The following is a 54385-nucleotide window of genomic DNA, read 5'->3' as shown; positions in this document are numbered from 1 at the left end:
GGCGAACCACCCCGGCGCGAAATCGCCCGCCAGGGCCACGGCGAGGCGGCCAGGCTCCGGCGCCGCCAGCACCGTGCCGGTGGTGGCGAAGCGGGCATCGGTCAGATCCACGCGGCAGCGGGCATCGCCGAGATCGGCCCCGCAGGTGGCGCGGTAGGTCCGGCCGCGCTCGGCGTCGAGCTGGTCCATCAGCCCGCGCAGCTCGGCCACGAAGGCGGTGCCGGCGCGGCGCACCTCGCCCACCGTGCCGATCGCCAGGAGCAGGCGCGTCTCGGGGCGGCTCCAGTCGACCAGCCAGGTCTCCACCGAGGCGGCGTCGTAGAGGCCGCCGGCGATGTCGGCATCGGTGAGCCCGACCGCCGAGAGCGCGCCGGCGACCTCGCCGCCGCCGATGGCGAAGCCGAGCTCGGTGCTCGCCTCGGCCGCCTCCAGCCCGGAGCGGGCGGCGTAGGTCAGGCCGCCGAAGCTGAGGTCGCGGTCGTGGTCGGTGAAGCCGAGCCGGGCGCCGTCGCGCCGGGTCAGGGCCCAGCAATGGCACAGCGTGGTCGCCCCGCCGGCGAGATGCGCGGCGAGATCGGGGGGCAGGTCGCGCATGGTCTGGAAGCCCCGAAAAATCTCAGGAACGGGTCGGGTTGACCCGCGGGTCGGCCCGGAGCCGCGCCACCGCGAGATCGATGAAGGCCCGCACCTTGGCGGGCGCGCGCCGCCCCTCGGGGCTCACCACGTGGACCGGCATCACCGCCGCCTCCGGATCGTCGAGGACGAGGCGCAGGCGGCCTTCCGCCAGGGCCGGGGCGACCTGATAGGACAGGAGGTGCGCGAGGCCCTGGCCGGCCAGGGCCGCCGCCAGGACGGAATCGATGGTGTTGCAGGTCAGCCGGGGCCGCGGGGCGGCGGTCCCGAAACCGAGGCTCGCCGAGCCGATCACGGCGTGGGCGCGCAGGTCCCGCACCGTCCCGGGCGTGCCGTGCCGGTCGAGGTAGTCGGGTGCCGCGCACAGCACCCGGCGGACGGTGCCGACCCGGATCGCCGCGAGGCCGGAATCCGCGAGGGGGCCGATCCGGACGCCCACATCGGCACCCTCCTCGATCATGTTGACGATCCGGTCGAGGAACAGGGCCTGCGCCGCGACGGCGGCGTGATGGTCCAGGTATTCGGTGATCACCGGCAGCACGTAGAGGCGGCCGAACTGCACCGGCGCCGTCACCGTCAGCGTACCGGAGGGCGTGGCGTAGGAGCCCGCGGCGGCGGCCTCCGCCTCCGCGATCTCCGCCAGGATGCGCCGGCAATCCTCCAGGTAGCGCCCGCCCGCCTCGGTGAGCTTCACCGAGCGGGTGGTCCGGGTCAGGAGCCGCGCCCCGATCCCCGCCTCGAGGGCGGCCACCGCCCGGGTCACGGCGGGCGGGCTCATGTGAAGCTGGCGCGCCGCCGCGGCGAAGCCCCCGCCCTCCGCGACGCGCACGAAGACCCGCATCGCCTGCCACCGATCCATGCCGTCCCCCGCCGCCGCCGATTATTCCATTCTGCGGAACGGTGGCTTGCGGGGAAAGCGCATTCTCCCCGGGTGGGTGATGGTCTTGAATGCGGATGACGCCGGTGCCCGGCTCGGGTGCCGCCCCTGTCCCCGAGGAGACCTTCCATGAAGCTGTTCCACGTCGCCCTGTCCGGCCACGCCCACCGGGCCCGGCTGTTCCTGTCCCTGGTCGGCCAGCCCTGCGAGATCGTCGAGGTCGACCTCGCCCGGGGCGCGCACAAGGCGCCGGACTTCCTGAAACTGAATCCCTTCGGCCAGGTGCCGGTGCTCGTCGACGGCGAGACGGTCGTCCCCGATTCCAACGCCATCCTGGTCTACCTGGCCAAAAGCCTCGGCCGCACCGACTGGCTGCCGGAGGACGCGGCCGGCGCGGCGCGGGTCCAGCGCTGGCTCTCGGTCGCGGCCGGCCCCATCGCCTTCGGTCCGGCGGCCGCCCGCCTGATCACGGTGTTCGGCGCCGCCTTCGACGCGGACGAGGTCATCGCCCGGGCCCACGCCATCCTCGGCCGCATCGAGGCCGAACTCGCCGGCCGGTCCTGGCTCGCCGCCGACCACCCCACCATCGCGGACGTGGCGCTCTACAGCTACGTCGCCGCCGCGCCGGAGGGGAACGTCGACCTCGCCCCCTACGGCGCCGTCCGCGCCTGGCTCGCCCGCATCGAGGCCCTGCCGGGCTTCGTGCCCTTCCCGCAGACGCCGGCCGGCCTGCGCGCCGCCTGAGCGAGACCCTTTCCGCAGGAGAACGAACATGTCTCCCACCGACTCCCCCTCCCGCGCTCTCCCGGACATCCACCCCACCCCGCCGTGGCACGCGGGCGAAACCGCCATCCAGGCCCATCTCGGCGTTGCCGAGCGGATGGCCGAGCTCGGCCCGCGGGTGATCCGCGACCACCTGATCGAGCAGCACCGCACCTTCTACCGCCAACTCCCCTACGTGGTGCTGGGGACGGTCGACCCGGACGGCGAGGCCTGGGCGACGTTGCGGACCGGGGCGCCGGGCTTCCTCGACGCGCCCGACCCCGGGCACCTGCGGGTGCGGGCGGCGCCCCAGCCCGACGATCCCGCCGAGGCGGGGCTCGCGGACGGCGCCGCCCTCGGCCTGCTCGGGATCGACCTCGGCACGCGGCGGCGCAACCGCCTGAACGGCACGGTGATGCGCGACCGCCCGGACGGCTTCGCGATCCGTGTGGCGCAGAGCTTCGGCAACTGCCCGCAATACATCCGGGTCCGCACCGATCCGGAGCCGGTCCCGGCGGCGCCGGCCGCGCCCCAGGTCTCGCATCATCTCGATGCGGAGACCCGCGCCCTGGTGGCGGATGCGGAAACGGTCTTCGTGGCGAGCTACGCGATCGGCGCCGACGGTACCCGGCAGGTCGACGTCTCGCATCGGGGCGGCCCCGCCGGCTTCGTCCGGGTCGGCGCGGACGGGGTCCTGACGGTGCCGGATTATTCCGGCAACCGGTTCTTCAACACTTTAGGCAACATGCTCGCCAACCCGCGCGCCGGGCTCCTGTTCATCGACTTCGCCACCGGCGACCTCGTGCAGATGACCGGCCGCCCCGAGGTCGTCCTCGACGCCCCCGACCCCGCGGACCTCCCCGGCGCCGAGCGTCTCTGGCGCTTCACGCCCCGCACCCTGGTCCGGCGCCCGGGCGCCTGGCCGCTGCGGTTCGGTGCGCCTACGGCACGATCTCGATGAGCGGCACCCGCGGGATCTCCCCGGCGGCGAAGGCCGACAGGTCGACGGTGAGGTCGTCGGTGTCGAAGCGGACCGGTACGTCGAAGGCGAAGCCCGCCGTCACCCGGGCGCCCCTGGCCGGCACGGCGTCGACCGTGAAGGTGAGGCGGCCGGTGGCGGCCTCGCAGGCGACCTGGGCGGCCGGCACCGCGACGCCGTTCACCGCCACCCGCACGCTCTCGGCCACCGGCTTGGCGATGGTCCGGCGATAGGGCGCGGGCCCGGTGCCGTAGATCTTGGCGAGCTGGAACACGCGGGTCGCCCCGTCCCCGAGGCCGAGGAGCTGGTCGGTGGCCGCGATCGGGCGCGAGGGCGGCCCGGACGTCGCATCGACCCGGTCGCGGTAGCGGAAGCCGTAGAGCCGGCCCCGCCGCTCCTCGAAGAAGCTCAGCACCGCGTGCAGCGCGTCGAGGGTGCGGATGCCGAAGCCGGCATCGTAGCGCCGGCGGGAATCGGCCCAGCGGCTGTTCCGGTGCTCGCGGCCCGAGGCCAGGGTCACGATCTCGGTGAGGCGGCTCGGGCCGCCGCTGCCGCGCAGGGCGACGTCGAGGGGGAAGCGGACCTCGTGGAAGTCGCTCGGCGGGTCGTCGGCCATGGTGGGGTCCTCCTTTTGCCTCACAGGCCGCGTCGGCCCCGGGCCACCGCCCGGGCGAGGCCGGCCGCCACCTGCGCCTCCGAGCGGCGGAAGCTCTCGAGGTCCGGTGTGGAGATGTGGATGGTCACGGGGGCGGCCCCCTGCCCGCCCGTCGCGACGCCGAGCCGCCCGTCGCTGCCGCGCTTCAGGGGCAGGATCGCCTCCGGCCCGGCCTCGCCCATCAGGCCGAGGCCGTCGCGCATGGGAAAGTAGGTGGGCGCGGCCACCACGCCGCCGGCCGCGAAGGGACGCACGCGGCCCTGCTGCAGCACGCCGCCGCCGGCAAAGGCCGTGTCGGCACCGCCTGCGCCCGACCCGATCAGGCCGTTCACCAGCCGGGCGATCCCGGACTTCACCGGATTCAGCGCCGCCGTGAGCGCCATGCCGGAGAGCTTGGTCGCCAGGGTGCCGAGCACGCCGTCGAGCTGCCGACCGGCCCCGACATTGAGGCTCAGGGCCTTCGACAGGCTCTGGCCGAAGCGCTGGGCGAGGCGGTCGAGGGTCTCCAGCTGCCGGGCGCGGGCCGCGGCGCTGCGGTCGGGGTCGGTCTCGGCCATGGCGGGGTGCCTCGCATCAGGTCGGGTCGGGGAAGCGGGCGATCAGGTCCCGCAGGTCCGCCCCGTCGAGGGCGGTGCGGGACCCGGTCAGGCCGGCGGCGGCCATCAGTTCGCGCGGCGTGGCGCGCCAGAAATCGCGCGGGCGCCAGCGCAGCCGGGCGAGGCCCAGCGCCAGCACCGCGTCCCACGGGAAGGCGGAGGGCGGCTCCGGCGCGGTCCCGCCCGTGGGGCTCAAGGGTCTTCGGGGGCCTCCCCGAAGGCGGCGGCGAGCACGGCGCCGAGGGCCGTCCCGATGGCGTCGAGGTCGCCGGCCAGCGGCAGGGCCGCGACGGCGTCCGCGTCGAGGTCGTGGCCGCCGCCCCGGAGCGCCGCGCCGAGGAGGGCGATCAGGTCGCGGCTCTTCAGCCGCCCGTCGCCGAAGCGGGCGGCGAGGGCGGTCAGGTCGGCGGCCCCGAGGGCGTCCTCGAGGTCGGCCAGGGCCCCGAGGGTGAGGCAGAGGGTGTAGCGCTCGGAGCCCAGGACCAGGGCCACCTCGCCGCGCCGGCGGTTGGCCATCAGGCGGCCGTGAAGGCGAGGGCGCCGGCCGAATCGAGGGCCATGTCGAAGGTTACCTCGCCGGCATGGTCCCCCCGGTATTCCAGGCTGGTGATCTGGAAGGCGCCCTCGAGGGTGCCGAAGCCCGGCACCACGATCTGGTAGGTCTCCAGGGTACCGTCGAAGAAGACCTGCCGCAGGCGGGCATCGGAGGCCTCGTCGCGGAACACCCCGGAGCCCGAGAGGGCGGCCCGGCGTATTCCGGCCCCGGCCAGGAGCTCGCGCCAGCGCCCAACGGAATCGGCGTTGGTCACGTCCACCGTCTCGGCGTTGAAGGCGATCTGGCGGGCGCGCAGGCCCGCCACCGCGAGGAAGCCGCCGCCGTTGGCGATGCGGATGAGCAGGTCCTTGCCGCGTTGGGCTGCCATGGGAGGGCTCCGGGGCTCAAGGGGTCAGGCGGAGAGGCGCTCGGTGATCGCCCGCAGGGTCAGGGTGGCGCGGGCCTCGCCGCTGGCGGGGTCGCGCCGCACCGCGATGGCCTCCAGGTCGAGGCGCACCAGGGCGTGGCCCGAGAGGACGAGGGGCGCGTCGTGCAGCAGGTCGGCCATGCGCTCGGCGGCATCGACCGCGCTGCGGAGCGCGCCCGGCCGGGCGAAGACCGTCAGGCCGAGGGCGTGGCGGTGGCGCCGGGCGCCGTCCACGGAATCGTCGCGGATCTCGGCGTCCCCGAACAGGGCGTAGACCGGCCCGACGCCCCGGGGCGGCTCGTCGGCGAGGCGCAGGGACCCGCCCATCAGCCGCGCCAGGGGCGCGTCGGTGGCGAGGTAGGCGAGGATGGCCGCGCGCAGGGCCAGGAGCGGACTGGTGGGCGACGGGGCGAGGCTCATGCGGCGGCCCCGGGGCCGCGGTCTTCGGCGCCGAGTTCCTCGACCTGGCAGACGAGGTCGCGCCGGCGCCCGTCCGGATCGCCCGCGCTGCGCACGGCGAAGCGGCGCGGGCCGCTGGCGAGCCGCATCGCCGGCGTGATCGTGGGGCCGAAGCGGAACCGGACCCGGTGGGTGGCGACCGCCTCGGCGCGGCCGAAGCGGAGCCGCTCGACCGGGCGCAGGGGCTCGATCGCGCCCCAGAGCAGCGGGCCGGCCTCGAACCGGCGCACCACGCCGCCGAAGCCGTCGGACGTCTCCACGGGACGTTCGAGCACGAAGCGGCGGCGCCGCGCGCCGATGGGCACGCGGGGGAGGGGCTGGCGCATGGCGGTGATCTCCGGAGAGGGGCGCTACAGCCGCAGCCGCCGCAGGGGCGCGACCAGGGCGGCGAGGGCGGGCGGCGGGACGTCGTCGCCCGGTCCGTCGCCGCGATGCTCGAAGGCGTGGGCGACGAGGAGCCGGATCGCCTGGGCCAGGGCCGGCGGGATCGGCGGGCCGGCGCCGCCGTAGCCGGCATCGACCTCGATCAGGGCGGCGCGCCGGTCGAGGGCCGGCACGGCCGGGTCGACGACGAGGCCGGGCGCCTCGCTCCCGTCCGGGCCGAGCCGGACGAGGCCGGCGGCGAGGTCGGTGACGGTGCCGCCGGGATCGACCAGGCCCGCCCGGGCCACGGCCACGAGGGGGCTGAGCGGCAGGGGCAGCCAGCCGCCGGCGGGCCAAGCCGTGAGCATCAGGCGATAGCGCCCCGGCGCCAGGATGCGCCGGCTGGCCGCCTCCACCTGCGCCCGGGCCGCCGCGATCAGGCGCTCCACCAGGGGGTCCTCGGCGCCGCCGTCGTCCGGGTCGAGGCGCAGGACGCCGCGCATCTCCGCCAGCGTCACCGGCTCGACGAAGGCGCTGTCGACGCGTATCGGGGTCATCGTCGTCTCCGTGTGGGTGGCGTCCAAGAAAGAGATCGCGATGGCGCGCAACGCTGGCCGGACCCGCCGCGCGGCCCGCCCCGGGGGCCTGATTTTGCCCGGAACCTTGCCCGGAGCCTTGCCCGGAGCCCTGGCTGGAGCCCTGCCGGGAGCTTTGCTGGGCGCCCTCCTGGGCCTGGGACCGCAGGCCTCCGGGCCGGCCGGCGCCGTGGTGGGCGGCCGCCCCGCCCCAGAGGCGGCGGGCTCGGCCGTGATGGTGCTGTCCTCGAACGGCGGCGTCTGCACCGGCATCGTCGTGGCCCCGGACGCGGTGCTCACCGCCGGCCATTGCGTGGCCGCCCGCGCGGAGCACCGGGTGCACTACAAGGACGCGGCCGGCGCACCGGTGCTGGCCGAGATCGCGGCCCGCGCCCTCCACCCCGGCTACGATTCGGGCGCGGTGGCGGGCCGCCGCCGCTCCATCGACCTCGCCCTGGTGCGCCTGGCCGCGCCCCTGCCGGGCCGCTTCGTGCCGGCCCCCCTCAGCGCCGCGCTGCCGCGGGCGGGCGAGCGCCTGACTCTGTCGGGCTACGGCGTCGCCGCCGCCGGGGACGCCCGCAGCACGGGCACCTATCGCAGCGTCGATCTCGGCGTGATCGAGCCCTACGGACCGAGCCGCATCCTGGTCTGGCTCGGGGCCGGTCCCGGCGGCGCCAGCGCCTGCCAGGGCGATTCCGGCGGGCCGATCGGCGCGGGGCCCGCCGTCCTCGCCGTCTCCGCCTGGGCCGCTGGCAAGGCCTGCGGCGGCGTCTCCCAGGGTGTCCTTCTCGGGCCGCAGCGCGACTGGATCGACCGGACCCTGTCGGGCTGGGGCAGCGCCGCGCGCTGGTCCGGGGCCTGAACGGGTCTCCGGATGACGAAAGGTCCGCGGAACCAGAGCTTGGCCGAGCCATTGCCTTCCGATAGGCTCCACGCCGTTCTCGTCCAGAACATCGCCGGACGCGGGAGAGACACGATGTTGCCGACCGCGTTGCGCAAGGCCGCCCCCAGCAAGAAGGCCGCCCCCGGCAAGGCTGTGCGCCCCAAGACTCGTCCCACCCGCCGCCTCCGGATGGGAGCGGCGGTGCTGGCCGCGGCCCTCGGCGCGCTGGCGCCCCTGCCGGCCCTGGCGGTGATCAACGGCGAGGTCTCGCGCGATCCCAACGGCCTGCGCGCCTCGGTGGTGCGGATCGAGAGCACCCAGGGCGAGATCTGCTCGGGCACGCTCATCGCCCGCGACCTCGTGCTCACCGCCGCCCACTGCGTCATGCATCAGGCCGGCTACAGCGTGGTGGCGGTCGACCGGGCCTTCCGCCAGCGCCGCATCAACGCCATCGCCTTCGCGATGCACCCCGATTTCGTGCCCGGCACCACGCCGGAGGACCAGCCGGGCATCGACCTCGCGCTGATCAAGCTCGCCGAGCCCCTGAGCGGCGATTTCCAGCCCCTCGATCCCCGCGGCGGCGCCATCAACACCGGCGACCCCGTGGACATCGCGGGCTTCGGCGTGGTCGCGGAGAACCGGCGCAACACCGCCCGGACCCTGCGCCAGGCCCATCTCGTCTCCATCGGCTCGCTCCAGGTCGCCAACCGGGTCACGGTGGTCACCGACCGCCGCCGCATGGCCGAGACGGCGGGCGCCGGCGCCTGCCTCGGCGATTCCGGCGGCCCGATCCTGCGCGGCGGCCCCGGCGCCTACCAGATCGTCGGCGTGGTGAGCTGGTCCAGCGGCGCCATGCGCCAGGACCGGAAGGCCCGCACCGCCTGTGGCGGCTTCACCGCCGTGACGCCCACCGGCGAGCATGCCGGCTGGATCAACGCCCGCGCGGCCGAGTTCGCCCGCATGCCTTCCGGCGCCGCCATCGGCGCGACCCGGTCGGACTGGATGGCCAAGCCGGGCCGGCGCTAGGCCGGCGCCCGGCGGCTTCGCCGACGTCCTACGGGGTCGGACCGGGCTCGGCCGGAACCATGCCCGTGCTGCGGATCGCCGCTGTGGTCCGATCCGAGGCGAGGAACGCCGTCAGTTGCCGGGCGGCCGCGACGTGGCGCGCGCGGCGCAGAAGGGCGGCGCTGAAGGTCTGGACGAGCTGCACCGCGTCGGGGAGCGGCCCCACCACGGTGATGCCCGGGATGGCGACGAGTTCGCTGACCGGCCCCAGGGCGATGTCGGCCTCGCCGGCGGCCAGGGCCGCCGCGGATTCCGTGCCGCGCGCCACGACCAGCGCCCGGACCGTGTCGGCGATCCCGAGCCGCGGGAACACCACGTCGCGCAGGAAGAGGCCGCTGGTGCTGCCCGGCATGACGACCCGGCGTGCCGCCGAGAGGCTGCGGGCCAGGGCCGCGGCGCTGCCGATCTCCGGCGCCGGCGTGCCCGTGCGCACCGCCGCGGCGAGCGGCGCGCGCGCCAGCGCCACCGACGAGCCCGCGGCGATCCAGCCCGCCTCCGACAGGTCGTGCAGTCCCTCGTCGGAGAGGATCACCACGTCGACCGCGGCGCCGTGCTCGAGCTGATGGCGCATCGTCTTCGGACCCTGGCCCTGCGAGGCGCCCGACAGGGTCCGCACGCGCAGGCCGGTCATCGCCGCGAAGGCCGGCAGCACCGCCTGATAGGCCAGGGCGAAGCCGCCCGAGATCATGACGGTCAGGTCATCGGCGCCGTCCGATACGTCTGCCATGGGATCACTGCCGGATATCAGAACCTGTCGGGTTCCGTTCCCTAACGCCTGCCGGGCCTGTCGTCATGCAAAGGCTCGGGCCTGATCCTGGCAACGGTCTTCGCTCGTCCAAGCAGGCGCCCCCGGGCCCGGAGACCCGGGGGGCTGCGCTCACTGCGCGAAGGACAGGAGCTTGATGGCGTCGAAGTCCTGGACGCCGCCGCCGACGCGCTTGGTGGTGTAGAACAGCACGTAGGGCTTGGCCGAATAGGGGTCGCGCAGCACCCGCAGGCCGGCGCGGTCCACCACGAGGTAGCCGCGGCGGAAATCGCCGAAGGCGAGGGAGAGGCTGTTGGCGCCCATGTTCGGCATCGCCTCGGCCTCGGCCACGGGGAAGCCCATGAGGGTGGCCGCGCGGTCGGCGGCCAGGGGCGGCTGCCACAGGTAGTTGCCCTCCGCGTCCTTGAACTTGCGGATCGTGCTCTGCAGGCGCCGGTTCATCACGAAGGTGGCGTTCTGGCGGTAGCCCGCCCGGAGGCCGTAGACGAGATCGAACAGCACGTCGGACGGGTTCGAGGCCGCGAAGCCGCCGGACACGCCCGTCGCGACGGTGCCGATCTTGCCCGGCACCCAGGCGGTGTTCGCGACGGTGTCGTAGGTGAGGAAGCCGCGCGGGCGGCTGACCCCGTTGCCGGTGACGAAGGCGATGCCCTCCTGCTCGGCGAAGGTCGTCTCGACCTCGTCGGCGAGCCAGGAATCGATGTCGACGACGGCGTCGTCGAGGAGCGTCTGCGTCGCCGCCGGCATGGCGTAGAGCTCCATCGCCGGGAAGGTCAGCTCGGACAGGAGCGGCGTGTCGGTCTGCGGCCGCGGCGCCGTCTCGGCGACCCAGCCCGAGACCGCGTCGCGCACCGAGACCGCGCGCTTGTACTGCCCGCCGGAGATGACCCGGACCGTGGCCAGCGCCCGGATCGGCGACAGGTTGGTGAGGCGCGACAGCACCATGCGCTCGACCTCGGCCGGCACGAGGTAGCCGCCGTCCGGGCCGGAGCCGGCCGAGAGGGCCTTTTCCTCGAGCCGCTTGAGGCCGCCGCTCTCGCCGGCCCGGACATAGAGGTCGAAGGCCGCCTTGTGCTCGACGCTGGCCCCGTCGCGGGGCGCCGGGCCGCCCTGTCCTGTGCCTTGTCCCAGGGGCGGGCGGCGGCCGTCGAGGCTGAGGCGGTCGAGGCGGCTGCGCGCCGTATCGAGGGCGGCGTCGATGCGGGCGAGCTTCTCCTCCGTGAGCACGTCGCCGGGGGCGCGGCCCTCGATCGCGGCCAGCCGCGCGTCGTTGGTCTCCTTGAAGGCCTCGAAGGCACGGGCGAGCTCGGCCATGGCGGTGCTCACCGCCGGATCGTTCGGGGCCGGATCGTTCGCGACACGGCTTGCGGCCTTGTCCTCCAGGGGCGGCAGGGCGCCCTTCACCTCCGGGGCGTGCGGCGTGGCGGCGTGGGTCTCGAACGGAACGGGGACGGTCATGCGAACCTCGCGGGGCGGGCGGGCAGGATGGCGGCGGGCCGGGGCCCGGGCCGGGTGAAGGGGGAGGCCGCGCGCCGGGGCGGCGCCATGCGGTGGGCGAGGGCCCGGATGTCCTTTGCCAGGGCGGCTTCCCGCGCCAGGGAGGCTCCCTGCGCCAGATCGCTGCCGGCCTGGACCGGGGCGGCGATCCGCGCGCCTGCCTGGAGCGGAAAGGTGACCAGGGAGATCTCCCAGAGGTCGATCGCCTCGAGCCGGCGCAGGCCGCTGCGCTGGGGCTGCGCCCGGACCGTGCGGAATCCGATGGAGAGCCCGTCGAGGCCGCCCGCGCCGAGCAGCGCGTCGAGCTCGCGGGCGCGCTGGACCGCGAGGTTGAGCTGCCCCGCCACCCGCAGGCCGCGGCCGTCCTCGCGCAGGGCGAGCCAGCGCCCCACCGGCTCGGCCGGATCGTGCTGCCAGAGCATCCGCACCCCCGCGACGCCCCGCGCCGCCAGGCTCGCCGCGAAGGCGCCCGGCGCCACCACGTCGCGCCCGAGATCGGGCACGCCGAACAGGCTGGCATAGCCGGTGAAATGGCCGTCCATGGGAGACTCCGCTGACAAGGTCCGGTGACAGGCGGCCAGGCGCGGGATATTCTCCGGCGCGTTCGAGGATATCCGGAGGGCGCCGATGCCGCTCTACATCAAGGACGACCGGACGGCGGCGCTGGTCGCGCGCCTCGCCGAGGCCGCCGGCGTGACGAAGTCGGAGGCGGTCCACAGGGCCGTCTCGGCGGAGCTCGCCCGGATCGACCCCGGCGTGCCCCTTCGCGAGCGCTTCGCCGCCCTGCGCGCCCGCCATCCGTTGCCGGCCCCCACCGGCGCGGCGGCCGACAAGGCCTTCTTCGACGACCTGAGCGGCACATGACGATCTTCGTCGACGCCTCGGCCCTGATCGCCATCATCACCGGCGAACCGGAGGCCGATGCCTTGAGCGACCGGCTGGAGGCCGACCCGGATCGCCTGTGCTCCGCCCTCTCCGTCTGGGAGACGGTGGCCGGCCTCGTGCGCAGCTACGCCTTCACGGTGGCGGCGGCGCGGGCGCAGGTGCGGCTCTACCTTGAGGCCGGCGCGATCCGCTTCGTGCCTCTCGGAGAGGCCGAGTCCGATCTCGCCATCGCGGCCTATGACCGCTTCGGCAAAGGGCGGCATCCGGCCGCCCTGAACATGGGCGATTGTCACGCCTATGCCTGTGCGCAGGCCCATGGCGCGACCCTCCTCTACAAGGGTGAGGATTTCGCGCGGACCGACCTCGCTCACCCCTCGGGTACCGGCCCGTAGCCCACCGCCTCGCGCTTCTCCGCCTCGGTGAGGAAGTCCGCCGCCTGGACCCGGCGCCACAGGCTCTCGCGCTCGGGGGCCAGGGCCTCGATGGCGTCGAGGTCGGGCTCCAGGCGGGCGGGGCCGAAGGCCGGCTCCAGCCAGTGGGCCAGGGCCTCGGCGGTGCGGCGCACCAGGGGGATCACGGTCTGGCGGTAGAAGGCGCGGTTGGCCTCGGCGTAGTTGGCGTGGGTGTTGTCGCCGGGCAGTCCGAGCAGCAGGGGCGGCACCCCGAAGGCGAGGGCGATCTCGCGGGCGGCCCCGCTCTTGGCCTCGACGAAATCCATGTCCTTCGGCGAGAGCGCCAGGGGCTTCCAGTCGAGCCCGCCCTCCAGCAGCAGGGGCCGCCCGGCATTCCCGGCGCCCTGGTAGTTCGCCTCGAGCTCGCCCTTGAGCCGGGTGAACTGCGCGTCGCTCAGGGTCGAGCCGGCGGCCGTGGCGAAGACCAGGGCGCCCGAGGGCCGGGCGGCGTTGTCGAGGAGCGCCTTGTTCCAGGCCCCCGCCGCGTTGTGGATGTCCAGGGCGACGGCCGCCGCCTCCATCGGCGAGAGGCCGTAATGGTCGTCGGTGGGGTGGAACAGGGTGAGGTGCAGGATCGGCGGCACGCCGTCCCCGCCCTGGTCGAAGCGCAGGGTGCGGCCGCCCACCGCGTAGTCGTAGGCCACCGGCCAGCCGTCGGGGCCGGGCACCAGCCGCATCCGGTCGGGACGCAGGGCGTGGAGCTCGCGGGGCACGCCGTCGAGGCCCGTGGCCTGGAGGTAGGCGTTGCCCGAGACCATCAGGTGCCCGTAGAGCGATTCGAGCAGGGCCGCCCCGCCCTGGCGCGGGTTCGGCCGGGCCAGCAGCGCCGCCAGCGGGTGCGGCCCGGCGCTGCCCGCCCCCGTCAGCCCGAGGGGCAGGGCGGCGGCGGCCTCGGCCACCAGGCGCACGGACCGGTGGACGATGGCGTTGCGCTGGAAACCCGCCCGGGCCAGCGCCCCAATGTCCCGCGGCGTCCAGGAGGCCCGGCCCTCGCCGTAGAAGGCGACGCCGAGACCCGGCACGGGGGCCGCCTTGGTGTCGGGCGCGGCCCGGCGCACGAGCCGGGAGAGGAGGTTCGCCATCGGGGCCTCGCGGAAGCGTCGGTGCGGAAGGAGCGTCAGAGGCGCCGGATGCGCGGCTCGGGGCCGCTGCGCAGGAGGAGGTGCGTCAGGGCCCAGACCAGGGCGTCGAGGCGGTCCGGCGAGGCGCCGGAGGAGAGGCCCTCCGGCCCGAAATCGCAGAGCTCGTCCTCCAGAGCCGGCAGGGCGCCGACATGGTGGACGCGGCCTTGCGCGTAGAGCATCGAGACCGGCTCGGCCCGGAGATACTTGCCGCGGGTCGCCCGCACGGGGATCACCGGCACGGCGGCATCGACCTGGTGCAGCACGGCGGTGGCCATCTCGCCGCCCTGGTTGATCTCGACCACGAGGCTGTCGGCCGCGAGGCGGTGGTAGAGCGCCAGCGCCGTCGAGGCCCAGGCCTCGGGGGCGGCCTGGGCCAGGGTGGCGTCGGCCAGCACGTAGGCGTGGCCGGTGGCGTCGAGGCCGGCGGCGACGATCCCGCAGGCATCCGCCCCGGCCTTCGAGGAGGCCGGCGGGTCCACCGCCACGACGATGCGGCGCAGGGCCTCCGGCGCCGCCGGGACGCGGGCCGCCTCCAGGCGGTCGCGGCTCCAGAGGGCGTCGGCCCGGTCCGCGATCAGCTCGCCGTCGAGCTCCTGGCGCCCCAGGCGGGTGCCGGCGTAGCGCGCCACCACCGCCTCGAGGAAGGCCGGGGCGAGGTTCGCGGCGTTGTCGGCGGTGCGCGCCCGGCTGACCACGGTGCGGGGGTCGGCGAGAATCCGCCGCAGCAGCGGGATCGGCCGCGGCGTGGTGGTGACGAGGCCGCGCGGGCGGTGCCCCAGGCGCAGGCCGAACTGGATCATGTCCCAGGCGGCCTCGGCGTAGCGCCACTTGGCGATCTCGTCCGACCAGGCGGCGCCGAACTGGGGCCCGCGCAGGGAATCCGGCACCTCGGCCGAGAAGGCGAGGCCGACCGCGCCGTTGTCCCAGTCGAGGCGCCGGCGCGAGGGCGACCAGCGCGGCCGCTGCCCGGACAGGCCGAGGAGGCCGGAGGGCCCCTCCACCATCACGTCGCGGACATCCGCGAAGGTCTCGCCGACGAGGGCGATGCGCCCCACCGGCCGGGCGGTGAAGGCCGGGTCGCCGAGCGCCAGGGCGCGGACCCACTCCGCCCCCGTGCGGGTCTTGCCGGCGCCGCGCCCGCCGATCACCGCCCAGGTGGTCCAGTCCGGCAGGGCCGGGCAGGGCGGAAGCTGGTCGTCGCGGGCCGCCAGGAGCCAGTCAGTCGCCAGGGCCCGGATCTGGGCGGGGGGCAGGCCCGCCAGCAGGGCCCGCATCCGCCCGCTCGCCGCCGAGCGCCTCAGCGCGGCGCGCGATCTCCGCGCGCAAGGTGGGCAGATCGTCGGCGGCCCGCTCGTCGGTCGCCCGATCGCAGGCCGGGCCGTCGTTGTCGCCGGGCTCCGAGCCATCGCGTCCTCCCCGCCCGTCATCCGTGGTCTCGTCGAGGAGGCGCTTCAATCCGCCGAGGTCGCGCAGGACGCGGGCGCTGTCGAAGCCCGGAACGCCCGCCGCCCCGTTCAGGGCCGCGCCGAAGTGCAGGATCTGCCGGGCGATCTGCGCCCGGAGCGCCGCCCGTATCCGGCGGGGATCGGTGTCCAGGCCCAGGGCGCGCCCGACCTCGCCGGGCCGGCGCCCCTCCAGGCCGCACTGGGCGAACAGGGCCTCGGCGCGGTGCCGGGCCACGCCCAGGGCCTGGGCGAGGTCGCCGATGTCGATCCAGTCCTCCCGGTAGAGCCGGGCCACCGCCGCCCGCCGTGCCGGCTTCCAGCGCGCCGGGGTGAAGGCCGTGGAGGCCGTCGCCACCGTGGGGCGCCAGCCGTAGCGCTTGTTCCAGGTTCGGATGGTGGTGACCCGCACCCCGGTCTCGGCCGCGATGGCGGTGACGGGGCGCGCGGTGTTCCGCATGGCTGCCTCGACGGCCCCGCGGATCGATGCGACGATCGGCACGAGCTTCGCCATCGCCGCCTCCCTCGCCACTCACACTTCCTGAGCGTGCCCTGGTGATACCCCAGGAGCGTCGCGGTGTCAAACATAAAATCCTATTATCTGATTTTATTCGTAAAGGCGGGATCGCGAAGGTGCGTCTGTCGGAACGGGGCGGACGCCCATGTTCCGGACGATCCGGGGTCGACCGAGCCACTCGGTGCCCCCCGGTCCCACGCGCGATCCCGGCCCTGATCGGGACCGGCCGGACGGTCCGCCGGGATCAGGCGTTGAAGAGGCGGGCTCGGTTCGATCCTGGCGTTCATCGCCGCCTCGGCATCCAGAGGCGCACACGTTGATGCGGCGTCCGACGCGCGATTCGGGGCGGGAACCGAGCATGATCGAAAGCCACGCAATCGGTCCGACGCCGACGTTTCGAGAGCCCGCGAAAAGCACTGAATGGCATCATCCGGAACGAAATCACAATTTCGTCAACAGGGTTTTGTTAAGATGAATCATCCTGCCCGCCCAACAAGATGGTCCGAAGTCATCACCGTCGGAAGTCATCACCGTCCGAAGTCTTCCGATCGGACACCGGTGCGCAACGACGCATCAGAGGGAACAGGACATCATGCTCGCCCGCCTGCGTCGCGCCCGGATCAGCCCACCCCCCGCAGAGGAGGTCGTGCAGGAACCGTCGGCGCAGGCCGAGTGCGGACCGACCCTGCACGAGCAGGCCGAGCCGATCATCGGGCAGGTGGAGCAGGACCTCCACACCCTGGTCGGCGCCGTGCAGCAGGCCTCCGCCGAGGTCGGCCGCTCGATCCTGCAGGCCGGCACCTCCCTCACCGATATCGGCGCGCGCACCGCCGCCCTCGTCACCGAGACGCAGACCGTCGACGGCACGGCCGCGCTCCTGGCCCAGGCCGCCAAGGAACTGACGCAGGCCTCCGCCAACATCAGCGTCCAGATCCATCACGCCGCCGGCCTCCTGGATCGGGTGACCGGCGTGGTGGCCGCCGCCCAGGCCCAGATCGAGCACCTGCACACCGCCTCCGGTGAGATCGATGCTGTGGTCGACGTGGTCGCGGGCATCGCCAAGCAGACGAACCTCCTGGCGCTGAACGCGATGATCGAGGCCAGCCGCTCCGGCGAGCACGGCCGCGGCTTCGCGGTGGTGGCGCAGGAGGTGAAGGACCTCGCCGGGCAGACCGCCCGGGCCACCGGCCAGATCCGGGCCAGCATCACGCGCCTGCAGCAGGGGGCGGCCGACTCCGCCCGCACGGTGGGGGAGGCGGCCGGCCTCGTGGCGCAGGTCGGGCCGAAGTTCGTCGAGGTGGTGGCCGCCGTCGAGGAGCAGAACGCCTCCACCGCCGAACTCACCCGCTCGGCCGAGGCGGTGGCCGGTTTCGTCGGCCAAGTCGTCGCCAGCGCCGGGGCGATCCGCGCGCAGGCCCAGGCCGCCTCCGCCGTCAGCCTGGCGACGGCGGCCTCGTCCAGCACCGTGGACCGCCTGCATGGGCGCACCCTGGTGGTGCTGCGCACCAATCCCCTCGGCAACCGCCGCCGGCAGCCGCGCCTGCCCGTGGCCCTGGACGCCACCCTGCGGCAGGCCGGGGAGCGGCACCCGACCCGCACCGTCGATGTCAGCGAGGGCGGGTTCCTGGTCTCGCGCCCCGCCGCGATGCAGGCCTCGGTCGGATCGGAGTGGGAGGTCGAGACGGCGGAGCTGGGCCGTGCCGCGGCGCGCGTCGTCGGGGTGAGTCCCCTTGGCCTGCACCTGCGCATCCTCCGGGCGCCGGAGGGCTACAGCGCCGCCGTCGATCGGCTCACCGGGTCGGTCAACGCCCAGAATGCCGGCCGGATCGCACGGGTCCAGGCCGCCGCGCAGGAGATCGGCGCGGCCCTGGAGGCGGCGATCGGGCGGGGGAGCCTGAGCGAGGCGGCCCTGTTCGAGCCCGCCTACGAACCGGTCCTCGGCACCGCCCCGCAGCAATACCTCACGCCCGCCGTGCCGGTCCTCGAAGACCTGCTGACGCCGATCCAGGAACGGCTCCTGCAGGCCGATCCGCAGCTGAGCTTCTGCGTCGCCATGGACCGGAACGCCTATCTCCCCGTCCACAACCGCCTCTATGCGCAGCCGCAGCGGCCGGGGGACCTGGCCTGGAACACGGCCAACAGCCGCCACCGCCGGATCTTCGACGACCGCGCCGGCCTGATGGCGGCGCGGAGCACCGATCCGTTCCTGGTGCAGTCCTATGCGCGGGACATGGGCGGCCACCGCATGGTGCTGATGCAGGAGGTGGATGCGCCCATCCGGATCCGCGGACGCCACTGGGGCGGCTTCCGCATGGCCTACAACGCCGGATGATCGGCCGCGGCGGCCCGTGGAGCCGCGACCGCCGGCCGCGCGGAGAAACCGCGACGCTTCGGGATGATGCGGGTTGATCCGCCAATCTCAAATACAACTACAGTCATTGCCCAGTCTTTATTCGAGTATTATCTGGTTTAACCGAAATTTAAGCCGATATGTCTTAGATTTAGGCATGATCATCAAAGACGTAGTCCGACTGATTGCGCATCCGATCGTGTGGATCTGGTTCCTTGCTGCGATCTCGTACTTCGCAGCCGCCGCCTTGACGATCCATCTCACGAGCAACGGACGCGACATCGCCGCCATCTGGCCGGCCAACGCGATCCTCTTGGCTCTCCTGCTCGCACAGGCCCGGCCGCGCTGGGGCGCGGTGCTGAGCGCGGGCTTCGTGGCCGGCGTGGCGGCGAACCTGATCACCCGGGGGGCCCTGGCCGGGACGGTCCTCTACGGCCTCGCCAATCTGATCGAGGTCGGCCTGGCCGTCTCCCTCCTGCGGCGATCCGGCGGGGGCGAGGGCAAGGGCAAGGGCGAGGGCAGAGGCGAGGGCATCCTGCACACGACGGGCGCGGTGCTGCGCTTCATCCTGGTGGCGGGCCTGGTGGCGCCCGCGGTCAGCGGCATCCCCGGCAGCCTGACGGCCTTCGCCCTCTACGGCGAGCCCCTGCCCAAGGCCTTCGCCACCTGGGTCGCCAGCGACGGCCTCGGCCTCCTGGTCTTCACGCCCTTCCTCTCCACGGTCGTGCGGGGAGACTTCGTGGTCTGCTTCGCCCGGAAGAGCTGGCGCGAACGGGGTCTCTCGGCCGCGCTGCTGCTGCTGGTGGGCCTCGTCGCCTACGGCGTCTTCTTCCTCGCGACGCGGCCCCTGCTCTTCGCGATCTTCCCGCCGCTGATGCTCGTCACCTTCCGGGTCGGACGCCTCGGCGTGGAGGCCGCCGTGATGCTGGTCGCGGTGATCGGGGGCATCGCCACGATGCAGGGGCGCGGGCCGATGATCCTGATCGCCGCGGACGCGGCGACGCAGGCCCAGGCCTTCCAGGCCTTCCTGGCCGTGACGCTCCTGACTTGCCTGCCGGTCGCCGCCGAGGTGACGGCCCGGGCCCGCCTCACCGCGGCCCTGGCCGTGCACGGCCAGGAGATGACGGCCTCGGCGATCACCGACCCCCTGACCGGGACCCTCAATCGCCGGGGCTTCGAGGCCGAGGCGCGGCGCTGGCTGCGCGCGGAGGCGCCGGGGTCCCTCAGCCTGATCGCCGTGGATTTCGATCATTTCAAGCAGATCAACGACCGCTGGGGCCACCAGGCCGGCGACCAGGCGCTCCGGCACTTCGCCGCCCTGGTTTCGTCGCATGTCCGCGCCCGGGACCTGGTCGGCCGGCTCGGCGGCGACGAGTTCATGATCCTCCTGCCCCACAGCGATCTCGACCTTGCCCAGGGCGTCGGCGAGCGCGTCCGGACGGCCGTCGAGAACGCGCCGCTGGCCCTGGGCGGCCAGGCGGTGGCGTCCCTCAGCCTCAGCATGGGAATCGCCTCCGCCCGGTCGGGCGAGAGCTACGAGGACCTGGCGCGGCGCGCCGATCGCGCGCTGTACGAGGCCAAGGAGGCCGGCCGCAACACGATCCGGTGGGCGAGCTGAGCCGCGCCGCGCGCGGTCTCCGGGCCCGCGGGGGCGGATTCGGGCCCGCTCCCCGGCGGCGGCGTTTCCCGCTATCCTGCCGGGGCTTCGAGACGAACGGCCACTGCAAGGACACGCACGCGATGAGTACGGACAGCCTGACGGCGCACGGCGTCTTCGACGTGGCGGAGCAGGCCGCGCGCCTGCCCGAGACCTCCGACACCATGGTGGCGGATCACCGCTTCACCGACGATCCGGCGGCGAGCGCCCGGGTGTTCCGGGTCTATCACCCGACCCCGCCGCACAGCCACGCCTCCTGCGACGAGTACCTCTACGTCCTGTCCGGGCGCTGCCTGATGAAGTTCGGCGACGAGACCCCCGTCGAGGTCGGCCCCGGCAAGCTGGTGTTCTTCAAGCGCGGGGTGGTGCACTCGGTCCCCGAGATCCTCGAGCAGCCGATGGTGTTCCTCTCCGTCGACACGCCCCGGCGCGAGCCCCGCGACATCCGCTTCGTCACCGAGGGCACGGGCACGCCCGACACCTTCATGCGGCAGTCGGGCATATCGCAATCGGGCATGTCGCAATCGGGCATGCCGCAATCGTGAAGGACGCCCGTCGCTGACGGGCCGGCCTAGTCGACCTTCTCGTTCGGGTAGACGCCCCAGAGCCGGTCCTGGCGGACGTAGCCGTCCACGTCGCCGCGGCGCTGGGGCAGCGCCACGATGATCCGGCACCAGGTGCCGGTGCAGGTCTTGACGCTGCCGATGACGCCGGCCTGGAGGCGGGCCTCCTCGCCGGAGGCCTCGTCGGCCTTGGCGTAGAGCGGCACCGGGGCCTTGTCGCCTCCCTTGGCGCCCCCCTGGTCGCTCCCCTTGCCGGCGGTGACGATGGAGGTGCGCCGGCCCGAGAGCAGCGAGTGCAGCACCCAGCCCTCGGTGCCCTCCGAATCGCGGATGCGGCGCCAGGTCTCGAACTCGGCCACGATCTCGACGGGCAGGCCGGCGCGCTGGAACACCCAAAGGGTGCGGTGGTCCTTCGAGGGGCCTTCGCGCAGGTTGACCCGGTCGGTCTTCAGGCTGGCGTAGCGCGGCAGCGGCAGCTTCGTCACCGGCCCCAGGGCGACGTCGGGGCCGGCCCCCGATGCCGGGGCGGCCGCGGCGGCGCCGGCCCACAGGAGACTCGCGAGGGTGAGGAGCAGGGCAGGCGCGCGCATCGTCCGGTGATCCTTCACGCTGTCCGGTGCGGGCCGCAGGGTGGCGGCCGGCCCCGGCGTGCATTGTGTTCCGCGGCCTCTCTGGTAGAGAGGCCTTGAGGGTCGAGGGGACCCTGGGGTCGTGGCCTTGCGGCTGCCGGCCCGGTCGTCTCGAATGTCTTGACCGGTGCGTGGTTAACGCGCGGTAAGCCGGCGGTGTCGCCCCCGGATCGGAGATCGCGCCGGAGACCGGCCGGGTCGGATCGGGGCTGACCGACACCGTTCGCGGGGAGGGTGCATGTCGTCGTTGAAGCGCAAGCCGCTCGTGGTCGTCACGCGGCGTCTGCCCGAGGTCGTGGAGGCGCGCATGCGCGAGCTCTTCGAGATCCGGCTCAACACCGACGATGCCCCGATGGCGCCCGACGCCCTGATGGCGGCCCTGCGGGAGGCCGACGTCCTGGTCCCGACCGTGACCGACGAGATCGATTCGGGCCTCCTCGCCCAGGCCGGCCCGAACCTGCGGCTGATCGCCAACTTCGGCAACGGCGTCGACCACATCGACGTCGCCGCGGCATTGGAGCGCGGCATCACCGTCACCAACACCCCCGGCGTCCTGACCGAGGACACCGCCGACATGACCATGGCGCTGATTCTCGCCGTGGCCCGCCGCGTCACCGAGGGCGCCCGGATCATCCCGGACGACGCCTGGACAACCGGCTGGTCGCCGACCTGGATGCTCGGCCGCCGGATCACCGGCAAGCGCCTCGGCATCGTCGGGATGGGCCGGATCGGCCAGGCCCTGGCCCGCCGGGCCAAGGCCTTCGGCCTGCAGATCCACTATCACAACCGCCGGCGCGTTCCGGCGCAGATCGAGCGCGACCTCGACGCGACCTACTGGGAATCCCTCGACCAGATGCTGGCCCGCGTCGACATCGTCTCGGTGAACTGCCCGCACACGCCGGCCACCTACCACCTGCTCTCGGCCCGCCGCCTCAAGCTGCTCAAGCCCGAGGCCGTCGTGGTGAACACCGCCCGCGGCGAGGTCATCGACGAGACCGCCCTCGCCCGCCTCCTCGAGGCCGGCGACATCTCCGGGGCCGGCCTCGACGTGTTCGAGCAGGAGCCGGCGGTGAGTCCCCGCCTCGTCAAGCTCGCCCGCGCCGGCAAGGTCGTGCTCCTGCCCCACATGGGCTCGGCCACCCACGAGAGCCGCGTCGACATGGGCGAGAAGGTCATCATCAACATCAAGACCTTCATGGACGGGCACCGGCCGCCCGACCGGATCCTGCCCAGCATGCTCTGACGGCGCCGCCGTCCCGCGGCATTCACGCCGGCTGGGGATGGCGGCCCCCCATCACAACGTAGGATCGGAACGGGCCCATGCCCGGCACGTTGACCGGCGCTGGCTCGGGCGGGGCCGGTGTTTGGAACGGGTGGATCGAGACATCATGGCCGCGGACACACCGTCGACCGAGGCGGCATCGGTGAGTGTTATGGGGTGCGGCGAGTTCCGGCGTTTCGCCGATTTCGTGCCCCTGATGATGTGGCGTGCCGATCCCCAGGGGGCCGCCGTCCATCACAACGAATCCTGGCTCGCCTTCACGGGCCGCTCGGTCGAGGAGGAACTCGGTCACGGCTGGCGCCGCGGTCTGCATCCCGACGACCTCGAGCGCCACGCCGCCATCGTGGCCAAGGCCTTCGCCGCGCAGGAACCCTTCACGTCCGAGTTCCGCCTGCGCCGGCACGACGGCGCCTACCGGTGGCTGCTCGATACCGCCAAGCCCTTGCGCGAGAACGGCGATTTCGTCGGCTTCCTCGGCACCTGCTTCGACATCACCGACCGCAAGCATGCCGAGGAGCATTCCGAGCGGGCCCTGGTGGAGAAGGAGGCGCTCCTCGCCGAGGTCTATCATCGGGTGCGCAACAACCTTCAGGTCATGGTCAGCCTGATCGGCCTCTACGGCCGCGCTGCGCCGGCCCCCTGCCGGGGCAGCTTCGAAGCCCTCGGTCAGCGGGTGCGCGCCATCGCCCTGGTGCAGCAGCACCTTCACGAGGCCCCCCATATCGCCTCGATCGACCTGCGCGACTACCTGCACCGCCTCGCCTCCGGTCTCGGCCAGTTGCGCCGGGCCGGGCGCATCGGCGTCACCGTCGGCGGTCACGGCACCAGCCTGGTCGAGCCGCGCACCGCCAACGCCCTCGGGATGATCGTGGCCGAGGTGGTCTCGGAATGCCTCGACACCACGGCCGAGACGGTCGCCTGCGCCATCGCGATCCAGATCGACGCGGCGGCGGGCGGTCCCGTGCGCTTGAGCATCGTCTCCGGAGCCGGCGAGGGCGCCGCCCCCGGCAAGCTCGAGGTGCCGAATCTCGGCCCCCGCCTGATCGCCGCCTATGCCTCCCAGGCCGAGATCGCCGTTCGGGGCATCGGCACCGCCGCCGAACCCCTGGAGCTGCAACTGCCCGAGGTCCTGGCGCAGCCGTCCTGAGGATCGCATTGGCGCTGGCATGGACTATATGCGCAGGGGTGCCGCCGCACAGGAGCCGTTCCCCCGCCCATGCTTCCAGACATCGCGACGATCATCGACAATTTCAGCATCCTCGATGAAGGCCCGGACCGCTACGAGTACCTGATCGAACTCGGACGTGCCTTGCCGCCCTTCCCGGAAGCGTTGCTGACCGAGGAGAATCGCGTCCATGGCTGCGAGAGCCAGGTCTGGGTCGATTCCCGGATCGACCGCTCCGAGACGCCGCCCCGCCTGCACCTGCGGGGAACCAGCGATTCCGTGATCACCAAGGGGCTGATCGCCCTGGTCATGGCCCTTCACGACGGCAAGGCGCCGGAGGAGATCGCCAAGGTCGACGTCTTTCAGACCTTCAAGGAGATCGGGCTCGGGGCCCATCTGACCTCGAAGCGTTCCAACGGCGTCCGGGCCATGGCGGAGCGCATCCATCGCGATGCGATCCGCCTGACTGCCGCCTGAAGGGACTTCTGCCGAAACCGGTCAGCTCCGCCGCGCTGCTTGCGCCGAGGCTTCCCGCCATAGGCGCGGGCGGGCACGGTCCGGCCCGACCGCTGCGCGCTCCAGCCCGTAATGCTCGGCCAGGCGCGCCATGGCGATGCGCGCCACCACCTTCGCCGAACGGGCCGGCCAGCGTCGCTCCGCCTCGATCCGCTCAAGGCCCTTGAGGAAGCCGCACAGGTCGATCAGCAGGCCCGACAGGTCGCTGCCGACCGCATCGAGGGCCGCTCGGACCCGCTGGCGTGCGGCCAGCATCGCATCGGAGCCGGCGGCCGGATCCCGTGGACCTGATCCATCGACCTTCACCCCGCTCCAGTCCTGACCCATCCGCGGCATCAGCGCGGCCCCGGTCAGGTCCCGGCGCAGGCGTTCCCCCGCCTCGAAGCAGGCCGCGTCGATGAGAGGCGTACCGTCGCGGTCCCTTCGCCGCGCCATCCAGGCCAACGGGCTCTCGGACGCATCGCGAACCGGTCGATTTGGCGCGGCCGGGCTGCTTACCAGATCGAGATGCTGGGCCAGATACGGTGTCTGGGAACCGGCCGCGTCCCGTCGCAGCCGCGCCCGTCCGGCCGGGCTGATCGTCAGGCGGGCCCGGCGTCCCGAGCCGATTTCCACCAGGTCCCGGGCCAGCAGTTCGGCGCCCGCGCTGCGTCCGTAGCGACCGCCGCCGACGGAGATCCCGGTACCGCCCTCCCGGACGATCCATTCCGCGGTCTCGGTGGGATCGGACAGCGCGTAGGCGCCGTCCTCCGCCAGGGCATTGAGAAAACGCCGAGCCTCAGGGCTCAACACCTCCTGTCCGCGAAGGGCGCGCGGAGGGTGACTCGGTCGGGCGCCTGACTCCCGGGCCGGACGCACGGCAGCGATCGACGGGACAGTCCGATCAATGTTCATGTTTTGTTCCAGTACTCAGGACAGCGGCGACGCGCGCCGAAGCACGGACAGTACGGGAAAAATATCCTAATTCAAGTCTTGACGACGATTCTGCCAAGTGCCTGTCGGCGAGGCCCGGTCAAAGACGATCGGATTCGGTCTTGACGCGACCTTGGCTTCTTCGCCGATGGAGGAACTCCGGAGACCACGGGTGCTCCGGAGCGAGCACAGCCTCAAGCCGCTTCGTCGTAGTTTCCGTTGCGGGTCTGACCGAGACCGATCGCCTTCGCGAGGTCGGAACGTGCCTTCGCATAGTTCGGAGCAACCATCGGGTAATCCGGCGGCAGACCCCACTTGGCGCGGTATTGCTCGGGGCTCATGTCGTACTTGGCGCGCAGGTGGCGCTTGAGCGACTTGAAGGTCCGCCCGTCTTCGAGGCAGACGATGTGATCGGCCGTGACCGACTTCTTCACAGAGATTGCGGGCTGGAGCGGTGCCGCAGGCGTCTGGGCCTCGATCTGACCGCTGGCAATCTGGGTCAGCGACCCATGGATCCGCGTGATCAACTGAGCCAACTCGCCGGGAGGCACCGGGTTGTTGCTCACGTAAGCTGAAACGATGTCGACGGTCAGCTCGACATAATCCGCGGAGTGTTCGATGTCGGTCATAATCGGAAGAGCTCTCCTGACGCGCTGCAGTGAATAGGGTACGCAAGCAGCGCGACCGCCTTCGCGCCGAAGCTCGCTCGCTCCGCGGCTCGATCCCGCAGCGTTACCATCTGTCCTGCATGCGCTATAGAACGCGCAGCAACTTCGCCCGCTACGATTTCTTGATATGCTATTCTCGATGACATCGCAAGACGGGCCTGCGCAGATCGATAACGTCAAGCAACTGTTGCGAACAATATTTCAACCATGCCCAATTCTCGGAATTTCCACCCCGGCTGTCCGTTGCGAGCCCCGCGAAACCCTTGGACAGATTGCCGCAGCAACGGCCATCGCGTCTGGTTAAGTCCCGTGCGGCCCGCGCGCTTGCTTGCTGCGGGCGTCCGCGCCACATGGCACGGCAATATGGAGCGACGCATCTCCGTGTCTCGACTCTGTGCCAGGATTTTTCGCGATGGCCTCCCAGTCAACAAACATTTCGGTTTCAGCCACCGCTCCGGTCGCGGAGGTGCGCCCGCACACCTACGAAGTCCACGGCCGCGTGATCCGCGACGACTATGCTTGGCTGAAGGCCGACAACTGGCGGGATGTTCTCAAGGACCCGTCCACTCTGCCCACCGATATCCGGGAACATCTGGCAAGCGAGAACGTCTATTCGGACGCCGCGCTCGCGAGCACTGCAGCACTGCGCAAAACCCTCGTCGCCGAAATGCGCGCCCGGATTCGGGAGGACGACAGCAGCGTTCCCGAGCCGGACGGCCCCTATGCCTATTACACCCGCCATCGCGAGGGTGGACAGCATCCGCTGGTATGCCGGCGGCCACGCACCGTCGTGGTGATCCCCGGGCAGGGCGCCGAGACGGCGGCCGATGGAGGCCCGGAAGAGGGAGAGGTCATTCTCATCGACGGGGATCGCGAGGGTGAAGGGCTGGCCTTCTTCGAGATCGCCGCAGCGGTCCATTCCGAAGACCACCGACTGCTCGCCTGGAGCGCCGACACCAAGGGCTCGGAGCTGCACACCATCCGGATACGTGATCTAGAGACCGGCGCCGAGCTGCCGGACCGCGTCGAGGCCACCACCGGTGAAGTGGTCTGGACCGCCGATTCCCAGGCCTTCTTCTACGTCGCCGTCGACGACAACCATCGGCCCGCGCGGGTGATGCGCCATCGCCTCGGAACCGCGCAGGATGCCGACACCCTCGTCTACGAGGAGGCCGATTCCGGTTTCTTCGTCCATATCGAGGAGACGCAATCGGGCGACTACCTCACGGTGACGGCCAGCGACCACGAGACGTCGGAAGTTCATCTTCTCGACCGCCGGACGGGTGAGGGTACGCTCACCGTGGTGCAGCCGCGCGAGCCGCTGCTGATCTATTCCGTCGAGAATTGGGCTAACCACCTCTTCATCCTCACCAATGCCGACGGAGCCGAGGACTTCAAGATCGTCACCGCCCGGGTGGAAGCGCCGGGTCGCGCACACTGGACCGACGTCATTGCCCACCGGCCCGGCGTGATGATCCGTCACCAGCACGTGATCGCCGACCATCTGGTGCGCCTCGAGATCGAGAATGCCCGCCCGCGCATCGTCGTGCGCGACACCAAGGGCAACGAGCACGTCGTGGCGTTCGCCGAGGAGGCCTATTCCCTCGGCCTGCAGCCGGGGCACGAGTTCGAGACGGCGGTGATCCGCTTCACCTACTCGTCGATGACGACGCCGGCGGAGACCTACGACTACGACTGCGTCACCCGGGCTCGGCAGTTGCGCAAGCGTCAGTCCGTGCCCAGCGGCCACAACCCTGCGGACTACGTCACCCGCCGCCTCTTCGCGACGGCACCGGACGGCGAGACCGTGCCGATCTCGCTGCTGCACCGGCGCGACTGCCCCCTCGACGGCACCGCCCCGCTGCTCCTCTACGGCTACGGCTCCTACGGGACGCTGATGCCGGCCGCCTTTCGCACCAACCTGCTGTCGCTGGTCGACCGCGGCTTCGTCTACGCCATCGCCCACGTGCGTGGCGGGACCGAGAAGGGCTGGCGCTGGTACCTCGATGGCAAGCGCGAGAAGAAGCCCAACACCTTCTCGGATTTCGTCGCCTGTGCCCGCGCTCTGATCGAGGCCGGCTACACCGCTCAGGGCCGCATCGTGGCGCATGGCGGCTCGGCCGGCGGCATGCTGATGGGCGCGGTCGCCAACCTCGCGCCGGAGCTGTTCGCCGGCATCGTCGCCGACGTGCCCTTCGTCGACGTGCTGAACACCATGCTGGATGGTGAGCTGCCGCTGACGCCGCCCGAATGGCCGGAATGGGGAAACCCGCGCGAGAGCCTCGCGGCCTTCGAGACCATCCTGGCCTACTCGCCCTACGACAACGTGGCGGCCAAGGCCTATCCGGCGATCCTGGCGCTCGGCGGCCTGACCGACCCGCGCGTGACCTACTGGGAACCGGCGAAATGGGTGGCGCGCCTGCGGGCGACCATGACGGGCGGTGGGCCGATCCTCCTGCGCATCAACATGGAGGCGGGGCACGGCGGCGCCGCCGGGCGCTTCGATCGCCTGGAGGAGGTCGGCCTGATCCAGGCCTTCGCTCTGCAGGCAGTCGGCAGGGCCTGAGGCCCCTCGGTCAGGGCCGAGGGGCCGCCTCCGGCGGCGGAGCATCCGCTTCCGGGGCCTGGCGGCGCGCCGCCGCGGCCTCGCGTGCCTGCGCGTCGCGTGCGGCCTCGTCGGCCGCCTGCTGCGCCCGCAGGCGCGCCTGACGGGCGGCTTCCTCGGAGGCCGCTTTCTCGGCCGCGAGCCTGTCCGCCGCGGCCTTGATGGCGATGGCGCGGGCCTTGTCCATCTCGATGCGGGCGCGGCGGCGCTGACGCTCGCTCTGGTCGGCCTCGAACAGCTCGATCTTCTCGAGTTCGCGCTGGAGCACCAGGGCGGCGAGGCCGTTCGTCACCGGTCCGGCGTCGATGCTGCGTTCGGGATTTCGGATCGGACCGCTGAAGCCGAGCTGAATCGACGGGTTCGCCCCGCTCCAGCCCTTGGGCGCCTGCCCGGCGAGGAGGGACCCGCGCGCATCGATGCGCCCGTCCCGCAGGTCGATGCCGAGCGTTCCGGTCCAGCGGGCGGATCCAAGGGGCAGGGTCAGCGGGCCGGCCCGCAGGGTGCCGCCGACGAGGCTCACCGGGCTCGAGACCGGCCCCTTCACGGTGAGCGGGCCCGCGCCGAGCTCCTCGACCGCGAGGGCCTGCAGGCGGCCGTCCCGCAGGGGATCGTCCTCCGCGAGCGCCCGTGTCAGCGCCCGATCGAGACCGCCCGGATCGGCCCCCGGCAGGCTGAGGCCGGCGAGCGTGAGGGTGCCGCTGCCGCCGAGATTGTTCATCAATCCGGTCAGGCTCTCGCCCGAACTGCCGAAGCGGAGCTGGGCGGTGACGCGTCCGCCCACCGGCCCCGGGCCGACCAGTTCCGGGATGGCCGCATCGGTGATCTGGCCCTCGCCGGAGAGCGCGGCGGCGCCACCCTGACGTGTCGAGGTCGCGCGTCCCGCGATGCGTCCACCGGCGAGGGTCGCGTCGAGGTCACGCAGGGTCAGGGTCTCGCCGTCGAGGGTGACACCGAGGGTCGCCCCAGTGGCCGTGAGTCCGCGCCCGAGTTCGAGGTTGTCGACCCGGAGGCCGAGGGAGACCGGCGGCCGGCCGGTCGGAACCGGCGCGAACCGCGCGCTCGCGGGGCTCTGGCCGGGTCCGCGCGGGGCCTCGGTCGGCAGGATCGTGGCGCTGGCCAGCACCGGCAGGGCGAGGCGGGTCAGGGACGCGCTGCCGCCGATCGCACCCTCGGGCGTGCGTGTGAGATCGGCCGAGACGGGCTGGCCGGCGATCCGGCCGACGACGCCCAGGCGCAGGTCCGGTCCGGCGCGCGACAGGCGCAGGCCGAGATCGGCCGGCAGGGGACCGGGGATCGGCGCGGCGCTGCCCGCCAGGGTGAGGAGCGGTGCGAGATCGGGCAGGGCGAGCTGAAGCTCGCCGGCGCGCGGCAGGGTCTCGTCGGTGTCGAGGAGGATCGGCTGCACCGTCGCGACGGTGATGTCGGCGACCGTCCCGCTCAGGCGCAGGGCGAGCCCTCCGGGCGACGTGGTGCCGTCGGATGGAGCGGGGGCGCCGGCGATGCGCAGGCGGCCGGGCCGGCGCAGGGCCGGAACGTCGGTGCGCCCGAACCAGGGGCCTGCGTTCGCCGTCGCGAGGGTGAGGTCGAGGGTATCGATGCGGCCGGCCCGGCTCAGGAGGTCGAGCTCGAGGGTCCCGCCCGCGGCGGTGCCCTTGGCGCCGACCCGCAAGGTGTCGGCCGCGCCCGTATCCCGCTCGAGATTGACCGCGAGGTCGAGGGCCCCGTTCCGCAGGAAGGCCGGGACCCGGCGGGCCTCCGCCACCCAGACCCGGTCGAGGAGCGCGAACAGGGGGGCGGCCACCGCCGCCGAGACCTGTCCGGCGATCCGGCCCGTGCCGTCCGGGCTGATCCGGCCCGAGAGCTTGGCATTGGCGCCGGCGAGGTCGGTGATGTCGAGGCTGTCGACCACGAGGCTCGGGCCATCCGACTGGATGCTCGCCGCGATGGTACCGTTGCCCGAGGCGGCGCCGGCAGGCCCGTAGCGCACGTCCCGGGCCTGGAGCGTGATCCCGACATCGTGGCCCCGCAGGTCGGCGAGGGTGCCGCCCAGCACCGGCAGGGCGGCGATGTCGAGGCCCTGCGCGGCGAGTTGCGCGTCGAAGCGCCCGCGCTCGGTTCCCTCGGCCGCCGTGTAGCGGGCATTGCCGGTGATGCGGGCCTCGCCCAGCCCGAGGCGCAGGTTGCGCAGGGAGACCGTCCCGGCCGCCACCGCGAGGTCGGTGTTCACCTGCACCGGGCGACCGTCCATCACCGCCACGGCCGGCCCTTCGAGCCCGAGGCGCCGCAGGTAGCGGCCGAACCCGTCGGAGGCCGGCGTGTCGAGGGACAGGTGGCCGGTGAAGCGCAGGCCGGCCTCGGTGTCGATCTCACCGCTGGCGCCCAGGGCCGCGGCGCCCGGCGCGGTGACGTCGAGGCGGCGCAGCACCACGCCGCCGGTGCGGTCGAGGGTGCCGCTGGCGGCCAAGCCCGTCCATTCGTCGAGGCCGAGGGCGAGGCTCTCCACCGCGAGGTCGAGATCGACCATGATCGGCAGCCCCAGGCCGTTGCGGCCGCCGGTCTTGGGGAGGCCGCGGGCGATCAGCGCCTGCCCCGCCGCCGAGGTCAGGAAGGCGTCGAGGTCGAGGCGACGGGCGGAGAGCGCCAGGGCACCGCGCCATTGCTTCAGGTCGAGCTGGCCCGTGCCGCCCAGGCGCAGGGCCTGCCCGCCGGGATCGATCTCCAGGGCGACGTCGGTGAAGCGGGCCGTCAGGCCGCGCCCCTTGAACTGGCCGGCCAGGGAGAAGGGCAGGTAGGCGCCCGCCGCCTGGACCGGTGGTCCGACGACGATCCGGGCGCTGCCTTCGGCCACCGCCGAGGCCAGGCGCCGTCCGCCCGCTCCCGTGCCGGCGGGGCTGAGGCCGATGCGGGCATCCGCCTCGAAGCGGGGCTGCGTGTCGCCGCCGCCCGCGATCTTCACGCTGACGCCGTCGGGTCCGAGTTCGCCGGTGGAGACCCGGAAGGGGACGCCCCGGCTCGTGCCTTCGGCCCGCCAGGGTCCGGCGAGGGCCGGCGCCGAGACCTGCAGGGCCTCGGCATAGAACTGCTCGGTCCGGCCCGTCGCGGGCACCTGGGTCGTCAGCACGAACTGCCGGATCGACAGGTCCTCGATGGCGAGGTCGCGTCGCAGGGCCGCCGACAGCCCCCGCGTGGGCAGCAGGATCGCCTCGCCGTCGGTGACGGGGAGCTTCACCTCCGCCCGGCCGACCCGCGTCTCGGTGAAGCGGAGCTCGCCCTTCAGCAGGGGTGCCAGGGCGATCTCGGCCTTGATCCACTGCAGGTCGAGTTGGGGCTGATCGGGCGCGGATCTTGGCGTGGCGCCGGCCCCGGCCCCCAGACGCAGGCGATCGAGCTTGAGGCGCGGCGAGGGCAGGAGCCGGACACCGATGCGGCCCTCGGTCTGGGCCGCGACCCCGAGGGAGCGTGCGATCGTCCGGTCGATCGTGCCGCGATAGCCTTCCCAGGCCACGAAGGGCGGGACGGCCAGGGCCGCGACGAGGAGCAGGATGACGGCGCCCGCCAGCGCGGTCAGGATGTCACGCACCGTCTCTGTTCCGCCTCGTTATCCGGGTCGGGCCCCGCTTCGCCGGCGGGCATAGCACAGGGAAGGCCTGGGCGCGCCAGGGCCCCCGCTCTGCGTCCGGAGCGAGCCGGGGCTCAGCGGCGGCCCGGGACGACGATCGGGGCAGGGGGCGCGCTCGGCCGGAACAGGTCGCTGCGCTGGATCTGCATGCGCGTCTGGTTGGTGTCGAATTGCTGGCGCTGCTCGATGCCTCGGAGTTCGCTGCGGTTGGACAGGCGCTCGTTGGTGGCATTCAGGCTATCTACGCCCCGCGACGAGACCTGGGCGAGGGCCGGACCGGCGGCGAGGAGCGCGAGGCCGGCGAGAAGGGCGGAGGAGCTACGCATGGCGGCGTCCTTGTTAGATGCATCGTGACGTCGTGATCTGGTGAGACGACTCGCTGGTGGGAAGGCGGGTTCCCGTCTCCGAAGGTCCTGCGACGCTGTGTGAGACGGCCGCATCGATCGTCTGCAGCGACGCTGGGTTGCCGGCTTCAATCTTTGCTTCGGTTCTTCTCCATCGAAGCCTCCGCCTGGCGGACCTTGTCGATCCAAGGCCCTCCGGGCTACGCGATGCGCCCGAAATGAGCCCCCGGAGAACATTCGGCAGGAGACCGAGCCTCTCCGGCAGCGCGCGCGACCCTCGACGCCGTTCGCGTTTTGGTCCAGGGATGCGGCATGACCCAGCACTCCGACGCGGCCGGCCCCACCGCCTCCGACGCCGCCCCGACCTCCATCGCCGCCCGTGCCATGGCCTCCCTGCGGCCGCAGGGCAGCCCCTACCTCGAAGGGCTGAACGCCGAGCAGCGCCGCGCCGTCGAGGCGACGGACGGGCCGGTGCTCGTGCTGGCCGGGGCCGGCACCGGCAAGACCCGGGTGCTGACGACGCGAATTGCGCACCTGATCGCGACGGCCAAGGCACGGCCCTTCGACATCCTCTCGGTGACCTTCACCAACAAGGCCGCGCGAGAGATGAAGCACCGCATCGGCGGGCTCATCGGGCCGGCCGGCGAGGGCATGCCCTGGCTCGGCACCTTCCACGCCATCGGCACCAAGATCCTGCGCCGCCACGCGGAGCTGGTGGGCCTGCGCTCCGACTTCACGATCCTGGGCATGGACGACCAGCTTCGCCTGATGAAGCAGGTCATCGTGGACCAGAACATCGACGAGAAGCGCTGGCCGGCCCGGGCCCTGTCTTCGGCCATCGACGGCTGGAAGAACCGCGGCCTGCTGCCCGAGCAGGTGCCGCCCGGCGAGGCCCAGGCCTTCGCCTTCGGCAAGGGCGGCGCGCTCTATGCCGCCTACCAGGCCCGGCTCCTGACCCTCAACGCCGCCGATTTCGGCGACCTGCTGCTGCTCTGCCTCAAGCTCTGGCGCGAGAACCCGGACGTGCTGGAGAATTACCAGCAGCGCTTCCGCTACATCCTCGTGGACGAGTACCAGGACACCAACGTCGCCCAGTACCTCTGGCTGCGCCTGCTGGCGCAGGGCCACCGCAACGTGGCCTGCGTGGGCGACGACGACCAGTCGATCTACGGCTGGCGCGGCGCCGAGGTCGACAACATCCTGCGCTTCGAGCACGACTTCCCCGGTGCCGTGGTGGTTCGCCTCGAGCGCAACTACCGCTCCACCGGCCATATCCTCAACGCCGCCTCCGGCCTCATCGCCAAGAACGAGGGCCGCCTCGGCAAGACCCTGCGCACCGAGGACGTCGCCGGCGAGAAGGTGACGGTGTCGGGCGCCTGGGATTCGGAGGAGGAGGCGCGCCAGGTGGCGGAAGCCATCGAGAGCCTCCAGGCCAAGCAGCATCCCCTCTCCGAGATCGCCGTGCTGGTGCGCATCTCGGCCCAGATGCGCGAGATCGAGGACCGCTTCGTCCAGCTCGGCCTGCCCTACCGGGTCATCGGCGGCCCGCGCTTCTACGAGCGGGCCGAGATCCGCGACGCGCTCGCCTACCTGCGCGTCACCGCCAACCCCTCCGACGACCTCGCCTTCGAGCGCATCTTCAACACACCCAAGCGCGGCCTCGGCGACGCCACCCTGCAGGCGCTGCACGCCTACGCCCGCGCCGAGCGGGTGCCGCTGCTCCAGGCGGCCCGCCTCGTCGTCGAGACCGACGAGCTGAAGCCCCGTGCCCGGTCCGGCGTGCGCGCCCTGGTCGAGAGCTTCGCGCGGTGGTCCCGGCTGGTGGGAACCCAGCCGCATTCCGAGGTGGCCCAGACCATCCTGGAGGAATCCGGCTACACCGAGATGTGGCAGAAGGAGAAGTCGGCCGACGCCGCCGGGCGCCTGGAGAACCTCAAGGAGTTCGTCCGCTCCATGGAGGAGTTCCCGGATCTGGCCGCTTTCCTCGAGCACGTCTCGCTGGTCATGGAGGCCAGCGAGCAGGAGGGCGCCGACAGGGTCTCGCTGATGACCCTCCACGCCGCCAAGGGCCTGGAATTCGACACCGTCTTCCTGCCGGGCTGGGAGGACGGCCTGTTTCCGAACCAGCGGGCGCTCGACGAGAGCGGCCGGGCCGGACTGGAGGAGGAGCGCCGCCTCGCCCATGTGGGCCTGACCCGCGCCCGCAAGCGCGCCAAGCTGTCCTTCGCCGTCAACCGGCGCATCCACGGCCTGTGGTCCTCCACGGTGCCGAGCCGCTTCATCGACGAGTTGCCCGAGGACAGCGTCGACGTGATCGACGCGCCCGCCCATTTCTCGGCCGGGGCGTCGCGCTTCGACCGCAATCCGGCGCCCTTCGGCTCGTCCTACGGCACGCCCGGCTGGCAGCGGGCCCAGGCCAATACGGCGCAGTCGGGCAACGCCAACGGCTACGGGGTGGGCAACCGTGCGCCGGCCGGCCGGGGCGGCCCGCGCCAGATCGAGGGCGAGCTCATCGCCAAGTCGACGGGAGCCCCCTCCGCCTTCAGCGTCGACATGCGGGTGTTCCACACCAAGTTCGGCCCCGGCACCGTCGCGGGTGTGGACGGCAACAAGCTGACCGTTGATTTCGACAAGGCCGGTCGGAAGATGGTCCTCGACAGCTTCATCCAGGCGGCCTGATCGCGGGGCGCCGGAGCTGGGGAGGGCGTCGCGCGGATGCGGACTGCGTCTTCTACGACACAGCCCGGGGCAATCGGCCGCCGTGGCGAATATTCTCCCGCAGCGCAGCATCGGCGCAGACTTTTTACATCATTCTCAAGAATAGTGGTTGTCACGCCCCTGTCGCGCCCGGCGCGGCATGGTGCGTGCAACGCAAAGTCCTGCGGTCATCGGGGCCGTATCGGGAATCCACAGGCTTGATGGGTCCGCCCGGAACTCGAGGGCGGTCTCCGGATTGGCTGTGAAGCGGGCGAGATAGGAAGGATCGCCGGAACGGGATCAGTTTAAAGTGATGCGAAGCAAGTTCAGCAAGTCAGGCTCAGATTAAATCCAGGTTGGCAAGTCCGGTTGGAGTGTTGATCGATGAAGAGACGCCGCGCACGACTTGAACTCGTTGAGGACCGTCCGGTCCGGCTGCACAAGACCCGCTTCGACGAAGAACGCAATCTCAGTCCGATCCAACCCCTCACCGACCGGCAGGCGCAGTATCTTGACGCCCTCGCCCTTCACAAGCAGGTGATCGTCCTCGGCCCCGCCGGCACCGGCAAGACCTTCATCGCGGGCACCCGCGCCGCCGACCAGCTTCGCCAGCGCCGCATCGCCAAGGTGATCATCACCCGGCCGAACGTGCCCTCCGGACGCTCCCTCGGCTTCTTCCCGGGAACGCTGGAAGAGAAGATCGCCCCCTGGGTCGCGCCCCTCACGGAGACCATGAAGGAACGCATGGGTGAGGCCGCCTTCGAGATCGCGGTGAAGACCGGCGACATCGAGGTGGTGCCCTTCGAGGTCATGCGCGGACGCACCTTCAAGAACTGCCTCGTGATCCTCGACGAGGCCCAGAACACCACCACCGCCGAGATCAAGATGTTCCTGACCCGCATCGGCGACGATTGCCAGGTGATCATCAACGGCGACGTGTCCCAGACGGATTTACGCGAGACGTCTGGCCTGCGCACGGTGATCCACCTGGTCAAGAGCCGGATGATGCCGATCCCGGTGGTGGAATTTACCCTCGACGATATCGTCCGCTCCGGAATTTGTGCCGAGTGGGTGCGGGCTTTCGAGGAAACGAATCTCTGACTCAGGTGTTGTCAGCGGCGGGCCGGAACGGGGCCTGCCGCTCACTCCGGTGCGCGACAAAAATTTCTCGGCCGCCGGTGCGAGAGAACGAACCGGGTGCCGCGCTCGGACAAATGAGAATGGGAGTCTTCACGTGAGGAAACTGACCCTTGCCTTCGCCGTGCTCGCCTCGCTCGGCGGTGCCAGCCTCGCCACCTCCGCCTCGGCCGCGCCCGGCGCACCGATGGGCGTCACCGCCCCCGAGACCGTGTCCACCGTTCAGATGCGCATGGAGCGCCGGATGGAGCGCCGCATGATGCACCGTCGCATGGAGCGCCGCATGATGCGCCGTCACATGGAGCGCCGGATGATGCACCGTCGCATGGAGCGCCGGATGATGCGCCGGATGTGATCGGTCGCCCGATCTGACCGGTCTGGAGAAGGGTCCCTCGCGGGGCCCTTTTTCTTTGCGCGCCGGGTTCTTGGAGCGCCGGGCTGCCCCGCGTCCCGGCCGGGCGCTGGCCCGGGCGCCGTCTGCTAGGAGCTTGCCGGAATCGCGCCAGGACGTGCGCGTTCGATCGGGAGCCCGGCCGTGACCTTCCAGACCTGGTGGCTGTTCTTCAGCGCCGTCTTCCTCCTGTCCGGCACGCCGGGGCCGAACATGCTCCACATCCTAGCGCGTAGCGTCCGCGTCGGTTGGCGCCGCAGCCTCGCCGCCATGGCCGGGTGCCTCAGCGCTGTCATCCTGGTGCTGGTGGCCTCCGCCGCCGGCCTGAGCGCCGTCCTCCTGGCCTTCCGGTCCTGTTCGATGGCCTGCGCTATGCCGGTGTCGCCTATCTCGTCGTGCTCGGCGTCCAGGCCTGGCGCGGGCGGGACGGGGCGCTGGACGTCCCCGGTCCTGCGGGGAACCCTGCGCCGGTCGGGTTGGGACGCCTCTATCGCGACGGGCTGCTCATCGGCCTCAGCAACCCCAAGCTCCTGCTGTTCGCCAGCGCCTTCCTGCCGCAATTCGTCGAGCCGGCCCGGCCGCAGGCCCCGCAATTCGAGATCCTGGTCGTCACCTTCGCGGCGGCGGAGCTGTTCTGGTACGGCGTCTACGCCCTCGGCGGCCGCCGGCTCGCCGCCTCCCTGACCCGTCCGGCGCTTCGGCGGGCCTTCGACCGGATCACCGGCGGAATCTTCCTCGGCTTCGGCGCCATGCTCCTCGGCACGCGCTGAGCCGGAGCCGCCTGACCCCCCGCTTCAGTTCTTCGGCGTGGTGGAGCCGGTGGTCTTCGGTGAGGCCGGCGAGGCCGCCGACGCGGTCTTGTGGGCCGGCGGCTTCGCAGCCTTGTCCTCGTCCGCCTTGCCGCCCTTGGCCGGGGCGAGCGCGGCGTGAACCGCCTTCGCGGGGACGTGCTTGGGCGCGGCCTTGGCCGTGACGGGCTCCGGCTCGGCCGCAGCCACGGCCGGGACGGTGGCGGCGTCGGTGGCCGGGGTCGCGGGGGCGCCATTGCTGAACAGGTTACCCAGAAGCTTCTTGTAGGCGGCCGGGTCCCCTTCGGCGTCGGCCACCATCACGCGGGCGGGCTTGGCCGGCTCGGCCACCACGGGCTCGGGCTTGGTCGCCGGAGCGGCGCCCTTCCGGGCGAGGTTCGCGGCAGCGGCCTTGGTGGGGATCGGGGCGGCCGCCGCCATCATCACCGGACGACCCTTGGCGTCGACCTCGATCTCGCGCTCGCCGGCGGCCAGGCTCTCGGGACGGCTGACGTCCCCGAGCTTGTGCTGGGCGTAGTCCTTCGGGTCGAACGGCAGTTCGGGCTCCGGGGCCGTCTTGCCGAGGCTCGCGAAGGTCAGGGTGTTGGCGGGCGTCTGCGGGCCGCGGAAGACCGGGTTCTGGCTGCCGTCGTCGTAGACGAGGCGGGTCGCCGGCGTACCCTTGGCGATCAGGTCGGCGATCTCGCGATTGTCGCGCTCGCGCTTCTCCGCCACCTGGGGCTCGACCCGCGGCGTGCAGGAGCCGGCCGCCGCGTCGGCGCCGCCGAAGACGTACTTCGTACCGCACAGGCCGACCCGCGGCTCCTCGCGCAGGGCCTCGAAGTAGTCGGAGCCCTCCTTGAGGTTCTTCCAGAACGGCGCGTTCGGGTCGTTGCGGAACTTGGCGACGTTGGCCGCCGTCATCCGGAACGGATACGACTGAAACTGGAACGCGCGCTGGCCGCCTGCGAAGGAATCGCGCGCCAGGGCGTAGATCTCCCCCATCGATTCGTCGGTCATGGCAAAGCAGCCCGACGACGAGCAGGTCCCGTGCACCATGATGTAGTTGCCGGTGCGCCCGTTCGCCCGGTCGTAGGCGTTCGGATAGCCGGTGTCGAACGAGAGGTAGTAGGACGAGTTCGGGTTCATCTGACCCGGCGTCACGGTGTAGAAGCCCTCGGGCGCCTGTCGGTCGCCCTGCTTGGTCTTCGGGCCAAGCTGGCCCGACCAGCGGCAGATCGGGAAGGTCTTGAGCAAAGCATACTGGCCGTTGGTGCCGCGCTTCCAGACCTCCATCTCCGCTTCGCGCTTGTAGGCGCGGATCAGGATGGGGTCGCTCTGCGACATGCCCTTCTGGGCCATCAGCGCGAGGGTCTTCGGCGGCACGGGGGCTAGGGCCCGCAGCGGAACGCCACCGCCCGTCGAACCGTCCTGGCAGGCGCCGAGCGACAGGGCGAGCAGAGCGAAACCGGCGGCCACGAGCGGGCGCATAGCCATGGGGAACCTATCCTCAGTCACGCAGCCCAGGCTCGCGCCCGTGGCATGCCACTCCCCAACCCCTTAGCGTCGTTAAACTTACCCGGTTGTTACCGCAAGGAGACGGCATCCGCAGTCCGGGCGGCATGTGGATTGCGGACACCACGGGCGCGCCGACCCGATCTCGCCACATTTGACGTCGCGCCGCGCGGTCAAAACTTGGGAGGACTGATTTCACGGGTTTTTCGCTGCCGATCTCACGCGCGCCGATATGGCGAAACCTTGGCAGCGCGCGGCGGTCCGTCGAAAGGTTTGGTTCCCGCTAAGAGATGCGGCGGAGTGTCGCGACCTCAGAGCTTGCGACCGATCTCCAGGAACTTCGCCGCGCGCCGATCCCGGATTTCGTCCGGTCCCAGTCCCTGGAACTCCACCAAGGCCGCCTCGATGGCGGCCCCCGTCGCCTCGATCGCGGCCTCGCGCCCGCGATGAGCCCCACCCGTCGCCTCGGGCACGATCCCGTCGATGATGCCGAGGCGCAGCAGGTCCTGGGCGGTGATCTTCATGGCGGTGGCGGCGTCCGCCGCCCGGCCCTGGTCGCGCCACAGGATCGAGGCCGCGCCCTCGGGCGAGATCACGCCGTAGATGGCGTGCTCCAGCATGAGAACCCGGTTGGCGGTGGCGAGCGCGATGGCGCCGCCCGAGCCACCCTCGCCGATGACCACCGCGACATTCGGCACGCCGAGGGCGAGGCAGGCCTCCGTCGAGCGGGCGATGGCCTCGGCCTGTCCGCGCTCCTCCGCCTCGATGCCCGGAAAGGCGCCGGCGGTGTCCACGAAGGCCAGCACGGGCAGGCCGAAGCGGTCGGCGAGCTCCATCAGGCGCACGGCCTTGCGGTAGCCCTCGGGCTTGGCCATGCCGAAATTGTGCCGCAGGCGCGTCTCTGTGGTGGAGCCCTTCTCCTGGCCCAGGACGCAGACCGGACGGCCGCGGAAGCGACCGAAGCCGCCGACGATGGCCTGGTCCTCGCCGAAGGCACGGTCGCCGGCGAGCGGGCTGAAATCCGTGATCAGACCGGCGCAGTAATCGATGAAGTGCGGTCGCTGCGGATGGCGGGCGACCTGGGTCTTCTGCCACGGCGTCAGGCCGGCATAGATGTCCGAGAGAGCGGCGGCGGCCTTGGCCTCCAGGCGCCCGACCTCCTCGCTGATCGAGACCGCGCCATCGCGGGCGGCCATGGTCTTGAGCTCCTCCAGCTTGGATTCGAGCTCGGCCACCGGCTTCTCGAAGTCGAGATAGGAGCGCGTCACCGACATGGGTCAGGGATCCTTGTTCGTCGCCATCGCGCGCGGGGCGGCCGGGTCAGGGACGATCGCGGCGGAGGGCGTGCGGGAAAAGCCGCGACTGGGCGGGGGGTGTTGGCGAAGGAACTGCGCCTGTCAACCATCCTGCGGACCCGGGCGAGACGCGACCGCACGTCCCGCGGGCCCGTTTGGCCCCGGAGTCCGGTGCGTCAGCCGAGAGGCTCGGAGGAGAAACCGGCCGTGTCGTGGTGGCCGGCGGTCCTGTGGGTCAGACCTGGCCGTCGGGCCGGTCGGGCAGACCTGCAGCCGAGAAGGGGGCGGCCGAGCGACTGACAACCCGGCCGCTTCGTCCCATCCACTGGATGGCGGTCGCCCCGGCCTTGCGTCATGGTGGCGCCGCCCGGATCAGGCAACCGTGGGTTGGAGTCGTGCCGGTGGCGGGACGCGTCCTGGGATGCCCCGAGGCGGCGTGTGTCCCGAACAGGAGAGGGCCGGTCGTGACGGCATATCCCAGCGGCGAAACGAACGTCCTCGTGCTCCAGGGCGGCGGGGCGCTTGGCTCCTACCAGGCGGGCATCTACGAAGCGCTGGCCGCCCAGGGCCACGCGGTGGATTGGGTCGCGGGCATCTCCATCGGCGCCATCAACGCGGCGCTGATCGCCGGAAACCCGCCCGAGCGTCGCGTCGAGCGGATGAAAGCCTTCTGGGAGCTCGTTTCCTCGGGGGTGACCGGGGTTCCCTGGTTTCCCGGCGAGCGGGCGCGGGCGGCCTTCAACGAGGCGAGCGCGGGCTGGATCGCCGCCTTCGGCGTACCTGGCTTCTTCAGCCCTCGCTTTCCACCCGCCGGCTTCTATCCGGCCGGCGCGCCGGAGGCGCTGAGCTACTACGAGACGACCCCCCTCCGGGCGACCCTGGAGCGCTTCGTGGATTTCGACCTGATCAATGCCGGACCGACCCGCCTCAGCGTCGGCGCCGTCAACGTGCGCACCGGGAACTTCGCCTATTTCGACACCCGGTGCGACCGCATCACCCCCGAGCACATCATGGCCTCCGGGGCCCTGCCCCCGGGCTTTCCGCCAGTCACCATCGACGGCGAACCCTACTGGGACGGCGGCATCGTCTCGAACACGCCGCTGCAATACGTCCTCGACGAGGAGCGCCGGCGCGACCTCATGGTGTTCCAGGTGGACCTGTTCTCCGCGCGCGGCGCGATGCCCCGGACCCTGATCGACGCGGCCGAGCGCGAGAAGGACATCCGCTTCTCGAGCCGGACCCGGCTGAACACCGACATGAGCCTGGAGATCCGCAAGGCCAAGGCCGCCACGCGCAACCTCCTGGCCAAGCTGCCGCCCGAATGGCGCGACGACCCCGATGCCGATTTCCTGCGGCGGATCAGTCACGACAACGTCGTGACGATCCTGCAACTCATCTACCGTCGCAAGGCCTATGAGGGGAATTCGAAGGATTACGAGTTCTCGCGCACGACCATGCTGGAGCACTGGGCCGCCGGGCTCGGCGACATGCGCCGGTCCCTGCGCGCACCTGCCTGGCGCGACCGCGCACCCGACGCGAACGGCATCTGCGTGCTCGACCTGACCCGCGATGCGCAGGACTGAACGCCCTTCACCCCCCAGGGAGACGAGTCCATGACCCGCGACGAGATCCTCCGGACGCCCTCGATGCCCGCCTTCAGCCCGAGCTATCCGCGCGGGCCGTACCGCTTCCTCCGGCGCGAATACCTGATCGTGACCTACGAGACCGATGCGGACGCCCTGCGCGGGGCCTTGCCCGAGCCCCTGGAGCCGCACCCGGATAACCTCGTCTATTACGAGTGGATGAAGATGCCGGATTCTTCCGGCTTCGGCGATTACGAGGAGAGCGGCTCGGGGGCGCTCGCCACCTTCAACGGCGAGCCCTGCAACTTCTCGATCCAGATGTACCTCGACGACGAGCCGCCGATCACGGCCGGGCGCGAGATCTGGGGCTTCCCGAAGAAGTGGGGCGTGCCCCGCCTCAAGCTCACCAAGGACACGCTCACGGGAACGCTGCACTACGACGACGAGCGGGTCGCGATGGGCACCATGACCTACAAGCACCGGAGCCTGGAGCACGACCTCGCCACGGTGAAGCAGGGACTGGGCAAGCTCAACGTCAATCTCAAGCTGCTGCCGGATGTCGGTGGTGGTCCGAAGGTCGCGCAGCTCGTCGGCTACCGCCTGGAGGACATCACCGTCCACGGCGCCTGGGAAGGCGAGGCCCGCCTCCACCTGATCCCGCACGTGAACTGCCGGGTGGCCGACCTGCCCGTGCGCCGCATCGTCGGCGGCCAGCACATGGTCGTCGACTTCACGTTGCCCTACGGGCAGGTGCTGCACGATTATCTCGCCTGATCGACCAGACATCCCGCGTCGTGCCCGGCCGAATCGGGTACGGCTCCCAGAATTTCCACGAGCGTGCGAACGTCCGACGTGTCGGCATCGTCGCGCCGGCCAAGCGCCCTGAAGGAGGCTTCCATGATCCTGACATCCAAGACCGCCGTCGTCACGGGCTCCACCAGCGGCATCGGCCTGGCCTGCGCCCGCGCCTTCGCCAAGGAGGGGGCCAACATCGTCCTCAACGGCTTCGGCAAGCCCGAGGACATCGAGGCGGCCCGGTCCGGGATCGAATCCGAGTTCGGCGTGAAGGCCGCCTATTCGCCGGCCGACCTGACCAAGCCCGGCGAGATCGAAGGGCTGATCCGCCTGGCGGAGGAGACCTACGGCTCCGTCGACGTGCTCGTGAACAATGCCGGCGTCCAGCACGTCGCGCCGATCGAGGATTTTCCGCCGGAGAAGTGGGAGCAGATCATCGGCCTGAACCTGTCCTCCGCCTTCTACACCATGCGGGCGGCGATCCCGGGCATGAAGCGGCGCGGCTGGGGCCGGATCATCAACACGGCCTCGGCGCATTCGATGGTCGCCTCGCCCTTCAAGTCCGCCTACGTGGCGGCCAAGCACGGGCTCGTCGGCCTGTCCAAGGCGGCGGCCCTGGAACTCGCCACGCACGGCATCACGGTGAACTGCATCTCGCCGGGCTACGTCTGGACGCCGCTGGTCGAGAGCCAGATCCCCGACACCATGAAGGCCCGGGGCATGACCGAGGACGAGGTCATCAACGAGGTGCTGCTCAAGGCGCAGCCGACCAAGGAGTTCGTCACCATCGACCAGGTGGCGGCCCTGGCGGTGTTCCTGACCTCGGATGCGGCGAGCCAGATCACCGGCGCCAACATGGCCATGGATGGCGGCTGGACCGCGCAGTAGCGCGGTTCCGCGAGGCCGCCCCGTCCGCCAAACGCGGCGGGGCGGCCGGTGGACCGAGGCTCAGCGGCGCCCGTGCAGCAACAGGGCGAGGCCGTAGCCGACGGCGCCCGCGATCACGAGGGCGATGAACGGATTCTCCTCGACGCGGTGGCCCACGACCCGGCCGCCGTCGCGCAGGTAGGTGCCGCCGCGCTCATAGGCGTCGCCGGCGTATTCCGAGACGTTGTCGGCGACGTCACGCAGGGTGTCCTTGGCCTGCCCGTAAATGTCCTGCGCGCGGCCCTCGGCCTCGCGGTAGCGCCCCTCGGCCGAGGTGCGCGAGGAGCCCGCGAGGTCTCCGGCAGCGCCCTGAACCTTGCCGCCGAACTCCTTGGCGGCGCCGACGATGCGATCCGTATCGACCATGGTCTCTCTCCTGAACGCGGATGATGCGGGCCGCCCGTCCGGGGTCGGGGGCGCCCGCATCCGACGTTCACTGAACGCCCGACGGCGCGAAGGAGACCCATGCCGGGGGTGAAATTCTTCCGGTGCCGGCAAAGGGCCATGCCGCGCGCGGCTCAGCCGGGCCTCCGGCCGTGGACCACGAGGCGGCGCGCCACCTCCGTGCAGGCCCGGGCGAGACGCTCCCCGGGGGCCTCGCGCAGCGGGCGCGCCGCTGCTTTCACGGGCCGGCTCACCCGCGGCGGGAGCGGAATGTGCACGAACAGCGCCGGCGGCGTGTCCCGCAAGGCGCGGAAATAGGTGGCGTTGCAGAGGTAGCGCCCGGCATCGCGCGAGGGGATCGCCGCGATCCCGTGCCGGCGCAGCGTCGCGAGCGCGGCGGTCGCCGCGGGGGAGCGGCGCGCGGCCGGGCCATCCGGCTCCAGGGTCAGGCGCGACGCGATCCGGCCGGAGGCATCGGGGAAGAGCCGGCTCGTGCGGTTGCGGCCCTGAATCTCCACCCGGACCCGCTTGGCGCGGGTCGCGACGCCGAGCATCAGGATCGCGGCCGGCGCCTCGGCGAGGGCCGGCTCCAGCATTTCGGGGATCGCCGCGTAGGTGGTGCGCAGGATCAGCACCCGTACCGGGATGCCGCCGGTTTTCGGGCGCGCGAGGGCGCCGATGCGCCGGGCCAGGGCCGCGCTCGGATTGCGGGGCACCCCGGGAAACGGACCGAAGCCGGTGATCAGCAGCGGCCCCGCCATGCGGGTCAGAGGCCGATCAGGGTGGCGATGGCCTCCGCCCCGGCGGCGGGCGAGGATTCCCCTCGGCCCACCGCGGCCTCGGCCTCCGCCGTCTGGCGGCGGACCTCGGCCGAGCCGACGAGGCGCTGATGCAGGCGCTCGTGCACGAGGGCCCACATCCATTTCACGTCCTGGGCCCGGCGCTTGGTCGCGATCTCGCCCGTGGCGGTGAGCTTGTTGCGGTGATCGACGATCCGCTCCCACAGGCCGTCGAGGCCCTTGTTGTTCAGACCCGAGATCGTGACCACCGGGGGCGTCCAGGTGGAGCTCGGCGCCGAGAGGATGTGCAGGGCGGCGCGATACTCCGAGGCGGCGGCACTGGCCCGGCGCTCGCCCTCGCCATCGTCGGCCTTGTTGACCGCGATCATGTCGGCCAGTTCGAGGATGCCCTTCTTGATGCCCTGAAGCTCGTCGCCGGCCCCCGGCAGCATCAGGACGAGGAAGAAGTCGGTCAGGTCCGCCACCGCCGTCTCGGATTGGCCGACGCCCACGGTCTCCACCAGGATGACGTCGAAGCCCGCCGCTTCGCAGAGCAGCATGGTCTCGCGGGTCTTGGCCGCGACGCCCCCGAGGGTGCCGGAGGAGGGGGAGGGGCGGATGAAGGCGTTGGGGTCGAGGGCGAGGCGCGCCATCCGGGTCTTGTCGCCGAGGATCGAGCCGCCCGTGCGGGTGGAGGAGGGGTCGACGGCCAGCACTGCCACCTTGTGCCCGGCCGCCGTCAGGTTGGCGCCGAGGGCGTCGATGGTGGTCGACTTGCCGACGCCGGGCACGCCGGTGATGCCGACGCGGATCGCCGTGCCGGTCTGCGGCAGCACCGCGTCGATGAGGCCGCGCGCCGCCGCCCGGTGATCGGGCCGCTTCGACTCGGCCAGGGTGATCGCCCGCGCCAGGGCGGCGCGGTCGCCGGCGAGCAGCCGCTCGCGCAGGGCATCGATGTCGAGGGCGGGTGCGGGGGAGGCGGCCATGGCTGTCTTCTTTGCCGGTCCGGCCGGGTTTCGTCGAGGGGGGCGGCCCGGCGCGCGGGTGCTTCCCCCGCAAACCGGCGTGATCCAGGCGAGATCCGGGCGTGATCCGGCTATGTGCCGCCCTGTGGGTCCGGAGCCACAGCCCTGCCTCTGCCCGCAATCCACATCGCCACGGCCACGCCTCCGCCCCGCCATGGTCACGATCCTGATCGACAGGGTACTCACGCGTTGCGCCCGTCCCGGGGCCACCACGTTCAGGGCCGCCTTGCACGACATGATCCGACCCATGATCCGACCCCAGCCTCCCACCCGTCGCGCCCTCCTGCGCTTCGCCGCCCTCTCGGGGGTGGCCGGCCTGACGCCCGGGCTGGCCGGCTGCGTCGCCGACGGGCTCGTCACCGATGCGGTGGGGAGCAGCGCGCCGGAGCGCCAGTCCGCCCTCGACGTCAGCCCGGTTCTGCTCGTGGCCACCACGCGCAAGCCCGTCGGCTCGCCGCCGAAGAGCCCCTACTTCACCTCCGAGCGCGGCCGCGGCCTCAGCTTCGCCGAGGTGCGCCTGTCGGCCCCCGACCGCTCGCTGATCGGCAAGGTCTCCTCCGTGGTGACGGGCGACTGGGCGGTGACGGCGGTGCCGCAGGTGGAGACCGGCGCGGGCGCGGCCGCGGCCTTCGCCCAGGCGGCGCTGGGACGCGACGTGCTGATCTACGTCCACGGCTACCGCGAGAGTTTCCAGTCGGCGGCCCTGAGCGCGGCCAAGCTCTCCGACGGCATCCGCTTCCGCGGCGCCTCGGCCCTGTTCACCTGGCCCTCGGCCGCCGCCACCTTCGATTACGGCTACGACCGCGAGAGCGCCCTCTGGTCGCGCGACGGATTCGAGGACCTGCTGAAGGCGCTCGCGAACTCCCCCTCGGGCGGGCGCATCAACATCGTCGCGCATTCCATGGGCACGCTGCTGACCCTGGAGACCCTGCGCATGCTGCGGGCCGAGGCCGGCGAGGCCGCCATGGCCCGCATCGGCGCCGTGGTGCTGGCCGCCCCCGACATCGACATCGACCTCTTCACCAGCGCGGTGGAGCGGATGGGGCCGGACGTGCACAAGATCACGGTGATCTCGTCGACGAACGACCGCGCCCTCGAACTCTCCGGCGCCATCGCGGGCGGCATCGTGCGGGCCGGTGCGGCGGACCGCGAGCGCCTGGAAGCCCTGGGCGTCCGCGTGGCCGACGCCTCCGATTACGGCGGCGGCCTCATCAACCACGACCTCTTCCTGTCCAATCCCGACGTGCAGGGCGTGGTCAAGCGGGCCATCGCCCGGGCGAGCGGCGGGGCCTGAGGCCCGGCCACCCACCGCAAACCAACCCCGGCCCTCCCGGGCCTTGGCCTCCGCCCCGTTCGCCCCTACACGGACGGCGGCCCCGAGCCTGCAGACAACAAGGATTCGCGATGTTCACACTCGAGATCGATGGCGTGGCCATCGCGGTCATCAACGGCTCCGAGGAGGTCGCCAACGACCTCTTCACCTGCGATGGCTTCAAGGACGACATCCAGACCATGAAGAGCGACGGCAAGGTGCTGTGGAACGGCACCTCTCCGCTCAAGGTCCGGGCGGCCACCGAGGAGGAGATCGAGATCTTCGAGGACGCCCTCGCCGAGGACGATTCCGAGGAGGACGAGCCCTACGAGCCGGATGCCCGCCACGCCGAGGCCTCGAACGACGACGAGGCGGACGACGAGGACGAGGAGGACGCCGACATCGTGTTCCTGGTCGACATCGACGAGGACGGCGGCCTCGATTCCTGATCGACCGCGTACACGCCCCGGGGCGGGACCTCGGCCCCGGCCCGGGATCTCAGCCCCGGGGCGGGGTCGCGCCCTGTGCCGGGCGCGGCCCCTTCGTGGGGATCAGCCCCGGGGGAACCGGCCCCTCGCTCGCCGAACGGGTCGGGGTCGCGCGCGCCGGCTCCGGCTTGGCAGCCTCGGGTTTGACGGCCTCGGGTTTGGCGACCTCCGGCTTCGAAACCTCGGGCTTTGAAACCTCCGGCTTGGCCGATTGGGGTTTCGGCCCCGCGCTTCGGCCGGTCTCGGGCCGGGCGGGAACGGCCGTGAGCGGAGCCGCCTTCGGCTTCGGTGGCGCGATCGTGCCCGTCGCCGCCACGTCCGCCATCGGCACCGCCGGGCTGTCGATGCCGTAGATGTCGTCCCGGAAATGGGCGCGGCCGTCCGGCGTGGCGTAGCCGGTGAGATACACGAAGGTCACCGGGATCTGCTTCGGCAGCTTGATGTCGAGGCGCTCGTTGGTGGCGATGCTGGTCTCGATCTCGATCGGGCCCCAGGTCGAGCCGGGGCCGTTGGGGCCGGGCGTGCCCTCGAGGAGCCAGCCGGCGAGTTCCTTCACCTGCGCGACGCGCACGCAGCCGTGGGAATGGAACCGCACCTCCCGGGCGAACAGCGATTTCGACGGCGTGTCGTGCATGTAGACAGCCTGCTTGTTCGGCATATCGATGCGCACCTGGCCCAGGGAATTGTCCAGGCCGGAATCCTGCCGCAGGGTGTAGTTGGCCGCCTTCTCGCTCGACCAGTCGATGGCGGTGGGGTCGACCTCGACGCCGCCGGGACCGAGGATGCGGATGCGCTCCCGGGCGAGGTAGCCGGGGTCCTTGCGCATCTTCGGAATGATCTCCTTCTTGATGATGGAGACCGGCAGGGTCCAGGTCGGGTTGAGGTTCACGTCGGTGATGCGGGCCTCGATCCGCGGCGTCGCCTTGTCGGGCTTGCCGACCACCGCCACGTAGCGGCGCACCACGACCCCGTGGTCCACCGCCTCCACCGTGGCCGAGGGAATGTTCACCACCACGTAGCGATCGCCATAGGCGAAGTTCGAGCCGATCTGGCGCGCGGCGGAGGCGGCGAGCTGGCGTTGGCGGGTGGCCGCCGGCACGTTGAGCGCCGCCACCGTCTGGCGCCCGATCAGCCCGGTCTCGGGCAGGCCGTGGCGGGCCTGGAACGCCTTCACGGCCGCCACCAGGGTGGCGTCGAGCTGGTCGTTCATCGGCGCATCGGCAGCCAGATCGCCCACGAGCGCGAGGTGCTTGCGCAGGGCCGGGATGGCCGGATGGCTGGCGCCGGGCTTGACCACGAGGTCGGCGGGCAGGGCGGCCCAGCCGCCGGCATCCACCATGGCCTGGTAGCGGTCGGCCATCCGCAGGGTGTCGAGGAACGTCGCGGGGCTGAGCGTCGGCACCGGGTCGGCGGAGACCCGGGCCACCACCAGCGGCGGCAGCTCGCGCGACTTCCTGGCCTGGGCGGCTGGAGCCGCGGTGGAATCGCCCGCGCCCGGGGCGATCGCCTGGACGGCGGGCGTCGCCGGGGCGGCGGTGGTGAGGCTCTCGATCTTCGGCGCCTTCGCGGGCACGGGGGCTTCCGGGGCGCCGGAGACCTGCGCCGTCGCGGCGCCGCCCAGCGCCCAGAGCAGGGCCAGGGGCGACAGGCCCGCGCGGAGGCGGTGCGGGCGGAGGGCAACGGTCCTGTGGCGCGAAAGCATCGCGAACCTTTCGAATGGCATGTCTCCCCGACCATGCGCACAGAGGGTTACCAATCTCCTGTCGTGCCGTGACGGGTGCCGGCGCCCGCCCTACCTCCCGCCCCGAACGGCAGTGCAGGACACCGCGGAGGAAGAGCGGCCATGACGAACCATCCGGCAATCCAGGCGGGGCGGACCGCCGTCGTCACCGGGGCGGCGAGCGGCATCGGGCTCGCGGCGGCCCGGCGTTTCGCCGCGGCGGGCCTGCGGGTCTGGCTCGCCGACCTGCCGGGCGAGGCGCTGGACTCGGCCCGCGCCGAGGTCGCGCGGAGCGGGACGGCGGCGTCCGTCCACGCGATGGCCACGGACGTGGCACGGCCCGAGGCCGTCGCGGCCCTGTGCGCGGCGGCCTCCGCGGAGGGACCGCCGGCCGTGGTCATGCTGAATGCCGGGATCGAGGCCGGGGGGCGTCTGTTCTCGGACCGCGAAACCTGGGCGCGCATCCTCGACACCAATCTCTGGGGCGTCATCAACGGCATCCAGGCCTTCGCGCCGGCGATGATCGCCGGGACCGAGCCCGGCGCCCTCGTGGTCACGGGCTCGAAGCAGGGCATCACCACGCCGCCCGGCAATGCGCCCTACAACGTCTCGAAGGCGGGGGTGAAGGTCGTCACCGAGGCGCTGGCCCACGACCTGCGCGAACGCGCGGGCGCCCGCGTCAGCGCCCACCTGCTCATCCCGGGATTCGTCTATACCGGGCTGACGCGGGCGCGTGGGGTCGGCGAGAAGCCCGCCGGCGCCTGGACGCCGGACGAGACGGTGGACGCCCTGATGGCCGGGCTGGCCCGGGGCGACTTCTACATCCTGTGTCCGGACAACGAGACCACCCGGGCGCAGGACGAGAAGCGGATCGCCTGGGCGGCCGGGGACATCATCGAGAACCGGCCGGCGCTGTCCCGCTGGCATCCGGATTACGGCGAGGCGTTCAAGCGTTTCGCCGGTTCGTGACCGGGTGCGGGGAGGGGTGCCCTCCCGCACGCCGACCGGGTGGCGGATGCCTTGCATAGTGCCGCGGGGAAGCCGACACAGCGGGGGCGATTCCTCGCGACCGGCAAATCGACTTGCCGACTTGCCGACCGACCCGCGAACCGCACGACGTGCAAACCGAACGGGAGCCGCCCTTGGCCACCATTATCCCCGTCGCCTCTTTCGATTGCGTCGTCTTCGGCGCCACCGGCGACCTGACCACGCGCAAGTTGCTGCCGGCCCTGTTCTATCGCTTCATGGACGGCCAGATTCCGGAGACGAGCCGGATCATCGGCGCCTCGCGTTCGGAGATGAGCACCGAGGCCTTCCGCGAGCGCGCCCGCGACGCGGTCAAGCGCTTCGTGCCGGCGGGCGACATCAGCGAGGACAAGCTCGCCGCCTTCCTCGACCACCTCGACTACGTCGCGGTCGACGGCGCCGGCGACGAGGGCTGGGAGGACCTGGCCGCCAAGCTCGCCGAGCGCCCGGACCAGGTGCGGCCCTACTACCTCGCCACCTCACCCGACCTCTACGGGTCGATCTGCCAGAACCTCGCCAAGCACGGCCTGATCGGCGAGAAGTCCCGCGTCGTGCTGGAGAAGCCCATCGGCAAGGACCTGAAGTCGGCCCGCGCCATTAACGACGCCGTCGGTCAGGTGTTTCCCGAGGAGCAGATCTTCCGCATCGACCACTATCTCGGCAAGGAGACGGTGCAGAACCTGCTGGCCCTGCGCTTCGCCAACACCATCTTCGAGCGGCTCTGGACGGCCGACGTCATCGATCACGTTCAGATCACGGTGGGCGAGACCGTCGGGGTCGAGGGCCGCGCGGGGTACTACGATACCTCGGGCGCCCTGCGCGACATGGTGCAGAACCACATGCTGCAGCTGCTCTGCCTGATGGCGATGGAGAGCCCGCTGTCGCTGGACGCCAACTCGGTGCGCGACGAGAAGCTGAAGGTCCTGCGGGCCCTGAAGCCCATCACGCCGCAGGACGTGCAGAGCGTGACGGTGCGCGGCCAGTACACGGCCGGCGCCGTCGGCGGAAAGCCGGTGGACGGCTACCGCACCGACCTCGGCGGCGACATCGACAGCCGGACCGAGACCTTCGTCGCCCTGAAACTCGAGGTCCAGTCCTGGCGCTGGGCCGGCGTGCCGTTCTACCTGCGCACCGGCAAGCGCCTGCCCCGGAAGCTGTCCGAGATCGTGGTGCAGTTCCGCGCCTCGCCGTTCTCGATCTTCCCGGCGGAGTCTTTCGGCCGCGAGCCCAACCGCCTCGTCATCCGGCTCCAGCCGGAGGAGGGGATCAAGCTCGAGGTCATGACCAAGGATCCGGGGCCGGGCGGGATGCGGCTGCGCCCGACCAACCTCGACATCTCCTTCGAGGAGACCTTCAAGCAGCGCTACCCCGACGCCTACGAGCGCCTGCTCATGGATGTGGTGCGCGGCAACGCCACGCTGTTCATGCGCCGCGACGAGGTCGAGGTCGCCTGGGCCTGGGCCGATTCCCTCCTGAAGGCCTGGGCCGACCGGCCCGAGCCGCCGCGTCCCTACGCCGCCGGAAGCTGGGGGCCCACCGCCGCCATCGCGTTGATCGAGCGCGACGGCCGGACCTGGCACGAGGAGCTCCGCTGACGAGACGCCCCCGCTGGTCCGTCCGGGACTCGGGGGCGCGCGGCTCCGTCACCCCGGCGGGATCGTGGGGAATTCGCCGGAGGCCTGTGCGTGGAACCGGGCTATAGTTCCGCACTCCCTCGACAGGTCTCAGTCGACGGATTACCAGAGGGAGTATTTTTCATTCCTCTTCCAGACGTCGTGGACCCATGAACAAGATCGAACCGGGCCTCGGCATCAACCGGCGCTATCTCCACGATGAGGTCGTCGACCGAATGCGCGACCTCATCCGCTCGGGCGAGCTGGAGCCGCGGGCGCGGATCAACGAAAGCGAACTGACCGAGCGCTTCGGCATCTCCCGCACCCCCCTGCGCGAGGCGATCAAGATCCTCGCCACCGAGGGGCTGCTCGAGCTGCTGCCCAATCGCGGCGCCCGCGTCGCCAGCCTGTCGCAGTCCGAGATCGAGGAGATGATCGAGGTCATCGCCGGGCTGGAAGCCACCGCCGCCGATCTCGCCTGCCGCATCATCACCGACGCGGAGATCGACGGCATCTCGCGCGACCACGAGGCCATGGTGGCGGCCTGGCGGGCCGGCGAGGAGGGGGTCTACTTCGCCCTCAACCGGGAGATCCACGAGGCCATCATGCGGGCCAGCCGCAACGCCACCCTCGGGGGCATCTACGACAGCCTCTCGGGCCGCATCCAGCGCTCCCGCTACGCCGTGCACCAGACGCCGGAGCAGTGGGCACAGTCGGTGGCCGAGCACGAGCGCATGATCGCCCTGCTGCGGGCCCGCGACGGCGAAGCGCTCGCCCTGCTCATGCGCGCCCACATCCGGGCCCGGACCCCGGTGATCGCCGAGAATTTCGGCGCCGCCCGGAGCGGGGCGGCCGGCTGAGCTGGGATCCGCTCCGAACCGGAGACAGGGTGAAGCGCCCTAGTTCCAGGTGTGCAGCACGGTGCGCCAGCCCTCGGGCGCGCGCTCCAGGACGTTGACCCAGTTGCCCTCGAACTTCTTCCTGGCACCACCGTCGCCGGGACCGTTCATCTCCCAGCGCCCGGACAGCACCAGGACGTCACCCCGCTCCCGGGCCGACTGGACGGTGATCTTGTGGTCGTCGAAACCCTTCGCCTTCAGGCCGGAGAAGAACGTCTTGATCTCGCCCCGTCCCGAGATCGCCGCGCCCTTCGGAATCACCTGCGCGTCCGGGGCGTAGAGGGTTCCCAGGGTATCCATGTCGCCGCTGTTGTAGGTCTTGTCCCAGGTCTCCGCGGCATTGCGGCCGGCGGCGGTCGCCGTATCGGCACGGGCGGATGGAGAAAGGACCAGGCACGCGGCCAGAACGACACCGCGACAATTTCCGGTTGTCAGCATTGATGCCTCCCCCGCGAGATCAGGTCGACGCGACTCGCGAGGGGTTATTTGGCGATTCAAATGCTCGCAAGTAAAGGCCTTCGGAAAACGCCGCGCCGGTCTCGGCGTGGCGGCTGCGGGTCAGGCCGCCCGCACGGTGCCGAGGAAGCGCGCCAGTTCCTGCGCCAAGTGCTCGGCTTCGTGCGAGAGCTCGGAGGCCGAGGCCAGGACCTGGGACGCGGCCGCCCCCGTCGCCTCGGCCGCTCCCGCGACCCCGGCGATGTTGGTGGTGACCTCGCCGGTGCCGGTGGCGGCCTCGCCGACGTTGCGCACGATCTCCTGGGTGGCCGCCCCCTGCTCCTCCACCGCCGCGGCGATCGACGTCGCCACGTGGCTGATCTCGCGGATACGGCCGCTGATGCCCTCGATGGCGGTCACGGCCTGGCCGGTGGAGCCCTGGATCCGCCCGATCTGGCCGCTGATCTCCTCGGTGGCCCGGGCGGTCTGGTTGGCGAGTTCCTTGACCTCGGCGGCGACCACGGCGAAGCCGCGGCCCGCCTCGCCGGCCCGCGCCGCCTCGATGGTGGCGTTGAGGGCCAGCAGGTTGGTCTGTCCCGCGATGGTCGAGATCATGGCGACGACGTCGCCGATCCGCGCGGCGGCGGCGCTGAGTTCCTGGACCTGCGACGCGGTCCGGGCCGCCTCGTCCACCGCCCGCTGGGCGAGTTCCGTGGAGCCGTCGACCTGGCGCCCGATCTCCTGGACCGAGGCCCCGAGTTCCTCGGCCGCCGCCGCCACCATGCCGACATTGGAGGCTGCCTGATCCGCCGCCGCCGCGACCGTGCTGGATTGCTGGGCCGTCTCGGAGGCGGTGGTCGCCATGCTCTGGGCCGTGCCGCGCAGCTGGCCCGCCGCCGCGGTCACCCGGTCGAGGATGCCGCCGACGGCACCCTCGAACCCGTCCGCCATCTCGCGCATCGCGGCCTTGCGCTGCGCCTCGGCGCCGGCGCGGGCGAGGCGGGTTTCCTCCTCCAGGGCGCGGCTGCGCAGGAGGTTGGCCCGGAAGGTCTCGAGGGTGTCGGCCATGGCGCCGATCTCGTCCTGGCGGCCGACGCTCGGGATCTCGGTCCCGGCCTCGCCGTCGGCCACGCGCCGCATGGCCGCCGTCATCGCGCCCAAGGGCCGGGTGACGCCGCGGATCGTGTAGGCCATGGCGCCCAGTGCCATCAGGACGGAGAGCCCGAGCATGATCTGGGTGGTCCGCACGGCGCTCGCATGCTCCGCGCGCGCCGCCGCCTTGGCGGCCTCGCCAGCCTCGCCGTTGAGCGCCACGAGCTTGCGCATGCTGGCGCTGGTGGCGAGGTAGTTGGCGTTCATCGATCCCCGGAACAGGGTCAGGACCTCGTCGCGCCGGGACGGGTCGATGGCCCGGAGCTGGGTCCAGTCCTGGCCCATCTGGGCGAGCTTGGCGCTCACCTCGTCGTAGAGGGCGCCCTCGGCGGGGGAATTCACCAGGGTCGCGTAGGCCGCGCGCCGGGTCTCCAGCTCCGTCGCCAGGGTCGCCGCCTGGGCGACGCTGTTGGTGCGCTCCTCGGTGGTGTCGGCGATGACGTACCGGAACTGCCAGAGCCGGATCCGCATCACCAGGGCGTTCATGGCGTGGGCGGCATCGACGGAAGGGAGAGCGTTGTCGGACAGAACCGTGATGCGGTCGCCGATGGCATCCATCTTCGCCAGGGAAACGAGACCCTGCCCGGTGGTGATGAGCGCCAATAGACCGAATAGGCCGATC

54 protein-coding genes (2 of these 54 only partly in view) are annotated in these 54385 nt (G+C 71.9%); 25 read left to right on the top strand and 29 right to left on the bottom strand.

The genetic code is table 11. The features are described from left to right. On the bottom strand, positions 1–594 hold the 5' portion of the coding sequence (locus tag AC1MGR_RS00515) for a DUF2163 domain-containing protein (RefSeq protein WP_480233334.1). Its footprint begins 300 nt before the window's first position; only the first 594 of its 894 coding nucleotides appear in the window; the start codon lies at positions 592–594; its stop codon lies off the left edge, out of view. A 22-nt stretch (positions 595–616) separates the two neighbouring features. Beyond that, entirely contained in the window at positions 617–1492 is an 876-nt protein-coding gene (locus AC1MGR_RS00510) for a LysR family transcriptional regulator (protein WP_480233333.1), read from the bottom strand. Between the two features lie 147 nt (positions 1493–1639). On the opposite strand from AC1MGR_RS00510, the gene AC1MGR_RS00505 reads away from it, so the two are divergent. Next, entirely contained in the window at positions 1640–2254 is a 615-nt protein-coding gene (locus tag AC1MGR_RS00505) for a glutathione S-transferase family protein (RefSeq protein WP_480233332.1), read from the top strand. A 28-nt stretch (positions 2255–2282) separates the two neighbouring features. Further along, positions 2283–3233 carry a pyridoxamine 5'-phosphate oxidase family protein gene (locus tag AC1MGR_RS00500; RefSeq protein WP_480233331.1) on the top strand — a complete coding sequence of 317 codons (951 nt, stop codon included), beginning with the start codon at positions 2283–2285 and terminating at the stop codon, positions 3231–3233. Here the strand turns inward: AC1MGR_RS00500 and AC1MGR_RS00495 are convergent. The 8 genes from AC1MGR_RS00495 to AC1MGR_RS00460 are packed head-to-tail and all read right to left on the bottom strand — an operon-like array spanning position 3214 to position 6843. Beyond that, positions 3214–3867, bottom strand: a complete 654-nt coding sequence (locus tag AC1MGR_RS00495) for a phage distal tail protein, Rcc01695 family (protein WP_480233330.1) — start codon at positions 3865–3867, stop codon at positions 3214–3216. The genes AC1MGR_RS00500 and AC1MGR_RS00495 overlap by 20 nt on opposite strands. A gap of 20 nt (positions 3868–3887) precedes the next feature. Next, positions 3888–4463 (bottom strand): phage tail tape measure protein, encoded by a 576-nt coding sequence (locus AC1MGR_RS00490; RefSeq protein ID WP_480233329.1) that lies wholly within the window; start codon positions 4461–4463, stop codon positions 3888–3890. 16 nt (positions 4464–4479) lie between these two features. Next, positions 4480–4698, bottom strand: coding sequence for a phage tail assembly chaperone (locus AC1MGR_RS00485; protein WP_108037563.1), 219 nt, complete (start codon positions 4696–4698; stop codon positions 4480–4482). Further along, a complete protein-coding gene (locus AC1MGR_RS00480) occupies positions 4695–5018 on the bottom strand; it encodes a gene transfer agent family protein (protein WP_108037565.1) in 324 nt (107 codons plus the stop codon). The genes AC1MGR_RS00485 and AC1MGR_RS00480 overlap by 4 nt, the downstream gene beginning before the upstream one ends. Beyond that, positions 5018–5425: a phage major tail protein, TP901-1 family gene (locus tag AC1MGR_RS00475; protein ID WP_480233328.1), complete on the bottom strand. Its 408-nt coding sequence runs from the start codon at positions 5423–5425 to the stop codon at positions 5018–5020. The genes AC1MGR_RS00480 and AC1MGR_RS00475 overlap by 1 nt, the downstream gene beginning before the upstream one ends. Positions 5426–5449: 24 nt before the next feature. After that, entirely contained in the window at positions 5450–5884 is a 435-nt protein-coding gene (locus AC1MGR_RS00470) for a DUF3168 domain-containing protein (RefSeq protein WP_480233327.1), read from the bottom strand. Further along, positions 5881–6249, bottom strand: a complete 369-nt coding sequence (locus AC1MGR_RS00465; protein WP_480233326.1) for a head-tail adaptor protein — start codon at positions 6247–6249, stop codon at positions 5881–5883. The genes AC1MGR_RS00470 and AC1MGR_RS00465 overlap by 4 nt, the downstream gene beginning before the upstream one ends. Before the next feature lie 24 nt (positions 6250–6273). Beyond that, positions 6274–6843 carry a head-tail connector protein gene (locus AC1MGR_RS00460; RefSeq protein WP_480233325.1) on the bottom strand — a complete coding sequence of 190 codons (570 nt, stop codon included), beginning with the start codon at positions 6841–6843 and terminating at the stop codon, positions 6274–6276. Positions 6844–6883: 40 nt separating this feature from the next. Here AC1MGR_RS00460 and AC1MGR_RS00455 point away from each other — a divergent pair, with 40 nt between their 5' ends. Together AC1MGR_RS00455 and AC1MGR_RS00450 are read left to right on the top strand one after the other, a co-directional pair. Continuing rightward, positions 6884–7723: a S1 family peptidase gene (locus tag AC1MGR_RS00455; protein WP_480233324.1), complete on the top strand. Its 840-nt coding sequence runs from the start codon at positions 6884–6886 to the stop codon at positions 7721–7723. 210 nt (positions 7724–7933) lie between these two features. Continuing rightward, complete coding sequence (locus AC1MGR_RS00450; RefSeq protein ID WP_480234892.1) at positions 7934–8770, top strand: S1 family peptidase; 837 nt, start codon at positions 7934–7936, stop codon at positions 8768–8770. A 28-nt stretch (positions 8771–8798) separates the two neighbouring features. Here AC1MGR_RS00450 and AC1MGR_RS00445 read toward each other — a convergent pair whose 3' ends face one another. The 3 genes from AC1MGR_RS00445 to AC1MGR_RS00435 form a co-directional block, all read right to left on the bottom strand. Continuing rightward, entirely contained in the window at positions 8799–9536 is a 738-nt protein-coding gene (locus AC1MGR_RS00445; protein WP_480233323.1) for a substrate-binding domain-containing protein, read from the bottom strand. Between the two features lie 150 nt (positions 9537–9686). Next, positions 9687–10889 (bottom strand): phage major capsid protein, encoded by a 1203-nt coding sequence (locus AC1MGR_RS00440; RefSeq protein ID WP_108037812.1) that lies wholly within the window; start codon positions 10887–10889, stop codon positions 9687–9689. A 140-nt stretch (positions 10890–11029) separates the two neighbouring features. Beyond that, positions 11030–11614: an HK97 family phage prohead protease gene (locus tag AC1MGR_RS00435; protein WP_480233322.1), complete on the bottom strand. Its 585-nt coding sequence runs from the start codon at positions 11612–11614 to the stop codon at positions 11030–11032. An 85-nt stretch (positions 11615–11699) separates the two neighbouring features. Between AC1MGR_RS00435 and AC1MGR_RS00430 the strand changes: the two genes are divergently transcribed. Together AC1MGR_RS00430 and AC1MGR_RS00425 are read left to right on the top strand one after the other, a co-directional pair. Next, positions 11700–11936 carry a type II toxin-antitoxin system VapB family antitoxin gene (locus AC1MGR_RS00430; protein WP_108037582.1) on the top strand — a complete coding sequence of 79 codons (237 nt, stop codon included), beginning with the start codon at positions 11700–11702 and terminating at the stop codon, positions 11934–11936. After that, positions 11933–12349, top strand: a complete 417-nt coding sequence (locus AC1MGR_RS00425) for a type II toxin-antitoxin system VapC family toxin (protein WP_480233321.1) — start codon at positions 11933–11935, stop codon at positions 12347–12349. The genes AC1MGR_RS00430 and AC1MGR_RS00425 overlap by 4 nt, the downstream gene beginning before the upstream one ends. Here AC1MGR_RS00425 and AC1MGR_RS00420 read toward each other — a convergent pair. From AC1MGR_RS00420 to AC1MGR_RS00410, 3 genes are read right to left on the bottom strand one after another with little or no spacing between them, the layout of a single operon-like run. Then, positions 12325–13491, bottom strand: a complete 1167-nt coding sequence (locus AC1MGR_RS00420) for a phage portal protein (RefSeq protein ID WP_480233320.1) — start codon at positions 13489–13491, stop codon at positions 12325–12327. The genes AC1MGR_RS00425 and AC1MGR_RS00420 overlap by 25 nt on opposite strands. A gap of 35 nt (positions 13492–13526) precedes the next feature. After that, on the bottom strand, positions 13527–14807 hold the full coding sequence (locus AC1MGR_RS00415) for a DNA-packaging protein (protein ID WP_480233319.1): 1281 nt from the start codon (positions 14805–14807) through the stop codon (positions 13527–13529). Further along, entirely contained in the window at positions 14752–15489 is a 738-nt protein-coding gene (locus AC1MGR_RS00410; protein WP_480233318.1) for a MerR family transcriptional regulator, read from the bottom strand. Before AC1MGR_RS00410 ends, AC1MGR_RS00415 begins: the two co-directional genes overlap by 56 nt. A 595-nt stretch (positions 15490–16084) precedes the next feature. Between AC1MGR_RS00410 and AC1MGR_RS00405 the strand changes: the two genes are divergently transcribed. From AC1MGR_RS00405 to AC1MGR_RS00395, 3 genes are all read left to right on the top strand, one after another. Further along, positions 16085–17824 (top strand): methyl-accepting chemotaxis protein, encoded by a 1740-nt coding sequence (locus AC1MGR_RS00405; protein WP_480233317.1) that lies wholly within the window; start codon positions 16085–16087, stop codon positions 17822–17824. 217 nt (positions 17825–18041) lie between these two features. After that, positions 18042–19460 carry a GGDEF domain-containing protein gene (locus AC1MGR_RS00400; protein WP_480233316.1) on the top strand — a complete coding sequence of 473 codons (1419 nt, stop codon included), beginning with the start codon at positions 18042–18044 and terminating at the stop codon, positions 19458–19460. 122 nt (positions 19461–19582) lie between these two features. Beyond that, positions 19583–20044, top strand: coding sequence for a cupin domain-containing protein (locus AC1MGR_RS00395; protein ID WP_480233315.1), 462 nt, complete (start codon positions 19583–19585; stop codon positions 20042–20044). A 26-nt stretch (positions 20045–20070) separates the two neighbouring features. Here the strand turns inward: AC1MGR_RS00395 and AC1MGR_RS00390 are convergent, their stop codons facing one another. Next, positions 20071–20652, bottom strand: a complete 582-nt coding sequence (locus AC1MGR_RS00390; RefSeq protein ID WP_108037596.1) for an SH3 domain-containing protein — start codon at positions 20650–20652, stop codon at positions 20071–20073. Positions 20653–20929: 277 nt separating this feature from the next. Here AC1MGR_RS00390 and AC1MGR_RS00385 point away from each other — a divergent pair, with 277 nt between their 5' ends. From AC1MGR_RS00385 to AC1MGR_RS00375, 3 genes are all read left to right on the top strand, one after another. Continuing rightward, positions 20930–21934, top strand: a complete 1005-nt coding sequence (locus AC1MGR_RS00385) for a 2-hydroxyacid dehydrogenase (protein ID WP_108037598.1) — start codon at positions 20930–20932, stop codon at positions 21932–21934. A gap of 145 nt (positions 21935–22079) precedes the next feature. Next, on the top strand, positions 22080–23120 hold the full coding sequence (locus AC1MGR_RS00380) for a PAS domain S-box protein (protein WP_108037600.1): 1041 nt from the start codon (positions 22080–22082) through the stop codon (positions 23118–23120). 69 nt (positions 23121–23189) lie between these two features. Further along, the gene (locus tag AC1MGR_RS00375) at positions 23190–23615 is read left to right on the top strand and encodes a SufE family protein (protein WP_108037602.1); all 426 of its coding nucleotides are present in this window, start codon (positions 23190–23192) and stop codon (positions 23613–23615) included. Positions 23616–23636: 21 nt separating this feature from the next. Here the strand turns inward: AC1MGR_RS00375 and AC1MGR_RS00370 are convergent, their stop codons facing one another. After that, a complete protein-coding gene (locus AC1MGR_RS00370; protein WP_480233314.1) occupies positions 23637–24443 on the bottom strand; it encodes a DUF6456 domain-containing protein in 807 nt (268 codons plus the stop codon). Between the two features lie 317 nt (positions 24444–24760). Next, positions 24761–25195, bottom strand: a complete 435-nt coding sequence (locus AC1MGR_RS00365; RefSeq protein WP_108037606.1) for a Ros/MucR family transcriptional regulator — start codon at positions 25193–25195, stop codon at positions 24761–24763. A 451-nt stretch (positions 25196–25646) separates the two neighbouring features. On the opposite strand from AC1MGR_RS00365, the gene AC1MGR_RS00360 reads away from it, so the two are divergent. Continuing rightward, positions 25647–27800, top strand: a complete 2154-nt coding sequence (locus AC1MGR_RS00360; RefSeq protein WP_480233313.1) for a S9 family peptidase — start codon at positions 25647–25649, stop codon at positions 27798–27800. A gap of 10 nt (positions 27801–27810) precedes the next feature. Here AC1MGR_RS00360 and AC1MGR_RS00355 read toward each other — a convergent pair whose 3' ends face one another. Both AC1MGR_RS00355 and AC1MGR_RS00350 read right to left on the bottom strand, forming a co-directional pair. Then, a complete protein-coding gene (locus AC1MGR_RS00355) occupies positions 27811–31419 on the bottom strand; it encodes an AsmA family protein (protein ID WP_480233312.1) in 3609 nt (1202 codons plus the stop codon). Between the two features lie 113 nt (positions 31420–31532). Next, the gene (locus AC1MGR_RS00350; protein ID WP_108037612.1) at positions 31533–31784 is read right to left on the bottom strand and encodes a hypothetical protein; all 252 of its coding nucleotides are present in this window, start codon (positions 31782–31784) and stop codon (positions 31533–31535) included. Between the two features lie 330 nt (positions 31785–32114). Here AC1MGR_RS00350 and AC1MGR_RS00345 point away from each other — a divergent pair, with 330 nt between their 5' ends. The 4 genes from AC1MGR_RS00345 (at position 32115) to AC1MGR_RS00330 (ending at position 36797) form a co-directional block, all read left to right on the top strand. Next, a complete protein-coding gene (locus tag AC1MGR_RS00345; protein WP_108037613.1) occupies positions 32115–34481 on the top strand; it encodes a UvrD-helicase domain-containing protein in 2367 nt (788 codons plus the stop codon). A gap of 402 nt (positions 34482–34883) precedes the next feature. Further along, positions 34884–35600, top strand: a complete 717-nt coding sequence (locus tag AC1MGR_RS00340; RefSeq protein WP_056471439.1) for a PhoH family protein — start codon at positions 34884–34886, stop codon at positions 35598–35600. Positions 35601–35733: 133 nt separating this feature from the next. Further along, positions 35734–35991 carry a hypothetical protein gene (locus tag AC1MGR_RS00335; protein WP_108037615.1) on the top strand — a complete coding sequence of 86 codons (258 nt, stop codon included), beginning with the start codon at positions 35734–35736 and terminating at the stop codon, positions 35989–35991. A gap of 314 nt (positions 35992–36305) precedes the next feature. Then, positions 36306–36797: a LysE family translocator gene (locus tag AC1MGR_RS00330; RefSeq protein WP_480233311.1), complete on the top strand. Its 492-nt coding sequence runs from the start codon at positions 36306–36308 to the stop codon at positions 36795–36797. 24 nt (positions 36798–36821) lie between these two features. Here the strand turns inward: AC1MGR_RS00330 and AC1MGR_RS00325 are convergent, their stop codons facing one another. Then, complete coding sequence (locus AC1MGR_RS00325; protein WP_480233310.1) at positions 36822–38312, bottom strand: L,D-transpeptidase family protein; 1491 nt, start codon at positions 38310–38312, stop codon at positions 36822–36824. 329 nt (positions 38313–38641) lie between these two features. Then, entirely contained in the window at positions 38642–39604 is a 963-nt protein-coding gene (locus tag AC1MGR_RS00320; protein ID WP_480233309.1) for an acetyl-CoA carboxylase carboxyltransferase subunit alpha, read from the bottom strand. A 485-nt stretch (positions 39605–40089) separates the two neighbouring features. Between AC1MGR_RS00320 and AC1MGR_RS00315 the strand changes: the two genes are divergently transcribed. The 3 genes from AC1MGR_RS00315 to AC1MGR_RS00305 all read left to right on the top strand — a co-directional run bounded on the left by AC1MGR_RS00315 (position 40090) and on the right by AC1MGR_RS00305 (position 42891). Further along, on the top strand, positions 40090–41208 hold the full coding sequence (locus tag AC1MGR_RS00315; RefSeq protein ID WP_480233308.1) for a patatin-like phospholipase family protein: 1119 nt from the start codon (positions 40090–40092) through the stop codon (positions 41206–41208). A gap of 30 nt (positions 41209–41238) precedes the next feature. After that, complete coding sequence (locus tag AC1MGR_RS00310; protein ID WP_480233307.1) at positions 41239–41982, top strand: acetoacetate decarboxylase; 744 nt, start codon at positions 41239–41241, stop codon at positions 41980–41982. Between the two features lie 123 nt (positions 41983–42105). After that, positions 42106–42891, top strand: coding sequence for a 3-hydroxybutyrate dehydrogenase (locus AC1MGR_RS00305; protein WP_108037627.1), 786 nt, complete (start codon positions 42106–42108; stop codon positions 42889–42891). Positions 42892–42951: 60 nt separating this feature from the next. Here AC1MGR_RS00305 and AC1MGR_RS00300 read toward each other — a convergent pair whose 3' ends face one another. From AC1MGR_RS00300 to meaB, 3 genes are all read right to left on the bottom strand, one after another. Next, positions 42952–43296 carry a CsbD family protein gene (locus AC1MGR_RS00300; RefSeq protein WP_056212004.1) on the bottom strand — a complete coding sequence of 115 codons (345 nt, stop codon included), beginning with the start codon at positions 43294–43296 and terminating at the stop codon, positions 42952–42954. Between the two features lie 152 nt (positions 43297–43448). After that, complete coding sequence (locus tag AC1MGR_RS00295; RefSeq protein WP_480233306.1) at positions 43449–44075, bottom strand: pyroglutamyl-peptidase I family protein; 627 nt, start codon at positions 44073–44075, stop codon at positions 43449–43451. A gap of 5 nt (positions 44076–44080) precedes the next feature. Further along, on the bottom strand, positions 44081–45079 hold the full coding sequence (meaB, locus tag AC1MGR_RS00290) for a methylmalonyl Co-A mutase-associated GTPase MeaB (RefSeq protein WP_108037631.1): 999 nt from the start codon (positions 45077–45079) through the stop codon (positions 44081–44083). 286 nt (positions 45080–45365) lie between these two features. On the opposite strand from meaB, the gene AC1MGR_RS00285 reads away from it, so the two are divergent. Both AC1MGR_RS00285 and AC1MGR_RS00280 read left to right on the top strand, forming a co-directional pair. After that, positions 45366–46412, top strand: a complete 1047-nt coding sequence (locus AC1MGR_RS00285; protein ID WP_480233305.1) for an alpha/beta hydrolase — start codon at positions 45366–45368, stop codon at positions 46410–46412. Positions 46413–46522: 110 nt separating this feature from the next. Further along, on the top strand, positions 46523–46879 hold the full coding sequence (locus AC1MGR_RS00280) for a hypothetical protein (RefSeq protein WP_056212012.1): 357 nt from the start codon (positions 46523–46525) through the stop codon (positions 46877–46879). A gap of 49 nt (positions 46880–46928) precedes the next feature. Here the strand turns inward: AC1MGR_RS00280 and AC1MGR_RS00275 are convergent, their stop codons facing one another. Next, complete coding sequence (locus tag AC1MGR_RS00275; RefSeq protein ID WP_480233304.1) at positions 46929–48620, bottom strand: L,D-transpeptidase family protein; 1692 nt, start codon at positions 48618–48620, stop codon at positions 46929–46931. Positions 48621–48761: 141 nt separating this feature from the next. Here AC1MGR_RS00275 and AC1MGR_RS00270 point away from each other — a divergent pair, with 141 nt between their 5' ends. The 3 genes from AC1MGR_RS00270 to AC1MGR_RS00260 all read left to right on the top strand — a co-directional run bounded on the left by AC1MGR_RS00270 (position 48762) and on the right by AC1MGR_RS00260 (position 52137). Then, positions 48762–49607: an SDR family NAD(P)-dependent oxidoreductase gene (locus AC1MGR_RS00270; protein ID WP_480233303.1), complete on the top strand. Its 846-nt coding sequence runs from the start codon at positions 48762–48764 to the stop codon at positions 49605–49607. A 173-nt stretch (positions 49608–49780) separates the two neighbouring features. Further along, a complete protein-coding gene (gene zwf, locus AC1MGR_RS00265) occupies positions 49781–51259 on the top strand; it encodes a glucose-6-phosphate dehydrogenase (RefSeq protein WP_480233302.1) in 1479 nt (492 codons plus the stop codon). A 188-nt stretch (positions 51260–51447) separates the two neighbouring features. Then, a complete protein-coding gene (locus AC1MGR_RS00260) occupies positions 51448–52137 on the top strand; it encodes a GntR family transcriptional regulator (RefSeq protein ID WP_108037639.1) in 690 nt (229 codons plus the stop codon). Positions 52138–52176: 39 nt separating this feature from the next. On the opposite strand, the gene AC1MGR_RS00255 is transcribed toward AC1MGR_RS00260, so the two are convergent. Both AC1MGR_RS00255 and AC1MGR_RS00250 read right to left on the bottom strand, forming a co-directional pair. Further along, complete coding sequence (locus tag AC1MGR_RS00255) at positions 52177–52614, bottom strand: YybH family protein (RefSeq protein ID WP_480233301.1); 438 nt, start codon at positions 52612–52614, stop codon at positions 52177–52179. Positions 52615–52734: 120 nt separating this feature from the next. Continuing rightward, positions 52735–54385 carry the 3' portion of a methyl-accepting chemotaxis protein gene (locus AC1MGR_RS00250; protein ID WP_480233300.1) on the bottom strand. 26 nt of this gene lie beyond the right edge of the window, so 1651 of the gene's 1677 nt are visible here — the last part of the coding sequence; its start codon lies beyond the right edge, outside the window — the gene reads right to left on this strand; it ends in the stop codon at positions 52735–52737.

The organism is Methylobacterium sp. BI1 (genome assembly GCF_056680125.1).
This window is presented reverse-complemented; position numbering and strand designations above follow the sequence as displayed.

Excerpts from the sequence above, each read along its gene's own strand:
- AC1MGR_RS00425 (WP_480233321.1), top strand. The coding sequence starts at position 11,933 with ATGACGATCTTCGTCGACGCCTCGGCCCTGATCGCCATCATCACCGGC.
- AC1MGR_RS00440 (WP_108037812.1), bottom strand. The coding sequence starts at position 10,889 with ATGGCCGAGCTCGCCCGTGCCTTCGAGGCCTTCAAGGAGACCAACGAC.
- AC1MGR_RS00395 (WP_480233315.1), top strand. The coding sequence starts at position 19,583 with ATGAGTACGGACAGCCTGACGGCGCACGGCGTCTTCGACGTGGCGGAG.
- AC1MGR_RS00310 (WP_480233307.1), top strand. The coding sequence starts at position 41,239 with ATGACCCGCGACGAGATCCTCCGGACGCCCTCGATGCCCGCCTTCAGC.
- AC1MGR_RS00435 (WP_480233322.1), bottom strand. The coding sequence starts at position 11,614 with ATGGACGGCCATTTCACCGGCTATGCCAGCCTGTTCGGCGTGCCCGAT.
- AC1MGR_RS00420 (WP_480233320.1), bottom strand. The coding sequence starts at position 13,491 with ATGGCGAACCTCCTCTCCCGGCTCGTGCGCCGGGCCGCGCCCGACACC.
- AC1MGR_RS00505 (WP_480233332.1), top strand. The coding sequence starts at position 1,640 with ATGAAGCTGTTCCACGTCGCCCTGTCCGGCCACGCCCACCGGGCCCGG.
- AC1MGR_RS00280 (WP_056212012.1), top strand. The coding sequence starts at position 46,523 with ATGTTCACACTCGAGATCGATGGCGTGGCCATCGCGGTCATCAACGGC.
- AC1MGR_RS00430 (WP_108037582.1), top strand. The coding sequence starts at position 11,700 with ATGCCGCTCTACATCAAGGACGACCGGACGGCGGCGCTGGTCGCGCGC.
- AC1MGR_RS00465 (WP_480233326.1), bottom strand. The coding sequence starts at position 6,249 with ATGCGCCAGCCCCTCCCCCGCGTGCCCATCGGCGCGCGGCGCCGCCGC.
- AC1MGR_RS00350 (WP_108037612.1), bottom strand. The coding sequence starts at position 31,784 with ATGCGTAGCTCCTCCGCCCTTCTCGCCGGCCTCGCGCTCCTCGCCGCC.
- AC1MGR_RS00460 (WP_480233325.1), bottom strand. The coding sequence starts at position 6,843 with ATGACCCCGATACGCGTCGACAGCGCCTTCGTCGAGCCGGTGACGCTG.
- AC1MGR_RS00390 (WP_108037596.1), bottom strand. The coding sequence starts at position 20,652 with ATGCGCGCGCCTGCCCTGCTCCTCACCCTCGCGAGTCTCCTGTGGGCC.
- AC1MGR_RS00385 (WP_108037598.1), top strand. The coding sequence starts at position 20,930 with ATGTCGTCGTTGAAGCGCAAGCCGCTCGTGGTCGTCACGCGGCGTCTG.
- AC1MGR_RS00470 (WP_480233327.1), bottom strand. The coding sequence starts at position 5,884 with ATGAGCCTCGCCCCGTCGCCCACCAGTCCGCTCCTGGCCCTGCGCGCG.
- meaB (WP_108037631.1), bottom strand. The coding sequence starts at position 45,079 with ATGGCCGCCTCCCCCGCACCCGCCCTCGACATCGATGCCCTGCGCGAG.
- AC1MGR_RS00285 (WP_480233305.1), top strand. The coding sequence starts at position 45,366 with ATGATCCGACCCCAGCCTCCCACCCGTCGCGCCCTCCTGCGCTTCGCC.
- AC1MGR_RS00320 (WP_480233309.1), bottom strand. The coding sequence starts at position 39,604 with ATGTCGGTGACGCGCTCCTATCTCGACTTCGAGAAGCCGGTGGCCGAG.
- AC1MGR_RS00260 (WP_108037639.1), top strand. The coding sequence starts at position 51,448 with ATGAACAAGATCGAACCGGGCCTCGGCATCAACCGGCGCTATCTCCAC.
- AC1MGR_RS00380 (WP_108037600.1), top strand. The coding sequence starts at position 22,080 with ATGGCCGCGGACACACCGTCGACCGAGGCGGCATCGGTGAGTGTTATG.
- AC1MGR_RS00275 (WP_480233304.1), bottom strand. The coding sequence starts at position 48,620 with ATGCTTTCGCGCCACAGGACCGTTGCCCTCCGCCCGCACCGCCTCCGC.
- AC1MGR_RS00295 (WP_480233306.1), bottom strand. The coding sequence starts at position 44,075 with ATGGCGGGGCCGCTGCTGATCACCGGCTTCGGTCCGTTTCCCGGGGTG.
- AC1MGR_RS00475 (WP_480233328.1), bottom strand. The coding sequence starts at position 5,425 with ATGGCAGCCCAACGCGGCAAGGACCTGCTCATCCGCATCGCCAACGGC.
- AC1MGR_RS00375 (WP_108037602.1), top strand. The coding sequence starts at position 23,190 with ATGCTTCCAGACATCGCGACGATCATCGACAATTTCAGCATCCTCGAT.
- AC1MGR_RS00255 (WP_480233301.1), bottom strand. The coding sequence starts at position 52,614 with ATGCTGACAACCGGAAATTGTCGCGGTGTCGTTCTGGCCGCGTGCCTG.
- AC1MGR_RS00270 (WP_480233303.1), top strand. The coding sequence starts at position 48,762 with ATGACGAACCATCCGGCAATCCAGGCGGGGCGGACCGCCGTCGTCACC.
- AC1MGR_RS00325 (WP_480233310.1), bottom strand. The coding sequence starts at position 38,312 with ATGGCTATGCGCCCGCTCGTGGCCGCCGGTTTCGCTCTGCTCGCCCTG.
- AC1MGR_RS00360 (WP_480233313.1), top strand. The coding sequence starts at position 25,647 with ATGGCCTCCCAGTCAACAAACATTTCGGTTTCAGCCACCGCTCCGGTC.
- AC1MGR_RS00365 (WP_108037606.1), bottom strand. The coding sequence starts at position 25,195 with ATGACCGACATCGAACACTCCGCGGATTATGTCGAGCTGACCGTCGAC.
- AC1MGR_RS00405 (WP_480233317.1), top strand. The coding sequence starts at position 16,085 with ATGCTCGCCCGCCTGCGTCGCGCCCGGATCAGCCCACCCCCCGCAGAG.
- AC1MGR_RS00445 (WP_480233323.1), bottom strand. The coding sequence starts at position 9,536 with ATGGCAGACGTATCGGACGGCGCCGATGACCTGACCGTCATGATCTCG.
- AC1MGR_RS00495 (WP_480233330.1), bottom strand. The coding sequence starts at position 3,867 with ATGGCCGACGACCCGCCGAGCGACTTCCACGAGGTCCGCTTCCCCCTC.
- AC1MGR_RS00340 (WP_056471439.1), top strand. The coding sequence starts at position 34,884 with ATGAAGAGACGCCGCGCACGACTTGAACTCGTTGAGGACCGTCCGGTC.
- AC1MGR_RS00500 (WP_480233331.1), top strand. The coding sequence starts at position 2,283 with ATGTCTCCCACCGACTCCCCCTCCCGCGCTCTCCCGGACATCCACCCC.
- AC1MGR_RS00490 (WP_480233329.1), bottom strand. The coding sequence starts at position 4,463 with ATGGCCGAGACCGACCCCGACCGCAGCGCCGCGGCCCGCGCCCGGCAG.
- AC1MGR_RS00480 (WP_108037565.1), bottom strand. The coding sequence starts at position 5,018 with ATGGCCAACCGCCGGCGCGGCGAGGTGGCCCTGGTCCTGGGCTCCGAG.
- AC1MGR_RS00450 (WP_480234892.1), top strand. The coding sequence starts at position 7,934 with ATGGGAGCGGCGGTGCTGGCCGCGGCCCTCGGCGCGCTGGCGCCCCTG.
- AC1MGR_RS00415 (WP_480233319.1), bottom strand. The coding sequence starts at position 14,807 with ATGCGGGCCCTGCTGGCGGGCCTGCCCCCCGCCCAGATCCGGGCCCTG.
- AC1MGR_RS00455 (WP_480233324.1), top strand. The coding sequence starts at position 6,884 with ATGGCGCGCAACGCTGGCCGGACCCGCCGCGCGGCCCGCCCCGGGGGC.
- AC1MGR_RS00510 (WP_480233333.1), bottom strand. The coding sequence starts at position 1,492 with ATGGATCGGTGGCAGGCGATGCGGGTCTTCGTGCGCGTCGCGGAGGGC.
- AC1MGR_RS00305 (WP_108037627.1), top strand. The coding sequence starts at position 42,106 with ATGATCCTGACATCCAAGACCGCCGTCGTCACGGGCTCCACCAGCGGC.
- AC1MGR_RS00300 (WP_056212004.1), bottom strand. The coding sequence starts at position 43,296 with ATGGTCGATACGGATCGCATCGTCGGCGCCGCCAAGGAGTTCGGCGGC.
- AC1MGR_RS00410 (WP_480233318.1), bottom strand. The coding sequence starts at position 15,489 with ATGGCGAAGCTCGTGCCGATCGTCGCATCGATCCGCGGGGCCGTCGAG.
- AC1MGR_RS00345 (WP_108037613.1), top strand. The coding sequence starts at position 32,115 with ATGACCCAGCACTCCGACGCGGCCGGCCCCACCGCCTCCGACGCCGCC.